The sequence below is a fragment of the Escherichia sp. MOD1-EC4550 genome (genome assembly GCF_963876935.1).
GTDB lineage: Bacteria > Pseudomonadota > Gammaproteobacteria > Enterobacterales > Enterobacteriaceae > Escherichia > Escherichia coli_F.
Window position 1 is genome coordinate 172529 of record NZ_CAWNSE010000053.1, and the last position, 57671, is coordinate 230199.

Consider the following 57671-nt stretch of genomic DNA (forward strand, 5'->3'; position numbering starts at 1 on the left):
AGGAGCTGGCTGATCGTTACGGTGTTTCCGCTGAGCGTGTGCGCCAGCTGGAAAAGAACGCGATGAAAAAACTTCGCGCTGCTATTGAAGCGTAATTACCGCTGTTAAGCAGAGAACCCTGGATGAGAGTCCGGGGTTTTTATTTTTTGGGCCTCTGCAATAATCAATGACCCCCTCCGGCAAAACGCCAATCTCCACGCAGATTGTTAATAAACTGTCAAAATAGCTATTCCAATATCATAAAAATCGGGTATGTTTTAGCAGAGTATGCTGCTAAAGCACGGGTAGTCATGCATAAAACGAAATAAAGTGCTGAACAACAACATCACAACACACGTAATAACCAGATGAATGGGGATTCTCAGGATGAATATAAAGGGTAAAGCGTTACTGGCAGGATGTATCGCGCTGGCATTCAGCAATATGGCTCTGGCAGAAGATATTAAAGTCGCGGTCGTGGGCGCAATGTCCGGTCCGGTGGCCCAGTATGGCGACCAGGAGTTTACTGGCGCAGAGCAGGCGGTTGCGGATATTAACGCTAAAGGCGGCGTGAAAGGCAACAAACTGCAAATCGTAAAATATGACGATGCCTGTGACCCGAAACAGGCGGTTGCGGTGGCGAACAAAGTCGTTAACGACGGCATTAAATACGTGATTGGTCACCTCTGCTCTTCATCAACGCAGCCTGCGTCTGACATCTACGAAGACGAAGGCATTTTAATGATCACCCCAGCGGCAACCGCGCCAGAGCTGACCGCCCGTGGCTATCAGCTGATCCTGCGCACCACCGGTCTGGACTCCGACCAGGGACCGACGGCGGCGAAATATATTCTTGAGAAAGTGAAACCGCAGCGTATTGCTATCGTTCACGACAAACAGCAGTACGGCGAAGGTCTGGCGCGTGCGGTGCAGGACGGCCTGAAGAAAGGCAATGCTAACGTGGTGTTCTTTGACGGCATCACCGCCGGGGAAAAAGATTTCTCAACGCTGGTGGCGCGTTTGAAGAAAGAGAATATCGACTTCGTTTACTACGGTGGTTACCACCCGGAAATGGGGCAGATCCTGCGTCAGGCACGCGCGGCAGGGTTGAAAACCCAGTTTATGGGGCCGGAAGGCGTGGCTAACGTCTCGCTGTCTAACATTGCGGGCGAGTCAGCTGAAGGGTTGCTGGTAACCAAGCCGAAGAACTACGATCAGGTTCCGGCGAACAAACCAATTGTTGACGCGATCAAAGCGAAAAAACAGGACCCAAGCGGCGCGTTCGTCTGGACCACCTACGCCGCGCTGCAATCTTTGCAGGCGGGCCTGAATCAGTCTGACGATCCGGCTGAAATCGCCAAATACCTGAAAGCGAACTCCGTGGATACCGTGATGGGGCCGCTGACCTGGGATGAGAAAGGTGATCTGAAAGGCTTTGAGTTCGGCGTATTTGACTGGCACGCCAACGGCACGGCGACCGATGCGAAGTAATCATTAATCGGCAACTTTGGGTTGCCGCCAAATTGCTAATATCGAGTACGCATGCTTCATGCCGGATGCGGCGTAAACGCCTTATCCGGCCTACAAGATCCAAAGAAATCAGTAAATTGCAGCACACATTGTAGGCCTGATAAGCGTAGCGCATCAGGCCATTTCTCGTTGGTCATCACTTTTGAAATCAAACTTGACGATTAACGCTTCTCCCAGCCGCCCTGTTGTGCCGTAAACCCCAGCGCCTGCATAAACGCCGTCATCACGCCGCGATCTTCCACGCCTGCATCTGCCATCCACCAGCCTGAAACGCCAGGATTGTTACGCAAAACCTCTTCCAGCAGATATTGCCCCACACCGCGACGGCGGGTGACTTCCCGCACGCGCAGGGAATCCAGTGCCCCCTCGGTGCCGTTTAAGGTTACCCGCACGGCCGCGAGCAGGCGCTCGTTAAAACGCGCGGCGTAGATACGGTGGTTATCGTCAACCTGTAAAGAGGAAGGGGAGTACTCCGGCCAGATCTTTTGCAGATCAATCCGGTCCTGGTCGCTAAAGTGTTCTAAACGAATGATGGTCAGCTTCATGGGGAACCCGTGTAAATCACAAAAGTGGAACCAGTGTAGCGAAATAATTTAATCGGAGGCTTTCTCTTTTTTATTTCTTTTGGCAGGTGATTAATTTTTTAACAGCAATAATTACAAATTAAAAACATTAGAGAATGAAAAATGTCCAGCATAATCCCCTGAATGGTAGTGAATTATTCCGCCCTTTGTACCGTTATTTTATGCTGACAACGGCGCTTTTTTCTGTTTATCTATCAACAAATTCAGAATATTATCTGTTCTTAATCGACTGAAAAATAGGGATTTTAATCGCTATTATCACAAAACACTGCGCTAAACCCTTAATCAGACAGGCAAAAACAGTGCAGTATAAAAAAAGTACAGTCTGATTTGTTAACACATAAAAACAAAGCAACACAACATCACGAATGGGGATTTTTGACTATGAAACGGAATGCGAAAACTATCATCGCAGGGATGATTGCACTGACAATTTCACACACCGCTATGGCCGACGATATTAAAGTTGCCGTTGTCGGCGCGATGTCCGGTCCGATTGCCCAGTGGGGCGATATGGAATTTAACGGCGCGCGTCAGGCGATTAAAGACATTAATGCCAAAGGGGGAATTAAAGGCGATAAGCTGGTGGGCGTGGAATATGACGACGCCTGCGACCCGAAACAAGCCGTTGCGGTCGCCAACAAAATCGTTAACGACGGCATTAAATACGTTATTGGTCATCTGTGTTCTTCTTCTACCCAACCTGCATCAGATATCTACGAAGATGAAGGTATTTTGATGATCTCGCCGGGGGCGACCAACCCGGAGCTGACCCAACGCGGTTATCAACACATCATGCGTACTGCCGGGCTGGACTCTTCCCAGGGGCCAACAGCGGCAAAATACATTCTTGAGACGGTGAAGCCCCAGCGCATCGCCATCATTCACGACAAACAACAGTATGGCGAAGGGCTGGCGCGTTCGGTGCAGGACGGATTGAAAGCAGCCAATGCCAACGTCGTCTTCTTCGACGGCATTACCGCTGGTGAGAAAGATTTCTCCGCACTGATCGCCCGCCTGAAAAAAGAAAACATCGACTTCGTTTACTACGGCGGTTACTACCCGGAAATGGGGCAGATGCTGCGCCAGGCCCGTTCCGTTGGCCTGAAAACTCAGTTTATGGGGCCGGAAGGGGTGGGTAATGCGTCGCTGTCGAACATTGCTGGTGATGCCGCCGAAGGTATGTTGGTCACTATGCCAAAACGCTATGACCAGGACCCGGCAAACAAAGGCATCGTTGATGCGCTGAAAGCAGACAAGAAAGATCCGTCCGGGCCATATGTCTGGATCACCTACGCGGCGGTGCAATCTCTGGCAACTGCCCTTGAGCGTACCGGCAGCGATGAGCCGCTGGCGCTGGTGAAAGATTTAAAAGCTAACGGTGCAAACACCGTGATTGGGCCGCTGAACTGGGATGAAAAAGGCGATCTTAAGGGATTTGATTTTGGTGTCTTCCAGTGGCACGCCGACGGTTCATCGACGGCAGCCAAGTGATCATCCCACCGCCCGTGAAATGCGGGCGGTTTTAGAAAGGTTACCTTATGTCTGAGCAGTTTTTGTATTTCTTGCAGCAGATGTTTAACGGCGTCACGCTGGGCAGTACCTACGCGCTGATAGCCATCGGCTACACCATGGTTTACGGCATTATCGGCATGATCAACTTCGCCCATGGCGAGGTTTATATGATCGGCAGCTACGTCTCCTTTATGATCATCGCCGCACTGATGATGCTGGGTATTGATACCGGCTGGCTGCTGGTGGCGGCGGGATTCGTCGGCGCAATCGTCATTGCCAGCGCCTATGGCTGGAGTATCGAACGTGTGGCTTACCGCCCGGTGCGTAACTCTAAGCGCCTGATTGCGCTCATCTCGGCAATCGGCATGTCCATCTTCCTGCAAAACTACGTCAGCCTGACCGAAGGTTCGCGCGACGTGGCGCTACCCAGCCTGTTTAACGGTCAGTGGGTTGTGGGCCATAGTGAAAACTTCTCTGCCTCTATTACCACCATGCAGGCGGTTATCTGGATTGTTACCTTCCTCGCCATGTTGGCGCTGACAATTTTCATCCGCTATTCCCGCATGGGGCGCGCCTGTCGTGCTTGCGCGGAAGACCTGAAAATGGCGAGCCTGCTTGGCATCAACACTGACCGGGTGATTGCGCTGACCTTTGTGATTGGCGCGGCGATGGCGGCGGTGGCAGGTGTGCTGCTCGGTCAGTTCTATGGCGTAATTAACCCCTACATCGGCTTTATGGCCGGGATGAAAGCCTTTACCGCTGCGGTGCTCGGTGGGATTGGCAGTATTCCGGGGGCAATGATTGGTGGCCTGATCCTGGGGATTGCGGAAGCGCTCTCTTCTGCCTATCTGAGTACGGAATATAAGGATGTGGTTTCATTTGCCCTGCTGATTCTGGTGCTGCTGGTGATGCCGACCGGTATTCTGGGTCGCCCGGAGGTAGAGAAAGTATGAAACCGATGCATATTGCAATGGCGCTGCTCTCTGCCGCCATGTTCTTTGTTCTCGCGGGCGTCTTTATGGGGGTGCAACTGGAGCTGGACGGCACCAAACTGGTGGTCGACACGGCTTCGGACATCCGTTGGCAGTGGGTGTTTATTGGCACGGCGGTGGTCTTTTTCTTCCAGCTTGTGCGACCTGCGTTTCAGAAAGGATTGAAAAGCGTTTCCGGGCCGAAGTTTATTCTGCCCGCAATTGATGGCTCCACGGTGAAGCAAAAGCTGTTCCTCGTCGCACTGTTGGTGCTTGCGGTGGCGTGGCCGTTTATGGTGTCGCGCGGGACGGTGGATATCGCCACCCTGACTATGATCTACATTATCCTCGGCCTCGGGCTGAACGTGGTGGTGGGGCTGTCTGGCTTACTGGTACTGGGTTACGGTGGTTTTTACGCCATCGGCGCTTACACCTTTGCCTTGCTCAATCACTATTACGGTCTCGGCTTCTGGACCTGTCTGCCGATTGCCGGGTTGATGGCGGCGGCGGCGGGCTTCCTGCTCGGCTTCCCGGTGTTGCGTCTGCGCGGTGACTATCTGGCGATCGTTACCCTCGGTTTCGGCGAAATTGTGCGCATATTGTTGCTCAATAACACCGAAATTACCGGCGGCCCGAACGGAATCAGTCAGATCCCGAAACCGACGCTCTTCGGACTCGAGTTCAGTCGCACCGCCCGCGAAGGCGGCTGGGATACGTTCAGCAATTTCTTTGGCCTGAAATACGACCCGTCCGATCGCGTCATCTTCCTCTACCTGGTGGCGTTACTGTTGGTGGTGTTAAGCCTGTTTGTCATTAACCGCTTACTGCGAATGCCGCTGGGCCGCGCGTGGGAAGCGTTGCGTGAAGATGAAATCGCCTGTCGTTCGCTGGGCTTAAGTCCGCGTCGTATCAAGCTGACCGCTTTTACCATCAGTGCCGCGTTTGCGGGTTTTGCCGGAACGCTGTTTGCTGCGCGTCAGGGCTTTGTCAGCCCGGAATCCTTCACCTTTGCCGAATCAGCCTTTGTGCTGGCGATAGTGGTGCTCGGCGGTATGGGTTCGCAATTTGCAGTGATTCTGGCGGCAATTTTGCTGGTGGTGTCGCGAGAGTTGATGCGTGATTTCAACGAATACAGCATGTTAATGCTCGGTGGTTTGATGGTGCTGATGATGATCTGGCGTCCGCAGGGCTTGCTGCCCATGACGCGCCCGCAACTCAAGCTGAAAAACGGCGCAGCGAAAGGAGAGCAGGCATGAGTCAGCCATTATTATCTGTTAACGGCCTGATGATGCGCTTCGGCGGCCTGCTGGCGGTGAATAACGTCAATCTTGAACTGTACCCGCAGGAGATCGTCTCGTTAATCGGCCCTAACGGTGCCGGAAAAACCACGGTTTTTAACTGCCTGACCGGTTTCTACAAACCCACCGGCGGCACCATTTTACTGCGCGATCAGCATCTGGAAGGTTTACCGGGGCAGCAAATCGCCCGCATGGGCGTGGTGCGCACCTTCCAGCATGTGCGTCTGTTCCGTGAAATGACGGTGATTGAAAACCTGCTGGTGGCGCAGCATCAGCAACTGAAAACCGGGCTGTTCTCTGGCCTGTTGAAAACGCCATCCTTCCGTCGCGCCCAAAGTGAAGCGCTCGACCGCGCCGCCACCTGGCTTGAGCGCATTGGTTTGCTGGAACACGCCAACCGCCAGGCGAGCAACCTGGCCTATGGTGACCAGCGTCGTCTGGAGATTGCCCGCTGTATGGTGACGCAGCCGGAGATTTTAATGCTCGACGAACCGGCAGCAGGTCTTAACCCGAAAGAGACGAAAGAGCTGGATGAGCTGATTGCCGAACTGCGTAACCATCACAACACCACTATCTTGTTGATTGAACACGATATGAAGCTGGTGATGGGGATTTCAGACAGAATTTACGTGGTCAATCAGGGGACGCCGCTGGCAAACGGTACGCCGGAGCAGATCCGTAATAACCCGGACGTGATCCGTGCCTATTTAGGTGAGGCATAAGATGGAAAAAGTCATGTTGTCCTTTGACAAAGTCAGCGCCCACTACGGCAAAATCCAGGCGCTGCATGAGGTGAGCCTGCATATCAATCAGGGCGAGATTGTCACCCTCATTGGCGCGAACGGGGCGGGAAAAACGACCTTGCTCGGCACGTTATGTGGCGACCCGCGCGCCACCAGCGGGCGAATTGTGTTTGATGATAAAGACATTACCGACTGGCAGACGGCGAAAATCATGCGCGAAGCGGTGGCGATTGTCCCGGAAGGACGTCGCGTTTTCTCGCGGATGACGGTGGAAGAGAACCTGGCGATGGGCGGTTTTTTTGCTGAACGTGACCAGTTCCAGGAACGCATAAAGTGGGTTTATGAACTGTTTCCACGTCTGCATGAGCGCCGTGTTCAGCGGGCAGGCACCATGTCCGGCGGTGAACAGCAGATGCTGGCGATTGGTCGCGCTTTGATGAGTAACCCACGTTTGCTATTGCTTGATGAACCCTCGCTCGGACTGGCACCGATTATCATCCAGCAAATTTTCGACACCATCGAACAACTGCGCGAGCAGGGGATGACCATCTTCCTCGTCGAGCAGAACGCCAACCAGGCGCTAAAGCTGGCGGATCGCGGCTACGTGCTGGAAAACGGTCATGTGGTGCTCTCCGATACCGGCGATGCGCTGCTGGCAAACGAAGCGGTGAGAAGTGCATATTTAGGCGGGTAAATTATCGAATACCCGGCAGCCAGCTTCTGCCGGGTTCTTCGTCCGTATACAGACTTGTTTCAACTGACCGGGAGGATTAAAACCAGACCACTTATTTGCCACGGAAAGGTTCCCTCCCATGCATTATGCCGTTGTCGTCATGCTTGAACTGCTTTGCTGTATTCACGCTTATCGCTCCGGACAAGAGCGATACTGGATTTTTATTATCTTCTGTTTTCCGGTGATTGGCTGCGTGGCGTATTTCGTCATGGTTATGCTGCCTGAAACGGGCGCTGACCGTCACGGGCGTACTTTGCTGATGCGCCTGCAGGACAAAATCAGCCCGGAACGCCACCTGCACAAATTAACCGAAGAGCTGGCGATTGCCGAGACCAATCAAAACCATTATGCGTTAGCTAACGAACTGGCGCGCCTTGGGCGTTATCACGAAGCCGTTCCCCATTATCATCAGGCGTTAAGCGGGATATTCGTCCATGAAGCGGCAATGATGCTAAGCCTGGCGCAGGCGCAGTTTGCCATTCAGGAGTTCGCCGCCTGTCAGCAGACGCTGGAAGATGTGATACGTTATAACCCTGATTTTCAGTCGGCAGACGGACACTTGTTATTCGCCAGAACCTTAGCAGCCCAGGAGAAATACGCTGACGCAGAAAGCGAGTTTGAAGTATTGATTTCTTATTACCCCGGCCCTCAGGCACGTATTTTCTATGCGGAAATGCTGGCGAAAATGAGTCGGTTGCGTGAAGCCAACGAGCAGTATGTTGCTGTGGTTGATACGGCTAAACGCTCAAGACCTCATTATAGAAAACACCACCGGGAATGGATTAAGACTGCCAACGAACGGCTGAAGCAGAGTATTGTTCGATAGGCGCTGCGCCAGAGAGTCTCTGGCGCGTTAATTTTTGTGAACGTAGCATTATCCGTGCCCCATCTCCCATTTTCCCTCACCCGTACCGTCACCGCCTTGTCATCTTTCTGACACCTTACTATCTTACAAATGTAACAAAAAAGTTATTTTTCTGTAATTCGAGCATGTCATGTTACCCCGCGAGCATAAAACGCGTGAATTCGCGCATTCGGTACAACAAGAGAGATAAACGATGAAACCGTTACATTATACAGCTTCAGCACTGGCGCTCGGACTGGCGTTAATGGGGAATGCACAGGCAGTGACGACCATTCCGTTCTGGCATTCTATGGAAGGGGAACTGGGTAAAGAGGTGGATTCTCTTGCCCAACGTTTTAACGCCGAAAACCCGGATTACAAAATTGTACCGACCTATAAAGGCAACTACGAACAGAATTTAAGCGCGGGGATTGCCGCATTTCGTACCGGCAACGCGCCGGCTATTTTGCAGGTTTATGAAGTTGGCACCGCCACCATGATGGCGTCGAAAGCCATTAAACCGGTATATGACGTGTTTAAAGAGGCGGGGATTCAATTCGATGAGTCGCAGTTTGTGCCGACGGTTTCAGGTTACTACTCCGACAGCAAAACCGGCCACTTACTCTCCCAGCCGTTCAACAGCTCGACTCCCGTTCTCTATTACAACAAAGACGCCTTCAAGAAAGCGGGGTTAGACCCGGAACAGCCGCCGAAAACCTGGCAGGATCTGGCAGACTATGCCGCGAAACTGAAAGCCTCTGGTATGAAGTGCGGCTACGCCAGCGGCTGGCAGGGCTGGATCCAACTGGAAAACTTTAGCGCCTGGAACGGTCTGCCGTTTGCCAGCAAAAACAACGGCTTTGACGGCACGGACGCGGTGCTTGAGTTCAACAAGCCGGAGCAGGTGAAACACATCGCCATGCTCGAAGAGATGAACAAGAAGGGCGATTTCAGTTACGTAGGGCGTAAGGATGAATCTACCGAGAAGTTCTATAACGGTGATTGCGCGATGACGACCGCCTCTTCGGGTTCTCTTGCCAACATTCGCGAGTACGCCAAATTCAACTACGGCGTAGGCATGATGCCTTACGACGCCGATGCGAAAGACGCGCCGCAAAACGCCATTATCGGCGGAGCCAGCCTGTGGGTGATGCAGGGCAAAGATAAAGAAACTTACACCGGCGTGGCGAAGTTCCTCGACTTCCTCGCGAAGCCAGAAAATGCTGCCGAGTGGCATCAGAAAACCGGTTATCTGCCAATCACCAAAGCGGCGTATAACCTGACCCGTGAGCAGGGCTTTTACGAGAAAAACCCAGGGGCGGATACCGCGACGCGTCAGATGCTGAACAAGCCGCCGTTGCCGTTCACCAAAGGGCTGCGTCTGGGCAATATGCCGCAGATCCGCGTGATTGTGGATGAAGAGCTGGAAAGCGTGTGGACTGGTAAGAAGACGCCACAGCAGGCGCTGGATACCGCTGTTGAGCGTGGGAACCAGTTACTGCGCCGCTTTGAGAAATCTACGAAGTCTTAACCAGTGAAATGTCGGATGCGTTTCGCTTATCTGACCTTGCATCGCGTGTAGGCCGGATAAGCGAAGCGCATCCGGCACAGTTCAGGAATTAACCGTAATGTCATCATCCCGTCCGGTGTTCCGCTCGCGCTGGCTGCCTTATTTGCTGGTCGCGCCGCAGCTTATCATCACCGTTATCTTTTTTATCTGGCCTGCGGGCGAAGCGTTGTGGTACTCGCTACAAAGCGTCGATCCGTTTGGCTTTTCCAGCCAGTTTGTCGGCCTGGATAACTTCGTCACGCTGTTTCATGACAGCTACTATCTCGACTCCTTCTGGACGACGATAAAATTCAGCACCTTTGTCACCGTCAGCGGTTTGCTGGTGTCGCTGTTCTTCGCGGCGCTGGTGGAGTACATCGTGCGCGGCAGCCGTTTCTATCAAACTTTAATGCTGCTGCCGTATGCCGTGGCTCCCGCCGTTGCCGCCGTATTGTGGATCTTCCTGTTTAACCCTGGTCGCGGGCTGATTACTCATTTTCTCGCTGAGTTCGGCTACGACTGGAACCACGCGCAAAACAGCGGTCAGGCGATGTTTCTGGTGGTGTTTGCCTCAGTATGGAAGCAAATCAGCTACAACTTTCTGTTCTTCTATGCCGCGCTGCAATCCATTCCCCGTTCGTTGATTGAAGCCTCAGCCATCGACGGTGCAGGCCCGATTCGCCGCTTCTTTAAGATTGCGCTGCCGCTTATCGCGCCGGTGAGTTTCTTCCTGCTGGTGGTGAACCTGGTGTATGCCTTCTTCGACACCTTCCCGGTGATCGATGCCGCCACGTCCGGCGGACCAGTACAGGCCACCACGACGCTGATTTATAAGATCTATCGTGAAGGCTTTACTGGACTGGATCTGGCTTCCTCTGCCGCGCAGTCGGTGGTGTTGATGTTCCTCGTCATCGTGCTGACGGTGGTGCAGTTCCGCTATGTTGAAAGCAAGGTGCGTTACCAATGATTGAGAACCGTCCGTGGCTGACTGTATTCAGCCATACCATGCTGATCCTCGGGATCGCGGTGATCCTCTTCCCGCTGTACGTGGCGTTTGTCGCGGCGACGCTGGATAAACAGGCCGTCTACGCCGCGCCGATGACGCTCATCCCCGGCACGCATCTGCTGGAAAATATCCACAACATCTGGGTGAACGGGGTAGGCACAAATAGCGCGCCGTTCTGGCGGATGTTGCTTAACAGCTTCGTGATGGCGTTCAGCATTACGCTCGGCAAAATTACCGTCTCGATACTCTCGGCATTTGCCATTGTCTGGTTTCGTTTTCCGCTGCGTAACCTCTTCTTCTGGATGATTTTTATCACCCTGATGCTGCCAGTTGAAGTGCGTATCTTCCCGACAGTAGAAGTCATCGCCAACCTGAACATGCTCGACAGCTACGCTGGTTTAACGCTGCCGCTGATGGCCTCGGCAACCGCTACCTTCCTGTTCCGCCAGTTCTTTATGACGCTACCGGATGAACTGGTGGAAGCCGCGCGGATCGACGGCGCGTCACCAATGCGTTTCTTTTGCGACATCGTTTTCCCGCTGTCGAAAACCAATCTGGCGGCGCTGTTTGTGATCACTTTTATTTACGGCTGGAACCAGTATTTGTGGCCGTTGTTGATTATTACCGATGTTGATCTCGGCACCACCGTGGCAGGAATCAAAGGGATGATCGCTACAGGCGAAGGCACCACGGAATGGAATTCGGTGATGGCGGCGATGTTGTTAACGCTTATCCCTCCGGTGGTGATTGTTTTAGTGATGCAGCGTGCCTTCGTGCGCGGCCTGGTCGATAGTGAGAAATAAGATGGCAGGACTGAAATTACAGGCAGTAACCAAAAGCTGGGATGGCAAAACCCAGGTCATTAAACCGCTGACCCTTGATGTGGCGGATGGCGAATTTATCGTGATGGTCGGGCCGTCTGGCTGCGGGAAATCCACGCTGCTGCGCATGGTTGCCGGGCTGGAGCGGGTCACCGAAGGCGATATCTGGATTAACGACCAACGCGTGACCGAAATGGAGCCGAAAGATCGCGGGATTGCGATGGTGTTCCAGAACTACGCGCTTTATCCGCATATGAGTGTCGAAGAAAACATGGCGTGGGGGCTGAAAATTCGCGGCATGGGCAAGCAACAAATTGCCGAACGTGTTAAAGAAGCGGCGCGTATTCTGGAGCTGGATGGCCTGCTCAAGCGTCGTCCGCGTGAGCTTTCTGGCGGTCAGCGTCAGCGTGTAGCGATGGGCCGTGCGATTGTGCGCGATCCGGCGGTGTTCCTGTTTGATGAGCCGCTCTCTAACCTCGATGCCAAGCTGCGCGTTCAGATGCGCCTTGAGCTGCAACAACTGCACCGTCGCCTGAAAACGACTTCACTCTACGTTACTCACGATCAGGTTGAGGCGATGACGCTCGCTCAGCGGGTAATGGTGATGAACGGCGGCGTTGCCGAACAGATTGGCACGCCAGTTGAAGTCTACGAAAAGCCCGCCACTCTGTTTGTGGCGAGTTTTATCGGCAGTCCGGCGATGAACCTGCTGACAGGCCGCGTGAATAACGAAGGCACGCATTTCGAACTGGATGGCGGTATCGCGCTACCGCTAAACGGTGGCTACCGTCAGTATGCCGGGCGTAAAATGACTCTTGGCATTCGCCCGGAACATATTGCGTTAAGCTCGCAGGCAGAAGGCGGCATACCGCTGGTGATGGACACGCTGGAGATCCTCGGCGCAGATAACCTGGCGCACGGACGCTGGGGCGAACAGAAGCTGGTGGTGCGACTGGCGCATCAGGAGCGCCCGACGGCAGGCAGCACGCTGTGGCTGCATTTGCCGGAAAATCAGCTGCATCTTTTTGATGGTGAAACAGGACAACGAGTATGAGTAACTGGCCTTATCCCCGCATCGTCGCCCACCGTGGCGGCGGTAAGCTGGCCCCGGAAAACACCCTGGCGGCAATCGACGTTGGGGCAAAATACGGTCATAAGATGATCGAATTTGATGCGAAGTTATCGAAAGATGGTGAGATCTTCCTGCTGCATGACGATAATCTCGAACGCACCAGCAACGGCTGGGGCGTCGCGGGCGATCTGAACTGGCAGGATTTACTGCGCGTGGATGCGGGCAGTTGGTACAGCAAAGCGTTTAAAGGTGAGCCGCTGCCGTTGCTTTCGCAGGTGGCGGAACGCTGCCGTGAACATGGGATGATGGCAAATATTGAAATCAAACCCACCACTGGCACTGGTCCATTAACGGGTAAAATGGTATCGCTGGCGGCGCGCGAACTGTGGGCTGGTATGACGCCGCCGCTGCTGTCATCGTTTGAGATTGATGCTTTAGAAGCCGCGCAACAGGCTGCACCGGAACTGCCGCGCGGTTTGTTGCTGGATGAGTGGCGCGACGACTGGCGCGAACTGACCACGCGGCTGGGCTGCGTCTCTATTCATCTCAATCATAAGTTGCTCGATAAAGCGCGAGTGATGCAGTTGAAAGACGCTGGATTACGGATTCTGGTTTATACCGTCAACAAACCCCAGCGCGCGGCAGAGTTGCTGCGCTGGGGCGTGGATTGCATCTGTACCGATGCGATTGATGTGATTGGCCCGAACTTTACGGCCCAATAGTTTTCAACGGAATATCAGGCTGCGGCGTGCTGGGCTGATTCAGCATGTCGCCGTTTCTCCTCTCCGGCAACATATGCTGCTGATTCAACGAACTATCCGGATTACGGTTGCTGTTTAACATCCCGCCGTTGGTGTTGGGCAGCATTTGCTGCCGGGCGGGATTTAGCTCCCCCGGCTGTGACTGCAATACCCGCTGCGAGTTGCTATTAAGCTGATTTTCTAAATGCTGCTGTTGCAACTGCGTTTGCGTTTTCAGTTGCTGATTCAGCATCCCTTTTTGCTGGATTTGCTGCGTTTGCATTTGAGTTTGCATTCGCTGCTGGCTGGGGATCTGATACCCCGGCTGGTTAGGGTTGTTCAGAGTATTAATGGGCTGTGCAAAGCCGACAAAAGGCAGGAGTGCCGTCAAAAGCAGAAGTCGTTTCATCGCGTATCCTCCTCTGAAGATATTCTTTAAGTTTACTCCTTTCCTGCAATCATCAGGATTAATTCAGAGTTATATACCAGGCTTAGCTGGGGTTGCCTCTTAATCTCTGGAGTATAACGATGATAAAACCGACGTTTTTACGCCGGGTGGCTATTGCTGCTCTGCTCACAGGAAGTTGTTTTAGTGCTGTCGCCGCGCCACCTGCGCCACCGCCAGTCTCGTATGGCGTGGAGGAGGATGTCTTCCATCCGGTACGCGCGAAGCAGGGGATGGTAGCATCTGTGGACGCCACTGCCACTCAGGTGGGGGTAGATATCCTTAAGCAGGGCGGGAATGCCGTTGATGCTGCCGTGGCAGTGGGCTACGCGCTGGCGGTAACGCATCCGCAGGCAGGGAATCTGGGCGGCGGCGGTTTTATGCTGATCCGCACTAAAGATGGCAATACCACCGCCATCGATTTCCGCGAAATGGCACCCGCCAAAGCGACCCGCGATATGTTCCTTGATGATCAGGGCAACCCGGACAGCAAAAGATCTCTCACTTCGCATCTTGCTTCTGGCACACCCGGTACGGTAGCGGGCTTCTCGTTGGCGCTGGAGAAATACGGCACCATGCCGCTGAACAAAGTTGTGCAGCCTGCGTTTAAACTGGCACGCGATGGTTTTATCGTTAACGATGCGCTGGCAGACGATCTCAAAACCTACGGCAGTGAAGTGCTACCAAATCACGAAAACAGCAAAGCTATCTTCTGGAAAGAGGGCGAACCGCTGAAAAAGGGCGACAAGCTGGTACAGACGAATCTGGCAAAGAGCCTGGAGATGATTGCCGAAAACGGCCCGGATGAATTCTACAAAGGCACGATAGCGGAACAGATCGCCCTGGAGATGCAGAAAAACGGTGGCTTGATCACTAAAGAAGATTTAGCGGCCTATAAAGCGGTCGAACGTACACCAATAAGTGGCGATTATCGCGGGTATCAGGTTTACTCCATGCCACCGCCATCCTCCGGCGGGATCCATATCGTACAGATCCTCAATATTCTGGAAAACTTCGATATGCAGAAATACGGCTTTGGCAGCGCCGACGCGATGCAAATCATGGCAGAAGCGGAGAAACATGCCTACGCCGATCGCTCGGAATATCTTGGCGACCCGGATTTTGTCAAAGTACCGTGGCAGGCGCTGACCAATAAAGCCTATGCCAAATCTATTGCCGATCAAATCGATATCAATAAAGCGAAGCCATCCAGCGAAATTCGTCCTGGCAAGCTTGCGCCTTATGAGAGTAATCAAACTACCCATTACTCAGTGGTGGATAAAGACGGTAACGCCGTGGCGGTGACCTATACGCTGAACACCACCTTCGGTACGGGTATTGTCGCGGGTGAGAGCGGTATTCTGCTTAATAATCAGATGGATGATTTCTCCGCCAAACCGGGCGTACCGAACGTTTACGGGCTGGTGGGCGGCGATGCTAACGCTGTCGGGCCGAATAAACGTCCGCTGTCATCAATGTCACCAACCATTGTGGTGAAAGACGGAAAAACCTGGCTGGTGACCGGTAGTCCTGGCGGAAGCCGAATTATCACCACTGTGCTGCAAATGGTGGTGAACAGCATCGATTATGGCATGAATGTCGCCGAAGCGACCAATGCGCCGCGTTTCCACCATCAGTGGTTGCCGGACGAGCTGCGTGTTGAGAAAGGATTTAGTCCGGATACGCTCAAGCTGCTGGAAGCAAAAGGTCAGAAAGTGGCGCTAAAAGAGGCGATGGGCAGTACACAAAGCATTATGGTTGGGCCGGACGGCGAATTGTATGGCGCTTCCGACCCACGTTCGGTAGATGATTTAACGGCGGGGTATTAATATCTTAAGCCCTCTCCAGGTAGGTGAGGGCTTTTAGATTACAAATTCTCTATTTCACCCGCGCCATATAATACGCATCGACATATTCGCCATTACGAAAAGCGTAATTTTTGCCGGTACCTTCTATGAGAAATCCGAATTTTTTATAGACTGCGATTGCTGGGGCGTTATCCGCAAACACCGTCAACTCAATACGATCTATCCGTAACCAGTTGTCGCACATTTCAATCAATTCGCGGATCAGGGCGCTGGCGATGCCACGGTTGTGCCAGCGGGAGTCAACACAGATACCAAAAGTTGCAACATGACTGCGACGTGGGCCTTGATAAGCTTCCACGAAAAGATGACCCACCACGATACTATCAATGCAGGCAACCAGTTGTTTAAATCCCTGGCGATCTTTCAATCTTTCTGGCCACCAGCCTTCCGAAGGATGAGGTAGTTGTAGCGTGTTGTAATACACCTCCGGCTGGGCGTGAATCTGCCTGATGGCCTCGTAATCCCGTGTTTCTGCGTGGCGTATTACTATCTCACTCATTCCTTTGTCCTCTTTGGGGTAAATGTCCCTTTCAACATCATTGACTTTCAAATGCGAGTCAAATGCATTTTTTTGCAAAAAGTGTTGGACAAGTGCGAATGAGAATGATTATTATTGTCTCGCGATCAGGAAGACCCTCGCGGAGAACCTGAAAGCACGACATTGCTCACATTGCTTCCAGTATTACTTAGCCAGCCGGGTGCTGGCTTTTTTTTTTGACCTTTCGTTCTCAATTTATCCACGGGAAGTGCTTGTGTTTGTTATGCGCACTCCTGTAGGAACCGCGTCCGCTTTGCGCTAAGGTGTAAATAACCACCTTAAAAAGGACGAAATCATGGTCATCAACTGCGCCTTTATTGGCTTCGGCAAAAGCACCACCCGTTACCATCTGCCGTATGTACTTAACCGCAAGGATAGCTGGCATGTCGCGCATATTTTTCGCCGCCATGCGAAGCCGGAAGAACAGGCCCCCATTTACTCTCATATCCATTTCACCAGCGATCTCGACGAAGTACTAAACGATCCCGATGTTAAGCTGGTTGTTGTCTGCACCCATGCGGACAGCCACTTCGAGTACGCGAAGCGCGCGCTGGAGGCTGGGAAAAATGTGCTGGTCGAAAAACCGTTTACTCCGACGCTTGCCCAGGCGAAAGAACTTTTTGCGCTGGCGAAAAGTAAAGGGCTGACCGTCACGCCGTATCAGAATCGTCGCTTTGATTCCTGTTTTCTGACGGCGAAAAAAGCGATTGAAAGCGGCAAGCTGGGAGAGATTGTTGAAGTGGAAAGCCATTTTGACTATTACCGCCCAGTGGCAGAAACCAAACCTGGACTGCCGCAGGATGGCGCGTTCTATGGCCTTGGTGTGCATACGATGGACCAGATTATCTCGCTGTTCGGTCGCCCGGATCACGTCGCTTATGACATCCGCAGCCTGCGTAATAAAGCCAATCCTGACGACACCTTTGAAGCGCAGCTATTTTATGGCGATCTAAAAGCCATCGTCAAAACCAGCCATCTGGTGAAAATCGATTATCCGAAATTTATCGTTCATGGGAAGAAAGGTTCGTTTATTAAATACGGTATCGACCAGCAGGAAACCAGCCTGAAGGCTAACATTATGCCCGGCGAACCGGGATTCGCAGCGGATGATTCGGTCGGTGTGCTGGAGTATGTCAATGACGAGGGCGTTACGGTCAGAGAAGAGATGAAGCCGGAGATGGGCGATTACGGACGCGTTTATGATGCGTTGTACCAAACCATCACCAACGGTGCACCAAATTACGTCAAGGAATCTGAAGTTCTTACCAATCTGGAAATCCTTGAACGCGGTTTTGAGCAAGCCTCTCCCTCCACAGTGACTCTTGCGAAGTAAGTTTGATGACCTCTCGAATAGTTCAATTTTTTTGAACAGAGGGGTCAATTTTCACCCTCTATCATCCCAGGCGGATCGGGTCCACACTAAGCCCATCGAAATCATTCAGGGGGCGAATACAAATGATCTACTTACGCAAAGCAAATGAACGTGGTCATGCAAATCATGGCTGGCTGGACTCCTGGCATACTTTCTCTTTTGCCAACTATTACGATCCGAACTTTATGGGCTTCTCCGCGCTGCGCGTGATTAACGACGACGTGATTGAAGCAGGGCAGGGCTTCGGCACTCACCCGCATAAAGATATGGAAATTTTGACCTACGTGCTGGAAGGTACTGTTGAGCACCAGGACAGCATGGGCAATAAAGAGCAGGTTCCGGCGGGCGAGTTCCAGATTATGAGTGCGGGTACGGGTATTCGTCACTCAGAGTACAACCCAAGCAGTACCGAGCGTCTGCATCTGTATCAGATCTGGATCATGCCAGAAGAAAACGGCATTACGCCACGTTATGAACAACGTCGCTTCGATGCCGTACAGGGTAAACAGCTGGTGCTTTCGCCTGATGCGCGAGATGGTTCGTTGAAAGTGCATCAGGATATGGAGCTGTACCGTTGGGCGCTGGTGAAAGATGAGCAGTCGATTCATCAGATTGCCGCTGAACGCCGCGTCTGGATTCAGGTAGTGAAAGGCAATGTTACCATTAACGGCGTGAAAGCCTCGACCAGCGATGGTATGGCAATCTGGGATGAGCAGGCAATCTCCATCCACGCTGACAGCGACAGCGAAGTGTTACTGTTCGATCTGCCGCCGGTTTAAAACTTAACGGCATTTTTGAAGCCTGCCTTTTTGCGGGCTTCATCGCTCGCCCCGGTCGCGTGCTGATGTACGCGACCGGGGTTTCGTCGCGTCTTTAGCACAATGCGATGCAATTGATTTAGTGTATATCTAATTATTGTAAACAAGCACTGTTTTCTCCGGGAAGGTTCTGATGCGTCCGTGTTAAACTAAAAGAATCTATCTCTTTTGTACCTTCAGGACGATGAAAAAGAAAAGACCCGTACTTCAGGATGTGGCTGACCGTGTAGGCGTGACCAAAATGACGGTCAGCCGTTTTTTACGCAACCCGGAGCAGGTTTCCGTCGCTCTACGTGGCAAGATTGCCGCCGCTCTTGATGAACTGGGTTATATTCCCAATCGCGCGCCCGATATCCTCTCTAACGCCACCAGCCGGGCGATTGGCGTCCTGTTACCTTCACTCACCAACCAGGTTTTCGCTGAAGTATTACGCGGTATCGAAAGCGTCACCGACGCACACGGTTATCAGACGATGCTGGCGCACTACGGTTATAAACCGGAAATGGAGCAAGAACGCCTCGAATCAATGCTTTCCTGGAATATCGACGGACTTATTCTCACCGAACGTACCCACACGCCCCGCACCTTAAAGATGATTGAAGTAGCGGGTATTCCGGTGGTGGAGCTGATGGACAGTAAGTCGCCGTGCCTCGATATCGCCGTCGGTTTTGATAACTTTGAAGCGGCACGCCAGATGACCACCGCCATTATTGCTCGCGGGCATCGTCACATTGCCTATCTCGGCGCACGCCTCGACGAACGTACTATCATCAAACAGAAGGGATATGAGCAGGCGATGCTGGATGCAGGCCTGGTGCCGTATAGCGTGATGGTCGAGCAATCTTCTTCTTACTCTTCCGGTATTGAACTGATTCGCCAGGCGCGGCGGGAATATCCGCAGTTGGATGGCGTATTTTGTACTAATGATGACCTGGCGGTCGGCGCGGCGTTTGAATGTCAGCGTCTGGGGCTGAAAGTTCCTGACGATATGGCGATTGCCGGTTTCCACGGTCATGACATTGGTCAGGTGATGGAGCCACGGCTGGCGAGCGTGCTGACGCCGCGTGAGCGGATGGGCAGCATTGGCGCTGAGCGCCTGCTGGCGCGTATTCGTGGCGAATCTGTGACACCGAAAATGTTAGATTTAGGTTTCACCTTGTCACCGGGCGGATCTATTTAAGCTCACAAATTTGAAGTAGCTCACACTTATACACTTAAGGCACGGATGGATATTGCTTCTGTTTTTGTCCGGTTGGACAATGTTACCGATAACAGTTACCCGTAACATTTTCTGATTCTTGTATTGTGGGGGCACCACTTTGAGCACGACTAACCATGATCACCACATTTACGTCTTGATGGGCGTATCGGGCAGCGGCAAATCTGCAGTCGCCAGTGAAGTGGCGCATCAACTTCATGCCGCGTTTCTTGATGGCGATTTCCTCCATCCGCGCTGCAATATCGAAAAAATGGCGTCTGGCGAACCGCTGAATGACGACGATCGCAAACCATGGTTACAGGCGCTTAACGACGCCGCGTTTGCCATGCAGCGCACCAATAAAGTGTCGCTGATCGTCTGTTCTGCACTGAAAAAGCACTATCGCGACCTGCTGCGTGAAGGTAATCCGAATCTCTCTTTCATCTACCTGAAAGGCGATTTTGATGTAATTGAAAGCCGTCTGAAAGCGCGCAAAGGCCATTTCTTTAAAACCCAAATGCTGGTGACGCAGTTTGAAACGCTGCAGGAGCCGGGTGCGGACGAAACCGATGTACTGGTGGTGGATATCGATCAACCGCTGGAAGGTGTTGTGGCAAGCACCATTGAGGTTATTAAAAAAGGCAAATAAGTAGTGACTACATTAACGCTTGTTTTAACAGCAGTAGGGTCTGTTTTACTGCTGCTGTTTTTAGTCATGAAGGCGCGTATGCACGCTTTCCTGGCTTTGATGGTGGTGTCTATGGGGGCTGGCCTTTTTTCCGGTATGCCGCTCGATAAAATCGCAGCGACGATGGAAAAAGGGATGGGAGGCACCCTCGGCTTCCTGGCGGTAGTTGTCGCCCTGGGAGCCATGTTTGGCAAGATCTTACATGAAACCGGCGCAGTCGATCAGATTGCCGTCAAAATGCTCAAATCCTTCGGTCACAGTCGTGCGCATTATGCCATTGGCCTTGCGGGCCTGGTTTGTGCGCTACCACTGTTCTTTGAAGTGGCGATTGTCCTGTTGATTAGCGTTGCTTTCTCAATGGCGCGCCATACCGGCACGAACCTGGTGAAGCTGGTTATCCCGTTATTCGCGGGCGTGGCGGCAGCAGCGGCGTTCTTACTACCGGGGCCAGCGCCAATGCTGCTGGCATCGCAGATGAATGCTGACTTTGGCTGGATGATCCTGATTGGCCTGTGTGCGGCAATCCCGGGAATGATTATTGCCGGGCCGCTGTGGGGTAATTTCATCAGCCGCTACGTGGAGCTGCATATTCCTGACGATATCAGCGAACCGCATCTCGGCGAAGGCAAAATGCCGTCCTTCGGATTCAGCCTGTCGCTGATCCTGCTGCCGCTGGTGCTGGTGGGGCTGAAAACCATTGCCGCGCGTTTTGTGCCGGAAGGCTCTACCGCTTACGAATGGTTCGAGTTTATCGGTCATCCGTTTACCGCAATTCTGGTCGCTTGCCTGGTAGCAATTTACGGCCTGGCGATGCGTCAGGGTATGCCGAAAGACAAAGTGATGGAGATTTGCGGTCACGCGCTGCAACCGGCGGGGATTATTCTGCTGGTGATTGGTGCAGGCGGCGTGTTCAAACAGGTGCTGGTTGACTCTGGCGTAGGTCCGGCGCTGGGCGAAGCGTTAACCGGCATGGGTCTGCCGATTGCCATCACCTGCTTCGTGCTGGCAGCTGCAGTGCGCATCATTCAGGGTTCTGCCACCGTTGCCTGTTTAACGGCGGTAGGGCTGGTGATGCCGGTTATTGAACAGCTGAACTACTCCGGTGCGCAAATGGCGGCGCTGTCGATTTGTATCGCCGGTGGTTCGATTGTTGTCAGCCACGTTAACGACGCCGGTTTCTGGTTGTTCGGTAAATTTACCGGCGCGACCGAAGCCGAAACGCTGAAAACCTGGACCATGATGGAAACCATCCTCGGCACCGTTGGTGCCATCGTCGGGATGATTGCGTTCCAGCTGTTGAGTTAAGTTTGTTCGCCCGGTAGTTGTGACGCTACCGGGCTCTTTTCGAAAAACTCTCCTCGTTACCCCTTCATCCACATTCGAATGCCGTCGAGGAACATCTGAGTTGCCATCATCACCAGAATCAATCCCATCAGGCGTTCAAGTGCATTCACCCCTTTCTCGCCCAGCAGACGTAAAAATAGCGAAGACTGTAGCAGGATGACAAAGGTGCCGCCCCAGGCCAGCAGCAGGGCAATCACCAGATGCCCCATCTGATTCGGGTACTGATGAGACAGCAACATCAGCGTGGCGAGAATAGTCGGCCCGGCGACTAACGGTATTGCCAACGGCACGATAAACGGCTCTTCACCTGCCGGAAGCCCGCTGCTATTTCCTGAAGCACTGGGGAAAATCATCTTAATGGCGATCAGAAACAGAATGATGCCGCCAGAAATGGAGACGGTTTCTGCCCGCAGGCTAAGAAATGCCAGAATTTTCTCACCCGCAAACAGGAACACCAGCATCACCAGGAGAGCAATAAGCAACTCTCGCACCATGATTGCCCGCCGTCTTTTCGGTTCAGTATGTTTCAGTACGGACATGAAAATAGGTAGGTTTCCGAGCGGATCCATAATCAGGATCAATAAAACTGCTGCAGAAATGATTTCATTCATAACTCAAATTCCCTGATAATTGCCGCGGACTTTCTGCGTGCTAACAAAGCAGGATAAGTCGCATTACTGATGGCTTCGCTATCATTGATTAATTTCACTTGCGACTTTGGCTGCTTTTTGTATGGTGAAAGATGTGCCACGAGGAGACCGGCACATTTATACAGCACACATCTTTGCAGGAAAAAAACGCTTATGAAAAATGTTGGTTTTATCGGCTGGCGCGGTATGGTCGGCTCCGTTCTCATGCAACGCATGGTTGAAGAGCGCGACTTCGACGCCATTCGCCCTGTCTTCTTTTCTACTTCTCAGCTTGGTCAGGCTGCGCCGTCTTTTGGCGGAACCACTGACACACTTCAGGATGCCTTTGATCTGGAGGCGCTAAAGGCCCTCGATATCATTGTGACCTGTCAGGGCGGCGATTATACCAACGAAATCTATCCAAAGCTTCGTGAAAGCGGATGGCAAGGTTACTGGATTGACGCAGCATCATCTCTGCGCATGAAAGATGACGCCATCATCATTCTTGACCCCGTCAATCAGGACGTTATTACCGACGGATTAAATAATGGCATCAGGACTTTTGTTGGCGGTAACTGTACCGTAAGCCTGATGTTGATGTCGTTGGGTGGTTTATTCGCCAATGATCTTGTTGATTGGGTATCCGTTGCAACCTACCAGGCCGCTTCCGGCGGTGGTGCGCGACATATGCGTGAGTTATTAACCCAGATGGGCCATCTGTATGGCCATGTGGCAGATGAACTCGCGACCCCGTCCTCAGCTATTCTCGATATCGAACGCAAAGTCACAACTTTAACCCGTAGCGGTGAGCTGCCGGTGGATAACTTTGGCGTGCCGCTGGCGGGTAGCCTGATTCCGTGGATCGACAAACAGCTCGATAACGGTCAGAGCCGCGAAGAGTGGAAAGGGCAGGCGGAAACCAACAAGATCCTCAACACATCTTCCGTAATTCCGGTAGATGGTTTATGTGTGCGTGTCGGGGCATTGCGCTGCCACAGCCAGGCATTCACTATTAAATTGAAAAAAGATGTGTCTATTCCGACCGTGGAAGAACTGCTGGCTGCGCACAATCCGTGGGCGAAAGTCGTTCCGAACGATCGGGAAATCACTATGCGTGAGCTAACCCCAGCTGCCGTTACCGGCACGCTGACCACGCCGGTAGGCCGTCTGCGTAAGCTGAATATGGGGCCGGAGTTCCTGTCAGCCTTTACCGTGGGCGACCAGCTGCTGTGGGGGGCCGCGGAGCCGCTGCGTCGGATGCTTCGTCAACTGGCGTAATCTTTATTCATTAAATCTGGGGCGCGTTGCCGCCCCTGTTAGTGCGTAATACAGGAGTAAGCGCAGATGTTTCATGATTTACCGGGAGTTAAATAGAGCATTGGCTATTCTTTAAGGGTGGCGGAATACAAGAGTATTTACAGCCTTACCTGAAGTGAGGACGACGCAGAGAGGATGCACAGAGTGCTGCGCCGTTCAGGTCAAAAAAATGTCACAACCAGAAGTCAAAAATTCAGTTGGATGGGGTGACACAATAAAACAGGAAGACAAGCATGTCCGATCGTATCGATAGAGACGTGATTAACGCGCTAATTGCAGGCCATTTTGCGGATCCTTTTTCTGTACTGGGAATGCATAAAACCACCGCGGGACTGGAAGTCCGTGCCCTTTTACCCGACGCTACCGATGTGTGGGTGATTGAACCGAAAACCGGGCGCAAACTCGCAAAACTGGAGTGTCTCGACTCCCGTGGATTCTTTAGCGGTGTCATTCCGCGACGTAAGAATTTTTTCCGCTATCAGTTGGCTGTTGTCTGGCATGGTCAGCAAAACCTGATAGATGATCCTTACCGTTTTGGTCCGCTAATCCAGGAAATGGATGCCTGGCTATTATCTGAAGGTACGCATCTGCGCCCATATGAAACCTTAGGCGCGCATGCAGATACTATGGATGGCGTCACGGGTACGCGTTTTTCTGTCTGGGCTCCAAACGCCCGCCGGGTCTCGGTAGTCGGTCAATTCAACTACTGGGACGGTCGCCGTCACCCGATGCGCCTGCGTAAAGAGAGCGGCATCTGGGAACTGTTTATCCCTGGGGCGCACAACGGTCAGCTCTATAAATACGAGATGATTGATGCCAATGGCAACTTGCGTCTGAAGTCCGACCCTTATGCCTTCGAAGCGCAAATGCGCCCGGAAACCGCGTCTCTTATTTGCGGGCTGCCGGAAAAGGTTGTGCAGACTGAAGAGCGCAAAAAGGCGAATCAGTTTGATGCGCCAATCTCTATTTATGAAGTTCACCTGGGCTCCTGGCGTCGCCACACCGACAACAATTTCTGGTTGAGCTACCGCGAGCTGGCCGATCAACTGGTGCCTTATGCTAAATGGATGGGCTTTACCCACCTCGAACTGCTGCCCATTAACGAGCATCCGTTCGATGGCAGTTGGGGTTATCAGCCAACCGGCCTGTATGCACCGACCCGCCGTTTTGGTACCCGCGACGACTTCCGTTATTTCATTGATGCCGCACACGCAGCTGGTCTGAACGTGATTCTCGACTGGGTACCAGGCCACTTCCCGACCGATGACTTTGCGCTTGCCGAATTTGATGGCACGAACTTGTATGAACACAGCGATCCGCGCGAAGGCTATCATCAGGACTGGAATACGCTGATCTACAACTATGGTCGCCGTGAAGTCAGTAACTTCCTTGTCGGTAACGCGCTTTACTGGATCGAACGTTTTGGTATTGATGCGCTGCGCGTCGATGCGGTGGCGTCAATGATTTATCGTGACTACAGCCGTAAAGAGGGGGAGTGGATCCCGAACGAATTTGGCGGGCGCGAGAATCTTGAAGCGATTGAATTCTTGCGTAATACCAACCGTATTCTTGGTGAGCAGGTTTCCGGAGCGGTGACAATGGCGGAAGAGTCTACCGATTTCCCTGGCGTTTCTCGTCCGCAGGACATGGGCGGTCTGGGCTTCTGGTACAAGTGGAATCTCGGCTGGATGCATGACACCCTGGACTATATGAAGCTCGACCCGATTTATCGTCAGTATCATCACGGTAAGCTCACCTTCGGGATGCTCTACAACTACACTGAAAATTTCGTCCTGCCGTTGTCGCATGATGAAGTGGTCCACGGTAAAAAATCGATTCTCGATAGGATGCCAGGCGACGCATGGCAGAAATTCGCTAACTTGCGCGCGTACTATGGCTGGATGTGGGCATTCCCGGGCAAGAAACTGCTGTTCATGGGGAACGAATTTGCCCAGGGCCGCGAGTGGAACCATGACGCCAGCCTCGACTGGCATCTGTTGGAAGGCGGCGATAACTGGCACCACGGTGTCCAGCGTCTGGTGCGCGATCTGAACCTCACCTACCGCCACCATAAAGCGATGCATGAACTGGATTTTGACCCGTACGGTTTTGAATGGCTGGTGGTGGATGACAAAGAACGCTCGGTGCTGATCTTTGTGCGTCGCGATAAAGAGGGTAACGAAATCATCGTTGCCAGTAACTTTACTCCGGTACCGCGTCATGATTATCGCTTTGGCATTAACCAGCCGGGTAAATGGCGTGAGATCCTCAATACCGATTCCATGCACTATCACGGCAGTAATGCAGGCAATGGCGGCACGGTACACAGCGATGAGATTGCCAGCCATGGTCGTCAGCATTCACTGAGCCTGACGCTACCACCGCTGGCCACTATCTGGCTGGTTCGGGAGGCAGAATGACACAACTCGCCATTGGCAAACCCGCACCCCTCGGCGCGCATTACGACGGTCAGGGCGTCAACTTCACACTTTTCTCCGCTCATGCCGAGCGGGTAGAACTGTGTATCTTTGACGCCAATGGCCAGGAACATCGCTATGACTTGCCAGGGCACAGTGGCGACATTTGGCACGGTTATCTGCCGGATGCGCGCCCGGGTTTGCGTTATGGTTATCGCGTTCATGGCCCCTGGCGACCCGCCGAGGGACATCGCTTTAACCCGGCGAAGTTGTTGATTGATCCTTGCGCGCGGCAAATTGACGGGGAGTTTAAAGATAACCCGCTGCTGCACGCAGGTCATAATGAACCTGACTATCGCGACAACGCCGCCATTGCGCCGAAATGTGTAGTGGTGGTTGATCACTATGACTGGGAGGATGATGCCCCGCCGCGCACGCCGTGGGGCAGCACTATCATTTATGAAGCCCATGTCAAAGGATTAACGTATCTGCACCCGGAGATCCCCGTCGATATCCGCGGCACTTATAAAGCCCTGGGGCATCCGGTGATGATCAACTATTTGAAACAGTTGGGCATTACTGCGCTGGAGTTGCTGCCGGTGGCACAATTTGCCAGCGAACCACGCCTGCAACGTATGGGGTTAAGTAACTACTGGGGCTATAACCCGGTAGCGATGTTTGCGCTGCATCCGGCGTATGCCTGCTCGCCAGAAACGGCGCTGAATGAGTTTCGCGATGCAATCAAAGCACTGCATAAAGCGGGTATCGAAGTCATTCTTGATATCGTGCTTAACCATAGTGCGGAACTGGACCTCGACGGTCCGTTATTCTCTCTGCGTGGGATCGACAACCGTAGCTATTATTGGATAAGAGAAGACGGTGATTATCACAATTGGACAGGCTGTGGCAACACGCTCAATTTGAGTCATCCGGCGGTGGTGGATTATGCCAGCGCCTGCCTGCGTTATTGGGTAGAAACCTGCCACGTCGATGGTTTCCGTTTTGATCTGGCGGCAGTCATGGGCCGTACGCCTGAGTTCCGTCAGGATGCTCCGTTGTTTACCGCAATTCAGAACTGCCCGGTGCTCTCGCAGGTGAAGTTAATTGCCGAACCGTGGGATATTGCGCCTGGTGGTTATCAGGTGGGAAATTTCCCGCCATTGTTTGCTGAGTGGAACGATCATTTCCGTGATGCTGCCCGTCGTTTCTGGCTGCATTATGATTTGCCTCTGGGGGCGTTTGCCGGGCGTTTTGCTGCCTCCAGCGATGTTTTTAAACGTAATGGTCGTCTGCCGAGTGCCGCGATTAATCTCGTCACCGCGCATGACGGTTTTACGCTTCGCGACTGCGTTTGCTTCAACCATAAACACAATGAAGCAAACGGAGAAGAAAATCGCGACGGGACCAACAACAATCACAGTAACAATCATGGTAAAGAAGGATTAGGCGGTACTCTTGACCTGGTTGAACGGCGGCGCGACAGCATTCACGCCCTGTTAACAACGTTGTTGCTCTCCCAGGGTACGCCGATGTTACTGGCCGGTGACGAACATGGTCATAGCCAGCATGGCAATAACAATGCCTACTGTCAGGATAATCAATTAACCTGGTTGGACTGGTCGCAGGCAAGCAGTGGTTTAACCGCATTTACCGCCGCGTTAATCCATCTGCGCAAGCGCATTCCCGCTTTGGTGGAGAATCGCTGGTGGGAAGAAGGCGACGGCAATGTCCGTTGGCTAAATCGATATGCTCAACCTTTAAGCACGGATGAGTGGCAAAACGGGCCGAAACAGCTGCAAATTCTGCTCTCGGATCGCTTTTTGATCGCAATTAACGCCACGCTTGAGGTAACAGAGATTGTTTTACCTGCTGGGGAGTGGCACGCCATTCCCCCATTCGCTGGAGAGGATAACCCAGTGATTACGGCTGTCTGGCAGGGACCTGCACACGGATTGTGTGTGTTCCAGAGATGATAAAAAAGGAGTTAGTCATGGTTAGTTTAGAGAAGAACGATCACTTAATGTTGGCGCGCCAGCTGCCATTGAAATCTGTTGCCCTGATACTGGCGGGAGGACGTGGTACCCGCCTGAAGGATTTAACCAATAAGCGAGCAAAACCGGCCGTACACTTCGGCGGTAAGTTCCGCATTATCGACTTTGCACTGTCTAACTGCATCAACTCCGGGATCCGTCGTATGGGCGTGATCACCCAGTACCAGTCCCATACTCTGGTGCAGCACATTCAGCGCGGCTGGTCATTCTTCAATGAAGAAATGAACGAGTTTGTCGATCTGTTGCCAGCGCAGCAGAGAATGAAAGGGGAAAACTGGTATCGCGGCACCGCAGATGCGGTCACGCAAAACCTCGACATTATTCGCCGTTACAAAGCGGAATATGTGGTGATCCTGGCGGGCGACCATATCTACAAGCAAGACTACTCGCGTATGCTTATCGACCACGTCGAAAAAGGCGCACGTTGCACCGTCGCTTGTATGCCTGTACCGATTGAAGAAGCCTCCGCATTTGGCGTTATGGCGGTTGATGAGAACGATAAAATTATCGAATTCGTTGAAAAACCCGCTAACCCGCCGTCAATGCCGAACGATCCGAGCAAATCTCTGGCGAGCATGGGTATCTACGTCTTTGACGCCGACTATCTGTATGAACTGCTGGAAGAAGACGATCGCGATGAGAACTCCAGCCACGACTTTGGTAAAGATTTGATTCCCAAAATCACCGAAGCCGGTCTGGCCTATGCGCACCCGTTCCCGCTCTCTTGCGTACAATCCGACCCGGATGCCGAGCCGTACTGGCGCGATGTGGGTACGCTTGAAGCTTACTGGAAAGCGAACCTCGATCTGGCCTCAGTGGTGCCGGAACTGGATATGTACGATCGCAATTGGCCAATTCGCACCTACAATGAATCATTACCGCCAGCGAAATTCGTGCAAGATCGCTCCGGTAGCCACGGGATGACCCTTAACTCACTGGTTTCCGGCGGTTGTGTGATCTCCGGTTCGGTGGTGGTGCAGTCCGTTCTGTTCTCGCGCGTTCGCGTGAATTCATTCTGCAACATTGATTCCGCCGTATTGTTACCGGAAGTATGGGTAGGTCGCTCGTGCCGTCTGCGCCGCTGCGTCATTGATCGTGCTTGTGTTATTCCGGAAGGCATGGTGATTGGTGAAAACGCAGAGGAAGATGCACGTCGTTTCTATCGTTCAGAAGAAGGCATCGTGCTGGTAACGCGCGAAATGCTACGGAAGTTAGGGCATAAACAGGAGCGATAATGCAGGTTTTACATGTATGTTCAGAGATGTTCCCGCTGCTTAAAACCGGCGGTCTGGCTGATGTTATTGGGGCATTACCCGCAGCACAAATCGCAGACGGCGTTGACGCTCGCGTACTGTTGCCTGCATTTCCCGATATTCGCCGTGGCGTAACCGATGCGCAGGTGGTATCTCGCCGTGATACCTTCGCAGGGCATATCACGCTGTTGTTCGGCCATTACAACGGGGTTGGCATTTACCTGATTGACGCGCCGCATCTCTATGATCGTCCGGGAAGCCCGTATCACGATACCAACTTATTTGCCTACACTGACAACGTATTGCGTTTTGCGCTGTTGGGGTGGGTTGGGGCAGAAATGGCCAGCGGGCTTGACCCATTCTGGCGCCCTGATGTGGTGCATGCGCACGACTGGCATGCGGGCCTTGCGCCTGCGTATCTGGCGGCGCGCGGGCGTCCGGCGAAGTCGGTGTTTACTGTGCACAACCTGGCCTATCAAGGCATGTTTTATGCACATCACATGAATGACATCCAATTGCCATGGTCATTCTTTAATATTCATGGGCTGGAATTCAACGGACAAATCTCTTTCCTGAAGGCTGGTCTGTACTATGCCGATCATATTACGGCGGTCAGCCCGACCTACGCTCGCGAGATCACCGAACCGCAGTTTGCCTACGGTATGGAAGGTCTGTTGCAACAGCGTCACCGTGAAGGGCGTCTTTCCGGCGTACTAAACGGCGTGGATGAAAAAATCTGGAGTCCAGAGACGGACTTACTGTTGGCCTCGCGTTACACCCGCGATACGTTGGAAGATAAAGCGGAGAATAAGCGCCAGTTACAAATCGCAATGGGGCTTAAGGTTGACGATAAAGTGCCGCTTTTTGCAGTGGTGAGCCGTCTGACCAGCCAGAAAGGTCTCGACCTGGTGCTGGAAGCCTTACCAGGCCTTCTGGAGCAGGGCGGACAGCTGGCGCTACTCGGCGCGGGTGATCCGGTGTTGCAGGAAGGTTTCCTTGCCGCGGCCGCGGAATATCCCGGACAAGTGGGCGTTCAGATTGGCTATCACGAAGCATTTTCGCATCGCATTATGGGCGGCGCGGACGTCATTCTGGTGCCCAGCCGTTTTGAACCGTGCGGCTTAACGCAACTTTATGGATTGAAGTACGGTACGTTGCCGTTAGTGCGGCGCACCGGTGGGCTTGCTGATACGGTTTCTGACTGTTCTCTTGAGAACCTTGCAGATGGCGTCGCCAGTGGGTTTGTCTTTGAAGATAGTAATGCCTGGTCGCTGTTACGGGCTATTCGACGTGCTTTTGTACTGTGGTCCCGTCCTTCACTGTGGCGGTTTGTGCAACGTCAGGCTATGGCAATGGATTTTAGCTGGCAGGTCGCGGCGAAGTCGTACCGTGAGCTTTACTATCGCTTGAAATAGTTTTCAGGAAACGCCTATATGAATGCTCCGTTTACATATTCATCGCCCACGCTTAGCGTAGAAGCTCTTAAGCATTCTATCGCTTACAAGCTGATGTTTACGATTGGCAAGGACCCGGTCGTCGCCAATAAACATGAATGGCTGAACGCAACATTATTTGCTGTGCGCGATCGTCTCGTGGAGCGCTGGTTACGTTCAAACCGTGCCCAGTTGTCGCAAGAAACGCGTCAGGTTTACTACCTGTCGATGGAATTTTTGATTGGCCGTACGCTTTCCAACGCCATGTTGTCGCTAGGAATTTACGAAGATGTACAGGGCGCACTGGAAGCGATGGGATTAAATCTCGAAGAGCTGATTGATGAAGAAAATGACCCGGGCCTCGGTAACGGTGGTCTGGGACGTCTGGCGGCTTGCTTCCTCGATTCTCTGGCGACGTTAGGGTTGCCGGGGCGTGGTTACGGTATCCGTTATGACTACGGTATGTTCAAGCAGAACATCGTTAACGGTAGCCAGAAAGAGTCGCCAGACTACTGGCTGGAATACGGTAATCCGTGGGAATTCAAACGCCACAACACGCGCTATAAAGTCCGTTTTGGTGGTCGCATTCAGCAGGAAGGTAAAAAAACGCGCTGGATCGAAACCGAAGAGATTCTGGGAGTGGCTTACGATCAGATTATCCCAGGTTACGACACCGACGCGACCAACACGCTGCGTTTGTGGAGTGCGCAAGCCAGTAGCGAAATTAACCTCGGTAAATTCAACCAGGGTGACTACTTCGCGGCAGTGGAAGATAAAAACCACTCCGAAAACGTATCCCGCGTACTGTATCCGGACGACTCCACCTACTCCGGGCGTGAACTGCGTCTGCGTCAGGAATATTTCCTGGTTTCTTCGACCATCCAGGACATTTTAAGTCGCCATTATCAGTTGCATAAAACCTACGATAACTTGGCGGATAAAATCGCGATTCACCTCAACGACACCCACCCGGTGTTGTCGATTCCTGAGATGATGCGTCTGCTGATTGATGAGCATCAATTTAGCTGGGACGACGCATTTGAAGTGTGTTGTCAGGTCTTCTCCTACACCAACCACACGCTAATGAGCGAGGCGCTGGAAACCTGGCCGGTTGATATGCTGGGTAAAATTCTGCCGCGTCACCTGCAGATCATCTTTGAAATTAACGACTATTTCCTGAAAACCTTACAGGAACAGTATCCGAACGATACCGACCTGCTGGGACGGGCGTCGATCATTGATGAATCCAACGGTCGTCGCGTGCGTATGGCCTGGCTGGCGGTTGTGGTGAGCCACAAGGTTAACGGTGTATCAGAATTACACTCTAACCTGATGGTGCAGTCGCTATTTGCTGATTTTGCGAAAATCTTCCCTGGACGTTTTACCAATGTCACCAATGGTGTGACCCCACGTCGCTGGTTAGCGGTAGCGAACCCATCGCTTTCAGCCGTTCTGGACGAACACCTGGGCCGTAACTGGCGCACCGACCTTAGCCTGCTTAATGAGCTGCAACAACACTGTGATTTCCCAATGGTTAATCACGCGGTGCATCAGGCGAAGCTGGAGAACAAAAAGCGTCTGGCGGAGTATATCGCCCAGCAGCTGAATGTGGTGGTAAATCCGAAAGCGCTGTTCGATGTGCAAATCAAACGTATTCACGAATACAAACGTCAATTGATGAATGTGTTGCACGTGATCACCCGCTATAACCGCATCAAGGCCGACCCGGATGCGAAGTGGGTACCGCGCGTGAATATTTTTGGCGGTAAGGCGGCTTCAGCCTATTACATGGCGAAGCACATTATCCATTTGATCAATGACGTAGCGAAAGTGATCAACAACGATCCACAGATTGGCGACAAGCTGAAAGTCGTGTTCATCCCGAACTACAGCGTTAGCCTGGCACAGTTGATCATTCCGGCGGCCGATCTATCTGAACAGATTTCTCTGGCAGGGACGGAAGCTTCCGGCACCAGTAATATGAAGTTTGCACTTAACGGCGCGCTGACTATCGGTACGCTGGACGGTGCGAACGTCGAGATGCTGGATCATGTCGGTGCTGACAATATCTTTATCTTTGGTAACACTGCGGAAGAAGTTGAAGAACTGCGTCGTCAGGGCTACAAACCGCGTGAATACTACGAGAAAGATGAGGAGCTGCATCAGGTGCTGACGCAAATCGGCAGCGGTGTATTCAGTCCGGAAGATCCGGGTCGTTACCGGGATCTGGTTGATTCGCTGATCAACTTCGGCGATCACTACCAGGTACTGGCGGATTATCGCAGCTATGTCGATTGTCAGGATAAAGTCGACGAACTTTACGAGCTTCAGGAAGAGTGGACCGCAAAAGCGATGCTGAATATTGCCAATATGGGCTACTTCTCTTCTGACCGTACAATCAAAGAGTACGCTGATCATATCTGGCATATTGATCCAGTGAGATTGTAAGTTCACTAAAAAATAGAACGGGGCCAAATCGGTCCCGTTTTTTTTCGCCTTTATTTCGGAGAAGTGTCCAGAGGGGCAAGGGGATTCGGGGGAGTATAATTTCGCCATTCAGAAAGAATGGAAAGAATAATGCAAAACAGAAAATGGATTTTGACCTCGCTGATAATGACTTTTTTCGGCATCCCCATACTGGCGCAATTTTTGGCAGCGGTTATTGCCATGCTGGGGGCCGGGCTTGCCGCTATTCTTGAGGCTTGCAATTTACTCTTTACGCCAACAATTTATCTTCTACTCAACATCTTTATGCTGACGCTGGGGGCGATAATCCTATTTTTCTCTGGTCGCGTGTGGGCCGGTGATAGCGCACCAGAAAACAGAGAAATAGCCGTCTGGCGGCAATGCTTTTTTCTTTTACCTGCACTGTTAACTCTGGTTGGCTGGATAATCACGCTACATCTGGCAGATTATCAATTTCGCCAAATGGGAGCAGGTTGGTTGGCAGAGCTTATGCTCCCCTGGCTGGGAGTTTTGTTAGTCTCATTAGTCGGAGGTGAGTTCTGGTGGATAGTCATTATACCCGTTGGTGCGCATATTAGTTTTTCGCTGGGGTACGGCTGGCCGACCAGATATCCTTTAACCGGCACGTACGGGTTACGTTGCCGTAATTCCCTCCTGTTTATCCTTCTCATGCTTGGTTTTATCGCTGGTTATCAGGCTTATTTATATAAACAGATTAATCCCGGCGTCGGTGTGCGTGAAAATATTGATACCTGGGCCTGGCGACCCGATAAACTCAATAATCAACTGACGCCACTGCGTGGTAAACCGCAAATTCAGTTTACACAAAACTGGCCGCGACTCGATGGTGCTACGGCGGCGTACCCAATTTATGCTTCTGCCTTTTATGCGTTGAGCGTTATACCGGAAGATTTCCACACCTGGGAATACCTGGAGAACTCTCGTACCCCCGATGCATATAACAGGATTGTTAAAGGTGATGCCGATATTATTTTTGTGGCGCAACCTTCCGGTGGGCAGAAAAAACGCGCAGAGGAATCGGGCGTCACTTTGAACTACACTCCTTTCGCCCGTGAAGCATTCGTTTTCATCGTCAATGCGGATAACCCGGTTAATTCCCTGACTGACCAACAGGTGCGTGACATCTTCAGTGGCGCAATTACCAACTGGCGTACTGTTGGCGGTAACGATCAGGAGATCCAGACCTGGCAACGCCCGGAAGACTCTGGCAGCCAGACAGTGATGCAATCGCAGGTCATGAAAAATGTCCGCATGATCTCGCCGCAGGAAACCGAAGTGGCAAGCATGATGGAGGGAATGATTAAAGTTGTTGCCGAATACCGTAATACAAACAACTCAATAGGCTACACCTTCCGCTATTACGCAACACAAATGAACGCTGACAAGAATATCAAATTAGTAGCGATTAACGGTATTGCACCGACTGCGGAAAATATTCGTAACGGCAAATATCCGTATATCGTCGATGCCTTTATGGTAACGCGGGAAAATACTACGTCAGAAACACAAAAACTGGTCGAATGGTTTTTAACGCCGCAGGGGCAGAGTCTGGTGGAAGATGTGGGCTATGTGCCGCTGTATCCAACAATGAAATAACTTTTGAGAGAACGGAATCAGCGCGATGAATAAATTCTCCGGTGTTTTACTATTAGGTACGGCGTTACTGGCGGGATGTGTCGACCGGGAAGGGTACTATAACAGCGTCAGGGAAGAAGAGAGTCATGGACTGACGTCTCTGCGGGGGCAACCTGAATTACGTTACAACGATGATTGGTCAAGATGGCCGAGAGTGTACGGCGCTACAGCCTTATACCCGCTGTATGCCTCCGCGTATTATGAATTAGTACCCGAGCCAAAAGATAAGGATCGAACCTCGCTGGCCTGGCAGGCGTATGGTTTGCAACAAACCCGAACAGCTGAAGCCTACGATAGTCTGATCAAGGGTACCGCGACGGTTATTTTTGTTGCACAACCGTCGGAAGGACAGAAAAAACGTGCAGAAGAAGCTGGCGTTAAACTGAAATATACCGCGTTTGCCCGCGAAGCCTTTGTCTTTATCGTTGATATCAAAAACCCGGTTAATTCACTTAGCGAACAGCAAGTCAAAGACATTTTTAGCGGTAAAGTGAGTCGCTGGAATAAAGTGGGCGGCGGTGACGAAAGTATAAAAGTCTGGCAGCGGCCAGAAGATTCTGGAAGCCAAACGGTTATGAAGGGACTGGTTATGCAAGATACTCCAATGCTGCCAGCCAAAAAATCCACTGTTATCGATCTTATGGGCGGTTTAATTACCGAAGTCGCCGACTACCAAAATACACCATCTTCTATTGGATACACCTTCCACTATTACGTCACACGTATGAATGACAATATGCTCAAAATGCGCAAACAGATCAAACTGCTGGCTATAAATGGCGTTGCACCTACAGAGGAAAATATCCGTAACGGCACTTATCCGTACATAATTGATGCTTATATGGTGACGCACGAAAACCCTACGCTGGAAACGCAGAAATTCGTCGACTGGTTTTTAAGCCCGCAGGGACAGCAATTGGTAGAGGATGTGGGGTATGTGCCGATTCATGACGCATCATACGAATCATCAGTGCAATAATGATGAATAAAATCAGACTTTATATTCCTCCGTTAATTCTTGGTTTTGTTATTGTGCCGTTGTTGGTGTGGCCGACGGTGGTTGCGCTGGCTGCTTCTGTTATCACGCTGAGTTTTCTGGGAGAGATACTGTTCTCTATCCCGCTCATGATCAGGCGTATTTCACTTCTGCAATTACAACTATGGTTATCGGCTGAATATGCGCTTTTCTGCTGTGCAATGGTGGGCGTTGGTTGGCAATTTGCTCGTATAACTCAATCTGAATTGAAAAGCAGACTGCATTGTTGGCTGGTATTTGCACCAGTTTATTTCTGGTTGCTCCTGTGGAATATCATTTTCTATGTCGCGCCAGCGAATATTGCGTTGCTGGAGAATATGCGCAGTTTCTTTCTGACAGTTGTCTGGCTCCCACTGAATTTTTCGCCATTTTGGTCTCAACCGTGGATTGACTTTGTCGGTCCAATAAGCGCACAGCTTGGTTTTGCGTTGGGATATTATTGCCAGTGGCGTAGCAAAAATAGAAGCCAGATACGGAAGTGGAGTGAGTGGGGAACGTGCCTGAGTTTTGTTACGTTGGGTATGATGGCGTGGGCTTTGCGGTAATTCCCTGACTCAAAAAGTAGGTCAGATTGTTGACAAAGTGCGCTTTGTTCATGCCGGATGCGACATGAACGTCTTATTGGCCTACAAGACCATGCAAATTCAATATATTGCATAAGCCACGTAGGCCTGATAAGCGTAGCGCATCAGGCAGTTTTTTGTTTATCATCAGTCTCAGGTCAGATTGAAATCTGACCCGGCCACCTTACGTTAAATTACGACGCCAGCGACAACCTCTGCTGCGTATATTCCCCTAGCCACTGACTCACACGGGATTGTTGCTGCGCATTCAGCCACATGCCTTGTTTTGTACGACGCCACAGGGCATCGTCGGCGCGGCGGACCCATTCGTGGTCGACCAGATATTTCAGCTCTGCTTCGTAAAACTCATGCCCGAAATCCTCCCCAAGATCGCTTACCGCCCCCGCATTGCCGAGCAGCAGCTCGCTGTTGCTGCCGTAAGTGCGCGCGTAGTGACGTGCCAGCGATTCGGTCAGGAACGGATAACGGCGGCGCAAGCGAGCGGCATAATCGTCGCGGTCGCCCTCGATGGCACCACCCGGCAGCACGCTCTCTTTCGTCCACGCCGGGCCAATGCCCTGATAATATGGCGTCAGTTTTTCCAGCGCGTGTTCCGCCAGTTTGCGGTAGGTGGTCAGCTTACCGCCGAATACCGATAACAGCGGAGCTTTGCCGTTTTCATCATGGATATCAAGGGTGTAATCACGGGTAATGGCCTGCGGCGAATCAGATTCATCATCACACAGTGGACGCACGCCGGAGTAGGTCCAGACGATATCATCCCGGCTTAGCGGCTTTTTAAAGTGCGCGTTATACACTTTCAGCAGGTAATTGATTTCACTCTCTTCAATCTTCACCGCTTTCGGATCGCCTTTATACTCCACATCGGTGGTGCCGATAATGGAAAACTCGTCCATCCACGGGATCACGAAGACAATACGTTTATCTTCGTTTTGCAGAATGTAGGCTTGCTTCTGGGTATGCACACGCGGCACGACAATATGGCTGCCTTTGATCAGGCGAATGCCATAAGGTGAGGGTAGATGCATCCCGTCGTCGAAGAACTGCTTCACCCACGGGCCGGTGGCGTTCACGAGGCCGCGCGCTTGCCAGCTATATTTTTTGCCGGTATCGATATCTTCCGCTTCCACAATCCACAGGCCGTTTTCGCGGCGAGCAGAAGTGGCACGAGTACGGGTAAGCACTTCACCGCCTTTACGCACCACCATCTGGGCGTTGGCGAGTACCAGACGCGCATCGTCTACCCAACAGTCGGAATATTCGAATCCGCGCTTAATTTCCGGTTTTAACACTGAATTTGCGCCAAAACGCAAACCGGTAGATCCCGGCAGGCTGGTACGCTTACCCAGATGATCGTACATAAACAGACCAATACGGATCATCCACGCCGGACGCAGATGCGGGCGATGCGGCAGGCGAAAACGCATAGGGAACGCGATATGGGGGGCCATTTTCAGCAACACTTCACGTTCAGCCAGCGCCTCGCTGACCAGACGGAATTCATAGTGCTCAAGGTAGCGCAGGCCACCATGAATGAGTTTTGAACTGGCGGAAGAGGTCGCACAAGCGAGATCCTGCGCCTCCAGCATCAGCACGGATAAACCGCGTCCAGCGGCGTCTGCCGCGATACCAGCACCATTGATGCCGCCACCTATCACAATCAGATCTTTGGTTTCCATGCTGCCCTCATTCACTTTCGTTAAAGCTCATAAATGTTCGTTATCGAACATATTAGCAAAGAATCGCGCTTTGGGTAACATTGAAAAAACATTTTAGAGTGATATGTATAACATTATGGCGTTTATCTGCCGCTTCGACGTAAACTGTGCGGTAAATTTGCCCACTTGTTTGTAAAGAAAGAGAGACGCATGGATCAGTTCGAATGTATTAACGTTGCCGACGCACACCAGAAGTTGCAGGAAAAAGAGGCGGTGCTGGTCGATATTCGCGATCCACAGAGTTTCGCAATGGGGCATGCGGTGCAGGCTTTCCATTTAACCAACGACACATTGGGCGCGTTTATGCGTGATAACGACTTCGATACGCCAGTCATGGTGATGTGTTACCACGGTAATAGCAGCAAAGGCGCGGCGCAGTATCTGCTACAACAGGGCTACGATGTGGTCTACAGCATTGATGGCGGCTTTGAAGCCTGGCAGCGTCAGTTTCCTGCAGAGGTGGCGTACGGCGCGTAACGCTTTATACTGTCCCCTTTTGTGTGGAATAAGCGACAGCAACGATGTTGATGATTACCTCTTTTGCTAACCCCCGCGTGGCGCAGGCGTTTGTTGATTACATGGCGACGCAGGGTGTTATCCTCACGATTCAACAACATAACCAAAGCGATGTCTGGCTGGCGGATGAGTCCCAGGCCGAACGCGTGCGGGCGGAGCTGGCGCGTTTTCTCGAAAACCCGGCAGATCCTCGTTATCTGGCGGCCAGCTGGCAGGCGGGCCATACCGGCAGCGGCCTGCATTATCGCCGTTATCCCTTCTTTGCTGCCTTGCGTGAACGCGCAGGTCCGGTGACCTGGGTGATGATGATCGCCTGCGTGGTGGTGTTTATCGCCATGCAAATTCTCGGTGATCAGGAAGTGATGTTATGGCTGGCCTGGCCATTCGATCCGACACTGAAATTTGAGTTCTGGCGTTACTTCACTCATGCATTAATGCACTTCTCGCTGATGCATATCCTCTTTAACCTGCTCTGGTGGTGGTATCTCGGCGGCGCGGTGGAAAAACGTCTCGGTAGCGGTAAGCTAATTGTCATTACTCTGATTAGCGCCCTGTTAAGCGGCTATGTGCAGCAAAAATTCAGCGGGCCGTGGTTTGGCGGGCTTTCTGGCGTGGTGTATGCACTGATGGGGTACGTCTGGCTACGCGGCGAACGCGATCCGCAAAGTGGTATTTACCTGCAACGTGGGTTAATCATCTTTGCACTGATCTGGATTGTCGCCGGATGGTTTGATTTGTTTGGGATGTCGATGGCGAACGGAGCACACATCGCCGGGTTAGCCGTGGGTTTAGCGATGGCTTTTGTTGATTCGCTTAATGCGCGAAAACGAAAATAATTCCAGGGATTTATAAATGAAACAAACACAACGTCACAACGGTATTATTGAACTGGTTAAACAGCAGGGTTATGTCAGCACCGAAGAACTGGTGGAACACTTCTCCGTCAGTCCGCAGACTATTCGTCGTGACCTCAACGAGCTGGCGGAGCAAAACCTGATCCTGCGTCACCATGGCGGCGCGGCACTGCCTTCCAGTTCGGTTAACACGCCGTGGCACGATCGTAAGGCCACCCAGACCGAAGAAAAAGAGCGTATTGCCCGCAAAGTGGCGGAGCAAATTCCTAACGGCTCGACGCTATTTATTGATATCGGCACCACGCCGGAAGCGGTGGCGCACGCGCTGCTTAATCACAGCAATTTGCGCATTGTGACCAACAATCTCAACGTCGCTAACACGCTGATGGTAAAAGAAGATTTTCGCATCATTCTTGCAGGTGGCGAATTACGCAGCCGCGATGGTGGGATCATTGGCGAAGCGACGCTCGATTTTATCTCCCAGTTCCGCCTCGACTTCGGGATTCTGGGGATCAGCGGCATCGATAGCGACGGCTCGCTGCTGGAGTTCGATTACCACGAAGTTCGCACCAAACGCGCTATTATTGAGAACTCGCGCCACGTTATGTTGGTTGTCGATCACTCGAAATTTGGCCGTAATGCGATGGTCAATATGGGCAGCATCAGCATGGTCGATGCCGTCTACACCGACGCCCCGCCACCAGCGAGCGTGATGCAGGTGCTGACAGACCATCATATTCAGCTGGAGCTGTGCTGATCCTGCACGGCTTCCCACGTCAGACCAAAACGCGCCAGGTATTTGCGTAGCCGATCCGCGTCGTTGACGCTGGCTTTGCCCTGGCGCGAAACATCAAAGAGTTCACGCCCGGCAGCGGAAAGCGATTTTGCCTGACGGCAGATAGCGATAACGTGTTCCAGTTGCAGCCGATCAAAGAGGTCGATGTTTTCCGCTTCAGCGCCCAGTAGCTGCTTAAGCGCAGAAGAGCGGCTATCCTGCCAGTTGTAGCGTAGACGGTTTATCTCATCTTCTACGGTTTCAAGGGTGATACGCCCACTATCGGCAAACGTCGCCATGCGTGTGACGCTGGCAGAAAGTTCGCGAAAGTTACCGCGCCATGCTGCCTGAGATGATGTCGCAAAGGCCAGCCAGGCGCGCCTCGCTTCGGTGTTAAAACGCACGCTGTCGCCGGTAAGTGAGGCGTGGCGCTCCACTTCATAATCCAGGTTCGGTTCAATATCTTCCTGGCGCTGGCGTAGACCCGGCAGGGTGAAGGTCCAGAGATTAATCCGCGCGTACAGGTCTTCGCGAAATTTGCCTTCGGCAACCAGCTGGCGCAAATCGCGCACCGTTCCGGCGATCAGCTGAAAATCGCTACTCACCTGGCGATCGCTACCAAACGGGTAAAAGGTTTTCTCTTCAATGGCTTTTAGCAACATCGCCTGTTCGTCTGCGCCCAGTTCGCCAATCTCATCAAGAAACAACATGCCACCGTTGGCGCTGCGTAATAACCCTTCACGAGATTCCCGCGCCCCGGTAAACGCGCCTTTCACATGACCAAACAGCGCGGACATGGCGGTATCGCCACGCAGAGTGGCGCAGTTCACTTCCACAAACGCGCCGCTAAACTGATGCCGCGCCTGTTTTAACTCGAAGATGCGTCGTGCCAGAAACGACTTTCCCGCACCGGTTGGGCCGTTGAGCAGGATCGGTGCGCGGGATCTAATCGCCACTTTTTCGATCTGCTCAATCATGCGGTTGAAATGGGAGTTACGCGTGGCAATGCCGGATTTGAGGAAATCGAGGGTTTGCTGGCGTTCTTCGGCAAAGCGGCTGGCAATAGCGTTATAACGGCTTAAATCGAGATCGATAATCGTCACCGCACCAGGGCTATTGGGATCTTCTTTTTTACGCGGTGGTGAAGATTGTATTAATCTGGCGGGCAGGTAACGCGCTTCTGCCAGTAGAAACCAGCAAATTTGCGCGACGTGGGTACCGGTGGTGATGTGAATTAAATAGTCTTCTTTATCAGGTTCGAACGCGTAACCACGGGCGAAATCATGCAGGCAGGCGTAAACCTCCTCGAAATCCCACGGGTTATGCAGTTCAATCTCAACGCTCACCACTTCTGTTTCTGGCGAAACATTGGCGATATCGCGTTTAAGCGTTTCAAACAGCGAGCGTGAACGGGCGTCGTGCAACAATTCCAGTCGATTGATGACTAACGATTCTTGCTGGCATAGACAGAGTGACGGACGCCATTTCGACCATCGCTGACTGCCGCGCCCGGCATAATCCAGTACGGTGCCGACAAAGCCAAAAGCCACTGTTTTACGCATCTTAGATATCCTTATAAAAGACGATATTTCATTATCGGCGAATTGGCTTTGCGGGAAATCTCCGTTTACGGACGTAAAGATTTAATCTATTAAAAACAATGAATTAAAAAATTAAGCTGCTTATTTAATTTTCTGGCACGACGGTTGCAATTATCAGGACAGCAAACAACGAAAAGAGAAAAACAAAATGAATTACGAATTACTGACCACTGAAAATGCCCCGGTAAAAATGTGGACCAAAGGCGTGCCGGTAGAGGCCGATGCGCGTCAGCAACTTATTAATACGGCGAAGATGCCGTTTATTTTCAAACATATTGCGGTAATGCCGGATGTACACCTGGGTAAAGGTTCCACCATTGGTAGCGTGATCCCGACCAAAGGAGCGATTATTCCGGCGGCGGTGGGGGTAGATATCGGTTGTGGAATGAACGCACTGCGAACTGCGTTAACGGCGGCTGACCTGCCTGAAAACCTGGCGGAGCTGCGTCAGGCGATTGAAACTGCCGTGCCGCACGGACGTTCCAATAATCGTAGCCGTCGTGATAAAGGCGCATGGGAGCATCCGCCTGTTAACGTCGATGCTAAATGGGCCGAGCTGGAAGCTGGTTATCAGTGGTTAACGCAAAAATATCCGCGTTTCCTTAACACTAATAACTATAAACATCTGGGAACGCTGGGAACGGGTAACCACTTTATTGAAATCTGCCTTGATGAGTCGGACCAGGTGTGGATTATGCTGCACTCCGGTTCACGCGGAATTGGTAATGCCATCGGGACTTACTTTATCGATCTGGCACAAAAAGAGATGCAGGAAACGCTTGAAACGTTGCCATCGCGTGACCTGGCGTACTTTATGGAAGGTACGGAATACTTTGATGATTACCTGAAAGCGGTGGCCTGGGCGCAGCTTTTTGCCAGCCTTAACCGCGATGCGATGATGGAAAATGTGGTAACGGCGTTGCAGAGCGTTACGCAGAAAACGGTAAGACAGCCACAAACGCTGGCGATGGAAGAGATCAACTGTCACCACAACTATGTGCAAAAAGAACAGCACTTTGGCGAAGAGATCTATGTGACGCGTAAAGGCGCGGTGTCTGCGCGTGCTGGTCAATATGGAATTATTCCCGGTTCGATGGGGGCGAAAAGCTTTATTGTCCGTGGGCTGGGAAATGAAGAGTCGTTCTGTTCGTGCAGCCACGGTGCCGGGCGGGTAATGAGCCGTACTAAAGCGAAAAAACTGTTCAGCGTGGAAGATCAAATTCGTGCCACCGCGCATGTGGAATGCCGTAAAGATGCCGAAGTGATCGACGAAATCCCGATGGCGTATAAAGATATCGACGCGGTGATGGCGGCACAAAGCGATCTGGTGGAAGTTATCTACACCCTGCGTCAGGTGGTGTGTGTAAAAGGATAAATGATGAAAAGGATGATTGCGCTGGATGGCGCACAGGGCGAAGGCGGCGGGCAGATCCTGCGTTCGGCACTGAGTCTGTCGATGATAACCGGCCAGCCATTTACCATCACCGGCATTCGCGCCGGGCGGGCGAAACCGGGGCTGTTGCGCCAGCATCTGACGGCTGTAAAGGCGGCGACGGAAATTTGCGGAGCAACGGTGGAGGGTGCGGAGCTGGGGTCGCAGCGTCTGGTCTTCCGGCCCGGTACCGTGCGCGGTGGCGACTACCGCTTTGCTATTGGTAGCGCCGGAAGTTGCACGCTGGTACTACAAACGGTACTGCCCGCGCTGTGGTTTGCCGATGGTCCTTCTCGTGTTGAAGTGAGCGGAGGTACCGATAACCCGTCGGCCCCGCCTGCAGATTTTATCCGCCGGGTGCTGGAGCCGCTGCTGGCAAAAATAGGAATTCATCAGCAAACCACGCTGTTACGTCACGGTTTTTATCCTGCCGGAGGCGGCGTGGTGGCGACGGAAGTCTCGCCCGTGGCATCGTTTAACACCTTGCAACTTGGCGAGCGCGGGAACATTGTGCAGATACGTGGAGAGGTGCTACTGGCTGGTGTGCCACGCCATGTCGCTGAGCGTGAAATCGCTACGTTGGCGGGTAGTTTTTCCCTGCATGAGCAGAATATTCATAACCTGCCGCGCGACCAGGGGCCGGGTAATACCGTCTCGCTTGAAGTCGAAAGTGAAAATATCACTGAACGCTTTTTTGTCGTCGGTGAAAAGCGCGTCAGTGCCGAAGTGGTGGCTGCGCAGTTAGTGCAAGAGGTGAAACGTTACCTGGCGAGCCCGGCGGCGGTGGGGGAATATCTCGCCGACCAGTTGGTGCTACCAATGGCGCTGGCGGGGGCGGGAGAATTTACGGTCGCCCATCCCTCATGCCATCTGCTGACCAATATCGCGGTGGTGGAGCGTTTCTTGCCAGTGCGGTTTAGTCTGGTGGAGGCGGATGGCGTAACGCGGGTGAGCATTGAATGATATAAAGATGTAAGCCGGATCCGACGTATTATCCGGCTAAACTCACACCCCATATCCCATCATCTTCAGCAGTTTCTGCGCGTGTTGTACCGCGGCCTGACGGTGGGCGACACCGAGTTTTTGGTACAGATTGCGGATATGCGTTTTGATGGTGGTTGCCGCCACTTCCAGCTCGCCTGCAATTTGTTCATTGCTGTAACCGGAGTAAATCAGCCCCAATACCTGCCATTCGCGTTGGGTCAGCGGGCTGGTACGGATCAATTCTGGTACTTCCGGATGATTTAGCAGACGTTCAACGAAATTCTCATCAAAATGGGCGAATTTATGCCGATGATGTTGATTTATTTCCCGCAGAATACGCTGTGCGCGATGCTGTTCCAGCTCAGGCAACGTATTGAGTTGAATCAGTTGGCGTAACTGTTGCGCCATCGCTTCGCCTTCGATGACAAAGTGACTGATAAATCCGGTACGATTCGCCAGTTTTAATGCCTCCAGCAACACACGCTGGGCATCATTTTTGCGACCGGCCTGCCAGTACAGTTGATTAAGCAGCAACAGGTTACGGTTGAGATCGCTCATTAACCGCAGACTGCGGGCGTTTTCATTGAGTTCTTCAAGAACAATTTCTGCCGGTTCAAACTCGCCCAGCAATATTTGTGCACGGGCGATGTTGCGCCATTGACCTTGCAGGAAGTGGTTATTCGCAAACTCCGGTTTGGCTGTGTGACGCAACCAGTTGGCGGCGGCAGCTTTGTCGCCGGTCATTTGCCAGTAAATGACCCGGACTTTGTTGGCGTTAGAGATCCAGTCGCTGTGATATTTGCCATTTCCCAGCAGGTTTTCCAGACGATTCAGTTGGCTACGGGCGTTATCCAAATCACCTCGGGCCAGCGAGCATTGAATCAACATTGCCAGGCACTGGAGTTGTTGCTGTGGCTGATAAGACGACAAAACTTCAATCCCGCTGCGTGCCGATGCTTCGGCTTCGTCCAGCCGTGCCCAGGCCCATAACAGTTGTGCTCGGATACGTACCAGAAATTCATGCATTGGCAGCTGTTCCAGATGCTGCTCGTTGATCAGCTGGAATGCTTTTTCCTGCGTTTCCCACGCGGTTTGCAGGAAACCCTGAGCAAACAGAATTTCGCTTTGCTGGATTAAACTCCACAAAGCGTAGTGCCAGACATCGTGCTGGCGTGCCATCTGTTCGGTTTGCTGCATTAACGCCAGCGAGCGGGTCAGTTCCCCTTTGCAGTGCAATACTTCACCCAACACCGAAGTTGCTACAATGCGGCTGTAGAACCAGCCGGGAGGCAGTTCTTCCAGTGCCAGTTTTGCCAGCCGTTCAGCTTCATCCGGGTTACCATCGTTAATCGCCACCTGGGCGCGCAGAGCATTAAATTCTGCGTGCATGGTGCCTTCTCTGATGTCTTTGATTTCATGTTCAGCACGAGCCAGCAGGGTGTTTACTTCGCCGTAGCGATGCTGGCTTTGCATCAGCCACGCTTGTAATAACACCAACTGCGGATTTTCCAGCAAACTCTCCCATGGCAGGGCTTTAAGTGACTCTTCAAGTAGCGAAAGTTCGCTGTGGTTGAACAAACTCCAGGCGTGATTAAGCAGAATATCGCGCAGCATCAGCGCATCGCCTGCCGCCAGCGCATGATGAATCGCTTCGCTGGGGAATCCCTGGGCCATCCAGCTTTCTGCGGCGGCACTGTGGATTTTCGGCAGCTCCGCCGCCAGTTCCCACTGGCAGCGCTGGCGCAGGAAGTTGCCAAACAGCGGGTGATAGCAGAACCACTCGCCGGTATCATCCATCCGCTGTAAAAACAGCCCCTGACGCTCAATCTCTTCGAGGCGCATTTGCCCGTTTTCTTCGCCGGTCACACGTGTGATGAGTGCATCGTTCATTGAGCGCAAAATGGCGCTTTTCAACAGAAAATGGCGCGTTGCGAGATCGACGTTGTCCAAAACCTCATCGACCAGATAATCCGAAAGATGACTGGCATTGATTCCCGCCAGACGGCGTGCCGACTTATGGGCTGAGTGGGTATTCTGCCGGGCGGAGAGGGCAATTAACTGTAGCGCAGTCGCCCAACCGGAAACGTCATCGCAAATCCGACTGCTTTCTGCGGCTTCAATCGGCGATGACAGGCGGCAATCAAAAAACTGCTTCGCTTCCTGATGGGTAAACGCCAGTTGCTGACTGCCAATTTCCAGCAGTTGGTCGCGAACACGCAGATTGGCAATGCCCAGTTGCGGAAGATTGCGTGACAGCACCACCAGGGTGAGATTTTCTGGTTGATGGCGAATAAAGAAGCGCATTGACTCGTGGATCACCGGATTAGTGATCAGATGGTAGTCATCGATGACCAGATAAAGTGGGCTATGCCATTCCGCCAGCTCAATGAAAAGCTGGGCAAAGAGTGACGTCAGGCTGGCATATTGCCGTTTTTGCGCCATCGTCTCACAAATCGCACAGTGACCGTTGGTTGCCTGTTGCACGGCGGCAATGAAATAGCTGGCGAAACGCTCTTGCTGGTTATCGCCCTCATCCAGCGAGTACCAGCCCAAATCGTTTTTGCCTGCCGCCCATTGAGAAATGAGTGTGGTTTTTCCGTAGCCCGCAGGACTCGTGATCAGCGCCAGCCGGAAGTTGTTCGCGCCGGAAAGTTTAGCCAGCAGGCGCTCACGAACCACGGTATGGTCGAGTCGAACCGGACGACTTAATTTTGACGGAATCAGCATAGTTAATCACTTCACTGTGGAAAATGAGGAAATATTATTTTTTTTGCGCTTCGTAATTAATGGTTATAAGGTCGGCCAGAAACCCTTCTAATGCAAGCGATGACGTTTTTTTATGTGTCTGAATTTGCACTGTGTCACAATTCCAAATGTTTATTAACAACTCACCTAATAACGACGCTGATGCAGCGTGAATACTGGGTTTTACGGTATTTTCCTCATGTTCATCAGTTTCATTTAAGCAAGGGAGTCTTCTCAATTCCTGATGAAAGAGCCATCTAAAAAGAGGATCTTAATAAACCTATTAAGAATGAGATGGAGCAAACTGGATGTTTTACTTATGAAACTGTTTCACTCCTTTACTTAATTTATAGAGTTACCTTCCGCCTTTTGAAAATACACAACGGCCATTTTTTGCACTTAGATACAGATTTTCTGCGCTGTATGGCATTGATTTGCTGCTAATCCTGTGGATTGCACTAGGTTTAAGTGGTCGAGATCACATTTCCTTGCTCATCCCCGCAACTCCTCCCTGCCTAATCCCCCGCAGGATGAGGAAGGTCAACATCGAGCCTGGCAAACTAGCGATAACGTTGTGTTGAAAATCTAAGAAAAGTGGAACTCCTATGTCACAACCTATTTTTAACGATAAGCAATTTCAGGAAGCGCTTTCACGTCAGTGGCAGCGTTATGGCTTAAATTCTGCGGCTGAAATGACCCCTCGTCAGTGGTGGTTGGCAGTGAGCGAAGCACTGGCCGAAATGCTGCGTGCTCAGCCATTTGCCAAACCGGTGGCGAATCAGCGACATGTTAACTACATCTCAATGGAGTTTTTGATTGGTCGCCTGACGGGCAACAACCTGTTGAATCTCGGCTGGTATCAGGATGTACAGGATTCGTTGAAGGCTTATGACATCAACCTGACTGACCTGCTGGAAGAAGAGATCGACCCGGCGCTGGGTAACGGTGGTCTGGGACGTTTGGCTGCGTGCTTCCTCGACTCAATGGCAACTGTCGGTCAGTCTGCGACGGGTTATGGTCTTAACTATCAATATGGCTTGTTCCGCCAGTCTTTTGTCGATGGCAAACAGGTTGAAGCGCCGGATGACTGGCATCGCGGTAACTACCCGTGGTTCCGCCACAACGAAGCACTGGATGTGCAGGTAGGAATTGGCGGTAAAGTGACGAAAGACGGACGCTGGGAGCCGGAATTTACCATTACCGGTCAAGCGTGGGATCTTCCCGTTGTCGGTTATCGTAATGGCGTGGCGCAGCCGCTGCGTCTGTGGCAGGCGACGCATGTGCATCCGTTTGATCTGACAAAATTTAACGACGGTGATTTCCTGCGTGCCGAACAACAGGGCATCAACGCGGAAAAACTGACCAAAGTTCTCTATCCAAACGACAACCATACTGCCGGTAAAAAGCTGCGCCTGATGCAGCAATACTTCCAATGTGCTTGTTCGGTAGCGGATATTCTGCGTCGCCATCATCTGGCGGGGCGTAAACTGCACGAGCTGGCAGATTACGAAGTTATTCAACTGAACGATACCCACCCGACTATTGCCATTCCAGAGCTGCTGCGCGTGCTGATTGATGAGCATCAGATGAGCTGGGATGACGCCTGGGCCATCACCAGCAAAACTTTTGCTTACACCAACCATACCCTGATGCCAGAAGCGCTGGAACGCTGGGATGTGAAACTGGTGAAAGGCTTACTGCCGCGCCACATGCAGATTATTAACGAAATTAATACACGCTTTAAAACGCTGGTGGAAAAAAACTGGCCGGGCGATGAAAAAGTGTGGGCCAAACTGGCGGTGGTACACGACAAACAAGTGCATATGGCGAACCTGTGTGTGGTTGGCGGTTTCGCGGTAAACGGTGTTGCGGCGCTGCACTCGGATCTGGTGGTGAAAGATCTGTTCCCGGAATATCACCAGCTATGGCCGAACAAATTCCATAACGTCACCAACGGTATTACCCCACGTCGCTGGATCAAACAGTGCAACCCGGCACTGGCGGCTCTGTTGGATAAATCACTGAAAAAAGAGTGGGCTAACGATCTCGATCAGCTGATCAATCTGGAAAAATTCGCTGATGACGCGAAATTCCGCCAGCAATATCGCGAGATCAAGCAGGCGAATAAAGTCCGTCTGGCGGAGTTTGTGAAAGTTCGTACCGGTATTGAAATCAATCCTCAGGCGATTTTCGATATTCAGATCAAACGCTTGCATGAGTACAAACGTCAGCACCTGAATCTGCTGCATATTCTGGCGTTGTACAAAGAGATTCGTGAAAACCCGCAGGCTGACCGCGTACCGCGCGTCTTCCTCTTCGGCGCGAAAGCGGCACCGGGCTACTACCTGGCGAAGAATATTATCTTTGCGATCAACAAAGTGGCTGATGTGATCAACAACGATCCACAGGTTGGCGATAAGTTGAAGGTGGTGTTCCTGCCGGATTATTGCGTTTCGGCGGCGGAAAAACTGATCCCGGCGGCGGATATCTCCGAACAAATTTCGACTGCAGGTAAAGAAGCTTCCGGTACCGGCAATATGAAACTGGCGCTCAATGGTGCGCTTACTGTCGGTACGCTGGATGGTGCTAACGTCGAAATCGCCGAAAAAGTTGGTGAAGAAAATATCTTTATTTTTGGTCATACCGTGGAACAAGTGAAGGCAATTCTGGCCAAAGGCTACGACCCGGTGAAATGGCGGAAGAAAGATAAGGTGCTGGACGCAGTATTGAAAGAGCTGGAAAGCGGTAAATACAGCGACGGCGATAAGCATGCCTTCGACCAGATGCTGCACAGTATCGGCAAACAGGGCGGCGATCCGTATCTGGTAATGGCGGATTTCGCAGCCTATGTAGAGGCACAAAAGCAGGTGGATGTGCTGTACCGCGACCAGGAGGCCTGGACTCGCGCGGCGATCCTCAATACCGCCCGCTGCGGTATGTTTAGCTCGGATCGCTCTATTCGCGATTATCAGGCTCGTATCTGGCAGGCAAAACGCTAAGGAAGCTCGATGGAAAGCAAACGTCTGGATAATGCCGCGCTGGCGGCGGGGATCAGCCCCAATTACATCAATGCCCACGGTAAACCGCAGTCGATTAGCGCCGAAACCAAACGGCGTTTGCTTGACGCGATGCATCAACGTACCGCCACGAAAGTGGCGGTAACGCCAGTCCCGAATGTCATGGTCTATACCAGCGGCAAAAAAATGCCGATGGCGGTGGAGGGCAGCGGCGAATATAGCTGGCTGCTGACCACCGAAGAAGGAACGCAGTACAAAGGCCATGTAACGGGGGGCAAAGCGTTCAATTTACCGACGAAGTTGCCGGAAGGTTATCACACGTTGACACTCACCCAGGACGACCAGCGCGCGCATTGTCGGGTGATTGTCGCCCCGAAACGCTGTTACGAACCGCAGGCGTTGCTGAATAAACAAAAACTGTGGGGCGCCTGCGTCCAGCTTTATACGCTGCGATCGGAAAAAAACTGGGGTATTGGGGATTTTGGCGATCTCAAAGTGATGCTGGTGGATGTGGCAAAACGTGGCGGGGCTTTCATCGGTCTGAACCCGATTCATGCGCTCTATCCGGCAAATCCGGAAAGTGCCAGTCCGTATAGCCCGTCTTCTCGTCGCTGGCTAAATGTGGTTTATATCGACGTTAACGCCGTCGAAGATTTCCATCTTAGCGAAGAGGCTCAGGCCTGGTGGCAGTTACCGACCACGCAACAGACGCTGCAACAGGCACGGGATGCCGACTGGGTCGATTACTCCACCGTTACTGCGCTGAAAATGACAGCATTGCGGATGGCGTGGAAAGGTTTTGCGCAACGTGATGATGAGCAGATGGCCGCGTTTCGCCAGTTTGTTGCAGAGCAGGGCGACAGCCTGTTCTGGCAGGCGGCGTTTGACGCGTTACATGCCCAGCAAGTGAAAGAAGACGAAATGCGCTGGGGCTGGCCTGCATGGCCAGAGATGTATCAGAACGTGGATTCACCAGAAGTGCGTCAGTTCTGCGAAGAACATCGTGATGACGTCGATTTTTATCTCTGGTTGCAGTGGCTGGCTTACTGCCAGTTTGCCGCCTGCTGGGAGATAAGCCAGGGCCATGAAATGCCGATTGGCTTGTACCGTGATCTGGCGGTTGGCGTAGCAGAGGGTGGAGCAGAAACCTGGTGCGACCGGGAGTTGTATTGCCTGAAAGCGTCGGTGGGCGCACCGCCGGATATCCTCGGCCCGTTGGGGCAGAACTGGGGATTGCCGCCGATGGATCCGCATATCATCACCGCGCGTGCCTATGAACCGTTTATCGAGCTGTTGCGTGCCAATATGCAAAACTGCGGCGCGTTGCGAATTGACCATGTGATGTCGATGCTGCGTTTGTGGTGGATACCGTATGGCGAGACGGCAGATCAGGGCGCGTATGTTCACTATCCGGTAGATGATCTGCTCTCGATTCTGGCACTCGAAAGTAAGCGCCATCGCTGCATGGTGATTGGTGAAGACCTCGGCACTGTACCGGTAGAGATTGTCGGTAAACTGCGCAGCAGCGGTGTGTACTCCTACAAAGTGCTCTATTTCGAAAGTGACCACGAGAAGACATTCCGCGCGCCGAAAGCGTATCCGGAGCAGTCGATGGCGGTTGCGGCGACACACGACCTGCCTACACTGCGTGGCTACTGGGAGAGCGGGGATTTAACACTGGGCAAAACGCTGGGGCTGTACCCGGATGAAGTGGTATTGCGCGGTCTGTATCAGGATCGCGAACTGGCGAAGCAAGGGTTACTGGATGCACTGCATAAACATGGTTGCCTGCCAAAACGTGCGGGGCATAAGGCATCGTTAATGTCGATGACGCCGATGCTTAATCGTGGTTTGCAACGTTATATCGCTGATAGTAACAGTGCTCTGTTAGGGCTACAGCCAGAAGACTGGCTGGATATGGCCGAACCGGTAAATATTCCCGGAACCAGTTACCAGTATAAAAACTGGCGACGTAAGCTTTCTGCAACGCTTGAGTCGATGTTTGCCGATGATGGCGTGAACAAGTTGCTGAAGGATTTGGACAGACGGCGCAGAGCGGCTGCGAAGAAGCAGTAGAGAGCGGTTGATGCCGGATGCGATGCATCCGGCAGTCAGTGTTATCAAATCACCATATTCAGCAGCAGACAGCCTACCAGACCGCACACCGAGATAATGGTTTCCAGCATCGACCAGGACTTGATGGTCTCGCCGATAGTCAGGTTAAAGTACTCTTTGAACAGCCAGAAGCCCGGATCGTTCACGTGAGAGAAAATCACACTACCGGAACCAACCGCAATAACCATCAGTTCCGGGCTAACACCCGTCGTTGCAATTAGTGGTGCCGCGATACCCCCCGCAGTGATTGCCGCAACGGTTGCGGAACCCAGCGCGATACGCAGTACGGCGGCAATCGACCAGGCCATCAGCAGCGGAGAAATGTTGGTTTCGTGCATCATGGAAGCAATGTATTTGTCCACGCCGCTGTCTACCAGCACCTGCTTGAACGCACCGCCACCACCGATGATCAACAGCATCATCGCGATGATTTTGATGGAAGAAACCAGCGTGTCGTTAATCTGATCCATTGAACGACCACGGTTCAGACCAAAGGTGAACATCGCAATCAGCACGGCAATCAGCGTTGCCATTACCGGGTCACCGAGGAACTCCGCCACCGGCAGGAAAGCGTGACCTTTCGGCAGGATCATTTCGGCAATTGCACGCATCGCCATCAGCACAACCGGCACCAGAGAAGTCCAGACGCTGACGCCAAAGCTTGGCATCTCTTCTTCGCTGAAGGTTTTCGCGCTGTACAGACCTTCCGGGATTGGCTTATCGATACCTTTCAGCACGCGAGCGTAAACCGGACCCGCGAGAATAACGGTCGGGATTGCCAGAATAGTTCCGTACAGCAGGGTCTTACCCATATCGGCATTGAAAATGGTGGCAATCGCAGTTGGGCCCGGATGTGGCGGCAGGAAGCCGTGGGTCACAGACAGCGCAGCCGCCATTGGTACACCAACATACAGCAGCGGAATATTCGCGGAAGCCGCGATGGTAAACACCAGCGGCAGCATTAGCACGAAGCCCACTTCATAGAACAGGGCAAAACCGACAGTAAAACCGGTTAACACTACCGCCCATTGGATGTGTTTTTTACCAAATTTGGCAATCAGCGTGGTGGCGATACGTTGTGCACCACCGCAGTCTGCCAGCATTTTGCCCAGCATCGCGCCAAAACCCATGATCAGGGCAAGGCTACCGAGCGTCCCGCCGACACCAGCTTTGATGGAGCCAATAACTTTATCCAGCGGCATTCCCTGCATTAATCCAACAGCAAGCGCCACGAGGACGAGAGCGATGAATCCGTTCATTTTGAAGCGGATCATCAGGAGCAACAACAAGATTACACCGATAGCAACAATGACTAATGGCATGATTTACCTGGCCTTTCATTTGTTATGGGTAACGTCAATTTTCTGACGACAAACTCTAATTATCCCAATCGGGAACAGAGATATTGCGGCACCACGACTGATACCCACTAAAACTAATTATTGTAGTCAGATGTCAGGAGTATGTTTGGTACCCACGTGAATGATACGGGTAACATCTGGCGTTTGAGAATCACCAGAGCGGGGTAAATTTAAATTATGAGAGGTTGGTCATATTATCGCGGGGAAACGTAGGGACTGGATTTGCCGAGGCAATGTAGCGCCAACGCCTGGCAGACGGCCCGATAAGAAGCTTTAGCGTCGCATCGGGCAATCTATAAAAGAGAGGATAACTTAGTAGTAAGAGTGTTCGCCGCGCTGGTGTTCGGTGAGATCGCGTACACCTTTCAGCTCCGGGAATTCGTTCAGCAGCTGCTTTTCGATCCCTTCTTTCAGCGTCACATCGACCATTGAACAACCGTTACAACCGCCGCCAAATTGCAGAATGGCGTAACCGTCTTCGGTGATTTCCATCAGCGAAACGCGACCACCGTGACCGGCAAGCTGTGGGTTGATCTGCGACTGCAGCATATACTCCACGCGCTCCATCAGCGGCGCATCGTCAGCTACTTTGCGCATTTTGGCGTTTGGGGCTTTCAGCGTCAGCTGAGAACCCAACTGGTCGGTAACAAAGTCGATCTCTGCATCTTCCAGGTAAGGCGCGCTTAACTCATCAACATACGCGGTCAGCAGGTCAAATTTCAGGGCAGTGTCGGTGGCTTCCACAGCGTCCGGCGGACAATAAGAAACACCACATTCAGCGTTAGGCGTGCCAGGGTTAATCACAAATACGCGGATTTGTGTCCCTTCTTCCTGATTTGCCAGCAGTTTGGCAAAGTGCGCTTGTGCAGCATCGGAAATACGGATCATAGTAATGGCCTAATAGTTGACTATTTTAGTTGGTTATAATACGCCCATCATCGAGGCTCTACAAGGTTCGACAAAGGCACCAGACCTGGACAGTCGCCGCACCATTGCGTAAAAGCAACTGTGCAATCTCTGCGACGGTACTTCCGGTGGTAACGACATCATCCACTATCACCATATGGCGACCTTGCACCGGCAATTCAAGGCGAAAGGCATTTTTCAGGTTGCGTTTGCGCAGCCGGGCGCTAAGAAAATGCTGGGTCGCAGTGGCCCGTGTACGTGTGACGGCTTCGCTATCCCATTGGCAGTGCAACCAGCGTGATAACGGCTGACACAGCAAATCGCTCTGATTAAATCCCCGACGCCAGTGACGCCGCTGCCATAACGGCACGCTGATGATGCGGTCCGGCAATTGCAAACCGGTGGCGCGACGAGCGTGTAAGACTTCCAATAGTAACAGACGTGACAGGGCGCTGGCGATTTCGCAACGCCGGGAAAACTTAAGCTGGTGGATGAGCGGACTTAACGGTGGTGCATAGTCGGCAACCGTGACCAGTCTTTGCCACGGCGGTGGTTTTTGCAGGCAGCGACCACAGGGAAGATGGGAGTGTGTTGCGGGTAATCCACATTGTGGGCATAACGTTTTATCTGTACGGGTGGCGCGAGAGCATACCGAACAAATCCCCCAATGACCTAACGCCAGGGGCATTCGGCATAGCCAGCATAATCCCGGTACTGTTAGCATATGTTCATCCTTGTAAGTAAAAAGAGAACAATAGCGGATGAATAACATCTGGTGGCAGACCAAAGGTCAGGGGAATGTTCATCTTGTGCTGCTGCACGGATGGGGACTGAATGCCGAAGTGTGGCGTTGCATTGATGAGGAACTTAGCTCGCATTTTACGCTGCATCTCGTTGATCTGCCCGGCTTCGGGCGCAGCCAGGGATTTGGTGCGATGTCACTTGCTGATATGGCTGAAGTCGTGCTGCGACAAGCGCCGGACAAAGCTATCTGGTTAGGCTGGAGTTTGGGCGGACTGGTGGCAAGCCAGATTGCGTTAACCCATCCCGAGCGGGTTCAGGCGCTGGTCACCGTGGCGTCGTCGCCATGTTTTAGTGCTCGTGACGATTGGCCGGGGATCAAACCGGACGTGCTGGCAGGTTTCCAGCAGCAACTCAGTGAAGATTTTCAGCGCACGGTAGAACGGTTCCTTGCGTTACAAACCATGGGTACAGAAACGGCACGCCAGGATGCGCGAGCGCTGAAGAAAACCGTTCTGGCGCTGCCGATGCCGAAGGTTGACGTGCTCAATGGTGGGCTGGAAATACTGAAAACGGTCGATCTCCGCCAGCCGCTGCAAAACGTGTCCATGCCGTTTTTGCGATTGTATGGCTATCTCGATGGTCTGGTGCCGCGCAAAGTGGTGCCGATGCTGGATAAACTCTGGCCACACAGCGAGTCGTACATCTTCGCCAAAGCGGCCCATGCGCCGTTTATTTCGCATCCGGACGAGTTTTGTCACCTGCTGGTGGCGTTGAAGCAGAGGGTGTAGACAGCTGTTGAAATGGCGAGACAGAACTTTACTGGCTCGCCGCAGCCAACTCCTCTTCTGACACCCCGGTAAAACGCATGATGTCCGCAAGAGGGACTCCGGATTCAAGCATTATTTTGGCTATATGCAAGGCTTTGGATTGTTCCCCTTCTTGCCGCAATCTTTCCGCAATAGTCATTAAACTCTCCTTGTGTTTCGGTGAACGTTCGGCCACACCATCGATAAAATCATTAAAACGTACTGCATCGCCAGTTTGCAGTATGTAATTAAACAGCCCTTTGATTTGTCTGTCATTAGCGTATCCACTACTTAATAAGCAGGCCATTTGCTCTACCAGCCCCATCAGGTCGCGTTGACGTATATGTTTTTGGATTAACTCCAGCAGCGCCATACGTCGGTGCTGCATGATTTCATCATCAGGCATGACAGTGACATCAATCAGCGGGAATGCAGAGGCATAAAGCTGTCTGGCCAGTTTGGGATCGGCGAAACAATCCAGCCAACACAGTGAATAGGGATAGGGGCTTTCAATGCCGTGGTAAAACAACAATGGCACCACCATCGGCAACGTTTTGTATCCGGCATCCAGGTGATTTTGCATTGCGGCAATGGCGTAACGCATCATGCGAAATGCGATCAGTTTGTTTGAGGTGCTTTGATGTTCAATCAGACAATAGATATATCCCGGTCCTTGTTCCGTTTTCACCGACCACAGCACGTCGGAATAGCTTTCACGCAGATCGTCATCAATAAAGCTGCTCGACTCCAGCTTGAGGGTTTTCATATCACAGAGCGCGTGAATAGGTGCCGGTAAATGGAACGCAAGAAAATCGCGTGCCGTGTCCGGTTGGCGTAAAAAGAGTTTGAACAGCGCATCGTGTGGGGTGGAACTCTGCTTTTTGCTCATGGCGTTCCTTCACCTGTTGTTTGAATGCCGCGACTCTACGCGCCACTCCACACCTGTGCATTAGCGAGTTTTCATCCCTGCGAGACGCTTTCAGAGGAACTTACGTTGTACTGCAAGAGTTGCATTATTATGGAAAGCCGCACGCAAAAAAGCCCGGTTGCAAACGCATACCGGGCTTTCAAAACAGGCAGTAAAACAAGGTTAACGTAACGCCCACCACTCACGCAGACAGGCTTTGCCTTCCGGGCAGCTTTTACAACTGCCAGAGAGGCAGCCGTCAGGTTCTTCCTGAATCCGCACGGCTTTGCCCATACTTTCCAGCTGTTGCAGCATGGCGTTAATCATGGGTTGCGGAGTGTTCAATGTCTGGCTTATCTGGGCCGCTTCCATACGGCCCCGTAATGCCAGCAAATCACGCACCTGAATGAGCGAAGCCATTGCTGTATCCTTAGTGGCAATCGCCAGTGGTGCTGGCTGCACAGCAACTGCTTACCGATTTGCGTGTTGCCAGCAGTTCGATATCGACCCGGCTACGCGCGCGACGCAGCAAACCGATAACCACGATGTTAAACAGGATAACCGCCAGAATGCATACCAGGCTGTAGGTTGGATGCTGGCTGTAGCTGGCGACCTGGTAGAACAATGTTGCCAACGAGTAAGCGATATTTAGCCCCCACAGGATGGAGAAGCCCATCCAGCCACGGCTGGAT

General features: G+C 52.3%; 49 protein-coding genes (2 of these 49 running past the window's edge). 36 read left to right on the top strand and 13 right to left on the bottom strand.

The features are described 5' to 3' along the window. Together rpoH and livJ are read left to right on the top strand one after the other, a co-directional pair. Positions 1-95, top strand: partial view of an RNA polymerase sigma factor RpoH gene (gene rpoH / locus AACU19_RS22840; RefSeq protein ID WP_000130217.1) — the 3' portion only. The gene continues 760 nt to the left of window position 1, outside the view; the window shows 95 of its 855 coding nt (coding positions 761-855); its start codon lies beyond the left edge, outside the window; it ends in the stop codon at positions 93-95. Positions 96-366: 271 nt separating this feature from the next. Then, complete coding sequence (gene livJ / locus AACU19_RS22845; protein ID WP_001022009.1) at positions 367-1470, top strand: branched chain amino acid ABC transporter substrate-binding protein LivJ; 1104 nt, start codon at positions 367-369, stop codon at positions 1468-1470. Positions 1471-1670: 200 nt separating this feature from the next. Here livJ and panM read toward each other — a convergent pair whose 3' ends face one another. Continuing rightward, positions 1671-2054 (bottom strand): aspartate 1-decarboxylase autocleavage activator PanM, encoded by a 384-nt coding sequence (gene panM / locus AACU19_RS22850; RefSeq protein ID WP_000778764.1) that lies wholly within the window; start codon positions 2052-2054, stop codon positions 1671-1673. A gap of 423 nt (positions 2055-2477) precedes the next feature. Here panM and livK point away from each other — a divergent pair, with 423 nt between their 5' ends. The 11 genes from livK (at position 2478) to ugpQ (ending at position 13367) form a co-directional block, all read left to right on the top strand. Further along, positions 2478-3587, top strand: coding sequence for a high-affinity branched-chain amino acid ABC transporter substrate-binding protein LivK (gene livK / locus AACU19_RS22855; RefSeq protein WP_001353622.1), 1110 nt, complete (start codon positions 2478-2480; stop codon positions 3585-3587). A 47-nt stretch (positions 3588-3634) separates the two neighbouring features. Next, complete coding sequence (gene livH / locus AACU19_RS22860) at positions 3635-4561, top strand: high-affinity branched-chain amino acid ABC transporter permease LivH (protein WP_001295097.1); 927 nt, start codon at positions 3635-3637, stop codon at positions 4559-4561. Next, positions 4558-5835: a branched chain amino acid ABC transporter permease LivM gene (livM, locus tag AACU19_RS22865; protein ID WP_000803807.1), complete on the top strand. Its 1278-nt coding sequence runs from the start codon at positions 4558-4560 to the stop codon at positions 5833-5835. The genes livH and livM overlap by 4 nt, the downstream gene beginning before the upstream one ends. Further along, positions 5832-6599: a high-affinity branched-chain amino acid ABC transporter ATP-binding protein LivG gene (gene livG, locus AACU19_RS22870; protein WP_000082101.1), complete on the top strand. Its 768-nt coding sequence runs from the start codon at positions 5832-5834 to the stop codon at positions 6597-6599. Before livM ends, livG begins: the two co-directional genes overlap by 4 nt. A gap of 1 nt (position 6600) precedes the next feature. Continuing rightward, positions 6601-7314 (top strand): high-affinity branched-chain amino acid ABC transporter ATP-binding protein LivF, encoded by a 714-nt coding sequence (gene livF, locus AACU19_RS22875; protein WP_000416895.1) that lies wholly within the window; start codon positions 6601-6603, stop codon positions 7312-7314. A 118-nt stretch (positions 7315-7432) separates the two neighbouring features. Next, positions 7433-8179, top strand: coding sequence for a hypothetical protein (locus AACU19_RS22880; RefSeq protein ID WP_105278591.1), 747 nt, complete (start codon positions 7433-7435; stop codon positions 8177-8179). A 232-nt stretch (positions 8180-8411) separates the two neighbouring features. Then, positions 8412-9728, top strand: coding sequence for a sn-glycerol-3-phosphate ABC transporter substrate-binding protein UgpB (gene ugpB / locus AACU19_RS22885; protein WP_104920171.1), 1317 nt, complete (start codon positions 8412-8414; stop codon positions 9726-9728). A gap of 97 nt (positions 9729-9825) precedes the next feature. Then, the gene (gene ugpA / locus AACU19_RS22890; RefSeq protein ID WP_105278592.1) at positions 9826-10713 is read left to right on the top strand and encodes a sn-glycerol-3-phosphate ABC transporter permease UgpA; all 888 of its coding nucleotides are present in this window, start codon (positions 9826-9828) and stop codon (positions 10711-10713) included. Continuing rightward, positions 10710-11555, top strand: a complete 846-nt coding sequence (gene ugpE / locus AACU19_RS22895) for a sn-glycerol-3-phosphate ABC transporter permease UgpE (protein WP_105278593.1) — start codon at positions 10710-10712, stop codon at positions 11553-11555. The genes ugpA and ugpE overlap by 4 nt, the downstream gene beginning before the upstream one ends. Position 11556: 1 nt before the next feature. Further along, positions 11557-12627, top strand: a complete 1071-nt coding sequence (gene ugpC, locus AACU19_RS22900; protein WP_000907803.1) for a sn-glycerol 3-phosphate ABC transporter ATP binding protein UgpC — start codon at positions 11557-11559, stop codon at positions 12625-12627. Continuing rightward, complete coding sequence (gene ugpQ / locus AACU19_RS22905) at positions 12624-13367, top strand: glycerophosphodiester phosphodiesterase (RefSeq protein WP_000073568.1); 744 nt, start codon at positions 12624-12626, stop codon at positions 13365-13367. The genes ugpC and ugpQ overlap by 4 nt, the downstream gene beginning before the upstream one ends. Here ugpQ and AACU19_RS22910 read toward each other — a convergent pair. Next, on the bottom strand, positions 13354-13794 hold the full coding sequence (locus AACU19_RS22910; protein WP_000826138.1) for a DUF2756 family protein: 441 nt from the start codon (positions 13792-13794) through the stop codon (positions 13354-13356). The two genes, ugpQ and AACU19_RS22910, sit on opposite strands and share 14 nt — an antisense overlap. Before the next feature lie 119 nt (positions 13795-13913). Between AACU19_RS22910 and ggt the strand changes: the two genes are divergently transcribed. Beyond that, positions 13914-15659, top strand: a complete 1746-nt coding sequence (gene ggt / locus AACU19_RS22915; protein ID WP_105278594.1) for a gamma-glutamyltransferase — start codon at positions 13914-13916, stop codon at positions 15657-15659. Positions 15660-15708: 49 nt separating this feature from the next. On the opposite strand, the gene yhhY is transcribed toward ggt, so the two are convergent. After that, positions 15709-16197: an N-acetyltransferase gene (gene yhhY, locus AACU19_RS22920; RefSeq protein ID WP_001355005.1), complete on the bottom strand. Its 489-nt coding sequence runs from the start codon at positions 16195-16197 to the stop codon at positions 15709-15711. A gap of 334 nt (positions 16198-16531) precedes the next feature. On the opposite strand from yhhY, the gene AACU19_RS22925 reads away from it, so the two are divergent. From AACU19_RS22925 to gntU, 5 genes are all read left to right on the top strand, one after another. Then, positions 16532-17569: an oxidoreductase gene (locus tag AACU19_RS22925; RefSeq protein ID WP_000236295.1), complete on the top strand. Its 1038-nt coding sequence runs from the start codon at positions 16532-16534 to the stop codon at positions 17567-17569. Between the two features lie 122 nt (positions 17570-17691). Then, positions 17692-18387: a quercetin 2,3-dioxygenase gene (gene yhhW / locus AACU19_RS22930; protein WP_105278595.1), complete on the top strand. Its 696-nt coding sequence runs from the start codon at positions 17692-17694 to the stop codon at positions 18385-18387. Between the two features lie 223 nt (positions 18388-18610). Next, the gene (gene gntR / locus AACU19_RS22935) at positions 18611-19606 is read left to right on the top strand and encodes a gluconate operon transcriptional repressor GntR (protein ID WP_000730252.1); all 996 of its coding nucleotides are present in this window, start codon (positions 18611-18613) and stop codon (positions 19604-19606) included. Positions 19607-19745: 139 nt separating this feature from the next. Then, positions 19746-20273 (top strand): gluconokinase, encoded by a 528-nt coding sequence (gene gntK, locus AACU19_RS22940; RefSeq protein WP_000108320.1) that lies wholly within the window; start codon positions 19746-19748, stop codon positions 20271-20273. 3 nt (positions 20274-20276) lie between these two features. Continuing rightward, positions 20277-21617 carry a gluconate transporter gene (gene gntU, locus AACU19_RS22945; RefSeq protein WP_000210102.1) on the top strand — a complete coding sequence of 447 codons (1341 nt, stop codon included), beginning with the start codon at positions 20277-20279 and terminating at the stop codon, positions 21615-21617. Positions 21618-21673: 56 nt separating this feature from the next. Here the strand turns inward: gntU and yhgN are convergent, their stop codons facing one another. Further along, positions 21674-22267, bottom strand: coding sequence for an NAAT family transporter YhgN (gene yhgN / locus AACU19_RS22950; protein ID WP_001002544.1), 594 nt, complete (start codon positions 22265-22267; stop codon positions 21674-21676). 192 nt (positions 22268-22459) lie between these two features. Between yhgN and asd the strand changes: the two genes are divergently transcribed. The 9 genes from asd to AACU19_RS23000 all read left to right on the top strand — a co-directional run bounded on the left by asd (position 22460) and on the right by AACU19_RS23000 (position 36459). After that, entirely contained in the window at positions 22460-23563 is a 1104-nt protein-coding gene (gene asd, locus AACU19_RS22955; protein ID WP_000799946.1) for an aspartate-semialdehyde dehydrogenase, read from the top strand. Between the two features lie 272 nt (positions 23564-23835). Next, on the top strand, positions 23836-26022 hold the full coding sequence (gene glgB / locus AACU19_RS22965) for a 1,4-alpha-glucan branching enzyme (protein WP_001283722.1): 2187 nt from the start codon (positions 23836-23838) through the stop codon (positions 26020-26022). Then, complete coding sequence (glgX, locus tag AACU19_RS22970) at positions 26019-27992, top strand: glycogen debranching protein GlgX (protein ID WP_103253582.1); 1974 nt, start codon at positions 26019-26021, stop codon at positions 27990-27992. Before glgB ends, glgX begins: the two co-directional genes overlap by 4 nt. A 17-nt stretch (positions 27993-28009) precedes the next feature. After that, positions 28010-29305 (top strand): glucose-1-phosphate adenylyltransferase, encoded by a 1296-nt coding sequence (gene glgC / locus AACU19_RS22975; protein WP_000253975.1) that lies wholly within the window; start codon positions 28010-28012, stop codon positions 29303-29305. Then, positions 29305-30738, top strand: coding sequence for a glycogen synthase GlgA (gene glgA, locus AACU19_RS22980; protein WP_001197646.1), 1434 nt, complete (start codon positions 29305-29307; stop codon positions 30736-30738). The genes glgC and glgA overlap by 1 nt, the downstream gene beginning before the upstream one ends. Positions 30739-30756: 18 nt before the next feature. Then, a complete protein-coding gene (glgP, locus tag AACU19_RS22985) occupies positions 30757-33204 on the top strand; it encodes a glycogen phosphorylase (protein ID WP_000993449.1) in 2448 nt (815 codons plus the stop codon). 126 nt (positions 33205-33330) lie between these two features. Continuing rightward, positions 33331-34839, top strand: a complete 1509-nt coding sequence (locus AACU19_RS22990) for a PstS family phosphate ABC transporter substrate-binding protein (RefSeq protein WP_123057647.1) — start codon at positions 33331-33333, stop codon at positions 34837-34839. Between the two features lie 25 nt (positions 34840-34864). After that, a complete protein-coding gene (locus AACU19_RS22995; protein WP_105278597.1) occupies positions 34865-35857 on the top strand; it encodes a PstS family phosphate ABC transporter substrate-binding protein in 993 nt (330 codons plus the stop codon). Then, positions 35857-36459, top strand: coding sequence for a hypothetical protein (locus tag AACU19_RS23000; RefSeq protein ID WP_123057645.1), 603 nt, complete (start codon positions 35857-35859; stop codon positions 36457-36459). The genes AACU19_RS22995 and AACU19_RS23000 overlap by 1 nt, the downstream gene beginning before the upstream one ends. A gap of 212 nt (positions 36460-36671) precedes the next feature. Here the strand turns inward: AACU19_RS23000 and glpD are convergent, their stop codons facing one another. After that, positions 36672-38177: a glycerol-3-phosphate dehydrogenase gene (gene glpD / locus AACU19_RS23005; RefSeq protein WP_000448118.1), complete on the bottom strand. Its 1506-nt coding sequence runs from the start codon at positions 38175-38177 to the stop codon at positions 36672-36674. Positions 38178-38366: 189 nt separating this feature from the next. Here glpD and glpE point away from each other — a divergent pair, with 189 nt between their 5' ends. Genes glpE through AACU19_RS23020 form a run of 3 tightly spaced genes read left to right on the top strand, consistent with a single transcriptional unit; the run spans position 38367 to position 40343 of the window. After that, the gene (gene glpE / locus AACU19_RS23010) at positions 38367-38693 is read left to right on the top strand and encodes a thiosulfate sulfurtransferase GlpE (RefSeq protein ID WP_000371928.1); all 327 of its coding nucleotides are present in this window, start codon (positions 38367-38369) and stop codon (positions 38691-38693) included. Between the two features lie 44 nt (positions 38694-38737). Next, a complete protein-coding gene (gene glpG / locus AACU19_RS23015) occupies positions 38738-39568 on the top strand; it encodes a rhomboid family intramembrane serine protease GlpG (RefSeq protein WP_000928723.1) in 831 nt (276 codons plus the stop codon). 16 nt (positions 39569-39584) lie between these two features. Beyond that, on the top strand, positions 39585-40343 hold the full coding sequence (locus tag AACU19_RS23020) for a DeoR/GlpR family transcriptional regulator (protein WP_000815098.1): 759 nt from the start codon (positions 39585-39587) through the stop codon (positions 40341-40343). Here the strand turns inward: AACU19_RS23020 and rtcR are convergent. After that, positions 40325-41923 (bottom strand): DNA-binding transcriptional regulator RtcR, encoded by a 1599-nt coding sequence (rtcR, locus tag AACU19_RS23025; protein ID WP_105278598.1) that lies wholly within the window; start codon positions 41921-41923, stop codon positions 40325-40327. The two genes, AACU19_RS23020 and rtcR, sit on opposite strands and share 19 nt — an antisense overlap. 187 nt (positions 41924-42110) lie before the next feature. On the opposite strand from rtcR, the gene rtcB reads away from it, so the two are divergent. Both rtcB and rtcA read left to right on the top strand, forming a co-directional pair. Then, complete coding sequence (gene rtcB, locus AACU19_RS23030; protein WP_001105449.1) at positions 42111-43337, top strand: RNA-splicing ligase RtcB; 1227 nt, start codon at positions 42111-42113, stop codon at positions 43335-43337. 3 nt (positions 43338-43340) lie between these two features. Beyond that, positions 43341-44357 carry an RNA 3'-terminal phosphate cyclase gene (rtcA, locus tag AACU19_RS23035; RefSeq protein WP_105278599.1) on the top strand — a complete coding sequence of 339 codons (1017 nt, stop codon included), beginning with the start codon at positions 43341-43343 and terminating at the stop codon, positions 44355-44357. A 42-nt stretch (positions 44358-44399) separates the two neighbouring features. On the opposite strand, the gene malT is transcribed toward rtcA, so the two are convergent. Further along, positions 44400-47105 (bottom strand): HTH-type transcriptional regulator MalT, encoded by a 2706-nt coding sequence (malT, locus tag AACU19_RS23040; RefSeq protein ID WP_105278600.1) that lies wholly within the window; start codon positions 47103-47105, stop codon positions 44400-44402. 623 nt (positions 47106-47728) lie between these two features. Between malT and malP the strand changes: the two genes are divergently transcribed. Both malP and malQ read left to right on the top strand, forming a co-directional pair. Next, a complete protein-coding gene (gene malP, locus AACU19_RS23045; protein WP_105278601.1) occupies positions 47729-50122 on the top strand; it encodes a maltodextrin phosphorylase in 2394 nt (797 codons plus the stop codon). A gap of 9 nt (positions 50123-50131) precedes the next feature. Then, the gene (gene malQ / locus AACU19_RS23050; RefSeq protein ID WP_105278602.1) at positions 50132-52216 is read left to right on the top strand and encodes a 4-alpha-glucanotransferase; all 2085 of its coding nucleotides are present in this window, start codon (positions 50132-50134) and stop codon (positions 52214-52216) included. Between the two features lie 44 nt (positions 52217-52260). Here the strand turns inward: malQ and gntT are convergent, their stop codons facing one another. The 3 genes from gntT to gntX all read right to left on the bottom strand — a co-directional run bounded on the left by gntT (position 52261) and on the right by gntX (position 55246). Next, entirely contained in the window at positions 52261-53577 is a 1317-nt protein-coding gene (gene gntT, locus AACU19_RS23055; RefSeq protein WP_001131758.1) for a gluconate transporter, read from the bottom strand. A 351-nt stretch (positions 53578-53928) separates the two neighbouring features. Further along, positions 53929-54504, bottom strand: coding sequence for a Fe-S biogenesis protein NfuA (gene nfuA / locus AACU19_RS23060; protein WP_000619389.1), 576 nt, complete (start codon positions 54502-54504; stop codon positions 53929-53931). A gap of 58 nt (positions 54505-54562) precedes the next feature. Further along, positions 54563-55246, bottom strand: coding sequence for a DNA utilization protein GntX (gntX, locus tag AACU19_RS23065; protein WP_001355000.1), 684 nt, complete (start codon positions 55244-55246; stop codon positions 54563-54565). Positions 55247-55283: 37 nt separating this feature from the next. Here gntX and bioH point away from each other — a divergent pair, with 37 nt between their 5' ends. Next, entirely contained in the window at positions 55284-56054 is a 771-nt protein-coding gene (bioH, locus tag AACU19_RS23070) for a pimeloyl-ACP methyl ester esterase BioH (protein ID WP_001060062.1), read from the top strand. A 28-nt stretch (positions 56055-56082) separates the two neighbouring features. Here bioH and rpnA read toward each other — a convergent pair whose 3' ends face one another. The 3 genes from rpnA to feoB all read right to left on the bottom strand — a co-directional run. Beyond that, complete coding sequence (gene rpnA / locus AACU19_RS23075) at positions 56083-56961, bottom strand: recombination-promoting nuclease RpnA (RefSeq protein ID WP_069913701.1); 879 nt, start codon at positions 56959-56961, stop codon at positions 56083-56085. A 201-nt stretch (positions 56962-57162) separates the two neighbouring features. Beyond that, positions 57163-57399, bottom strand: coding sequence for a [Fe-S]-dependent transcriptional repressor FeoC (feoC, locus tag AACU19_RS23080; protein WP_000157586.1), 237 nt, complete (start codon positions 57397-57399; stop codon positions 57163-57165). Positions 57400-57409: 10 nt separating this feature from the next. Continuing rightward, positions 57410-57671 carry the 3' portion of a Fe(2+) transporter permease subunit FeoB gene (gene feoB / locus AACU19_RS23085; protein WP_000737014.1) on the bottom strand. It continues 2060 nt past the right edge of the window, so 262 of the gene's 2322 nt are visible here — the last part of the coding sequence; its start codon lies off the right edge, out of view; the stop codon is at positions 57410-57412.

Coding starts and splice junctions, on each gene's coding strand:
- livJ (WP_001022009.1), top strand. CDS start 367: ATGAATATAAAGGGTAAAGCGTTACTGGCAGGATGTATCGCGCTGGCA.
- panM (WP_000778764.1), bottom strand. CDS start 2,054: ATGAAGCTGACCATCATTCGTTTAGAACACTTTAGCGACCAGGACCGG.
- livK (WP_001353622.1), top strand. CDS start 2,478: ATGAAACGGAATGCGAAAACTATCATCGCAGGGATGATTGCACTGACA.
- livH (WP_001295097.1), top strand. CDS start 3,635: ATGTCTGAGCAGTTTTTGTATTTCTTGCAGCAGATGTTTAACGGCGTC.
- livM (WP_000803807.1), top strand. CDS start 4,558: ATGAAACCGATGCATATTGCAATGGCGCTGCTCTCTGCCGCCATGTTC.
- livG (WP_000082101.1), top strand. CDS start 5,832: ATGAGTCAGCCATTATTATCTGTTAACGGCCTGATGATGCGCTTCGGC.
- livF (WP_000416895.1), top strand. CDS start 6,601: ATGGAAAAAGTCATGTTGTCCTTTGACAAAGTCAGCGCCCACTACGGC.
- AACU19_RS22880 (WP_105278591.1), top strand. CDS start 7,433: ATGCATTATGCCGTTGTCGTCATGCTTGAACTGCTTTGCTGTATTCAC.
- ugpB (WP_104920171.1), top strand. CDS start 8,412: ATGAAACCGTTACATTATACAGCTTCAGCACTGGCGCTCGGACTGGCG.
- ugpA (WP_105278592.1), top strand. CDS start 9,826: ATGTCATCATCCCGTCCGGTGTTCCGCTCGCGCTGGCTGCCTTATTTG.
- ugpE (WP_105278593.1), top strand. CDS start 10,710: ATGATTGAGAACCGTCCGTGGCTGACTGTATTCAGCCATACCATGCTG.
- ugpC (WP_000907803.1), top strand. CDS start 11,557: ATGGCAGGACTGAAATTACAGGCAGTAACCAAAAGCTGGGATGGCAAA.
- ugpQ (WP_000073568.1), top strand. CDS start 12,624: ATGAGTAACTGGCCTTATCCCCGCATCGTCGCCCACCGTGGCGGCGGT.
- AACU19_RS22910 (WP_000826138.1), bottom strand. CDS start 13,794: ATGAAACGACTTCTGCTTTTGACGGCACTCCTGCCTTTTGTCGGCTTT.
- ggt (WP_105278594.1), top strand. CDS start 13,914: ATGATAAAACCGACGTTTTTACGCCGGGTGGCTATTGCTGCTCTGCTC.
- yhhY (WP_001355005.1), bottom strand. CDS start 16,197: ATGAGTGAGATAGTAATACGCCACGCAGAAACACGGGATTACGAGGCC.
- AACU19_RS22925 (WP_000236295.1), top strand. CDS start 16,532: ATGGTCATCAACTGCGCCTTTATTGGCTTCGGCAAAAGCACCACCCGT.
- yhhW (WP_105278595.1), top strand. CDS start 17,692: ATGATCTACTTACGCAAAGCAAATGAACGTGGTCATGCAAATCATGGC.
- gntR (WP_000730252.1), top strand. CDS start 18,611: ATGAAAAAGAAAAGACCCGTACTTCAGGATGTGGCTGACCGTGTAGGC.
- yhgN (WP_001002544.1), bottom strand. CDS start 22,267: ATGAATGAAATCATTTCTGCAGCAGTTTTATTGATCCTGATTATGGAT.
- asd (WP_000799946.1), top strand. CDS start 22,460: ATGAAAAATGTTGGTTTTATCGGCTGGCGCGGTATGGTCGGCTCCGTT.
- glgB (WP_001283722.1), top strand. CDS start 23,836: ATGTCCGATCGTATCGATAGAGACGTGATTAACGCGCTAATTGCAGGC.
- glgX (WP_103253582.1), top strand. CDS start 26,019: ATGACACAACTCGCCATTGGCAAACCCGCACCCCTCGGCGCGCATTAC.
- glgC (WP_000253975.1), top strand. CDS start 28,010: ATGGTTAGTTTAGAGAAGAACGATCACTTAATGTTGGCGCGCCAGCTG.
- glgA (WP_001197646.1), top strand. CDS start 29,305: ATGCAGGTTTTACATGTATGTTCAGAGATGTTCCCGCTGCTTAAAACC.
- glgP (WP_000993449.1), top strand. CDS start 30,757: ATGAATGCTCCGTTTACATATTCATCGCCCACGCTTAGCGTAGAAGCT.
- AACU19_RS22995 (WP_105278597.1), top strand. CDS start 34,865: ATGAATAAATTCTCCGGTGTTTTACTATTAGGTACGGCGTTACTGGCG.
- AACU19_RS23000 (WP_123057645.1), top strand. CDS start 35,857: ATGATGAATAAAATCAGACTTTATATTCCTCCGTTAATTCTTGGTTTT.
- glpD (WP_000448118.1), bottom strand. CDS start 38,177: ATGGAAACCAAAGATCTGATTGTGATAGGTGGCGGCATCAATGGTGCT.
- glpE (WP_000371928.1), top strand. CDS start 38,367: ATGGATCAGTTCGAATGTATTAACGTTGCCGACGCACACCAGAAGTTG.
- glpG (WP_000928723.1), top strand. CDS start 38,738: ATGTTGATGATTACCTCTTTTGCTAACCCCCGCGTGGCGCAGGCGTTT.
- AACU19_RS23020 (WP_000815098.1), top strand. CDS start 39,585: ATGAAACAAACACAACGTCACAACGGTATTATTGAACTGGTTAAACAG.
- rtcR (WP_105278598.1), bottom strand. CDS start 41,923: ATGCGTAAAACAGTGGCTTTTGGCTTTGTCGGCACCGTACTGGATTAT.
- rtcB (WP_001105449.1), top strand. CDS start 42,111: ATGAATTACGAATTACTGACCACTGAAAATGCCCCGGTAAAAATGTGG.
- rtcA (WP_105278599.1), top strand. CDS start 43,341: ATGAAAAGGATGATTGCGCTGGATGGCGCACAGGGCGAAGGCGGCGGG.
- malT (WP_105278600.1), bottom strand. CDS start 47,105: ATGCTGATTCCGTCAAAATTAAGTCGTCCGGTTCGACTCGACCATACC.
- malP (WP_105278601.1), top strand. CDS start 47,729: ATGTCACAACCTATTTTTAACGATAAGCAATTTCAGGAAGCGCTTTCA.
- malQ (WP_105278602.1), top strand. CDS start 50,132: ATGGAAAGCAAACGTCTGGATAATGCCGCGCTGGCGGCGGGGATCAGC.
- gntT (WP_001131758.1), bottom strand. CDS start 53,577: ATGCCATTAGTCATTGTTGCTATCGGTGTAATCTTGTTGTTGCTCCTG.
- nfuA (WP_000619389.1), bottom strand. CDS start 54,504: ATGATCCGTATTTCCGATGCTGCACAAGCGCACTTTGCCAAACTGCTG.
- gntX (WP_001355000.1), bottom strand. CDS start 55,246: ATGCTAACAGTACCGGGATTATGCTGGCTATGCCGAATGCCCCTGGCG.
- bioH (WP_001060062.1), top strand. CDS start 55,284: ATGAATAACATCTGGTGGCAGACCAAAGGTCAGGGGAATGTTCATCTT.
- rpnA (WP_069913701.1), bottom strand. CDS start 56,961: ATGAGCAAAAAGCAGAGTTCCACCCCACACGATGCGCTGTTCAAACTC.
- feoC (WP_000157586.1), bottom strand. CDS start 57,399: ATGGCTTCGCTCATTCAGGTGCGTGATTTGCTGGCATTACGGGGCCGT.